Here is a 43,705-nt window from a genome sequence, read left to right on the forward strand (position 1 = left end):
CCCCGCTGCGGCGCCCGGGCGCCGCAGCGGGGTGGGCCGTCAGCCGGCGGGGACGCCCGCGGTGGGCGCGGGGTACGTACCGGGAGGGTCGGTGCCCAGCAGGTGGTCCAGCAGGGTCATGCCGGCCTGCATGTCGACCTTCTCGTCCAATAGCCATTGGGTGGACAACCCGTCCATTGCCGCCAGCAGCAGCGAGGCGGCGGTGTCGAGCGGAATGTCCTCGCGGACGGCGCCGATGGCCCGCCCGTGTTCGAGGACCACCCGGATCTGGCCGCGCAGCCGGGCGTAGCGGTCGACGAAGTAGGCGCGGGCGTCCTCGTTGTCCGACTCCAGCGCGCGGGCCAGCATGCTGTTGAAGAGCGCCATCAGCCCGGGGACGCGGGTGATGAAGTCGGCGCTGCTCAGTGCGGCGGTGAGGCTGTCGTCCACCGCCAGGTCGGTCTCGGCGCGCCGGTCGGCCTCGCGCAGCACTTCGACGAAGAGCTGTTCGCGGGAGCCGAAGTAGCGGCTCACCGCCGCGTGCGTGAGGCCGACGGACTCGGCGATCGCGCGCAGCGAGGTGTGTTCGTAGCCGCGCTCGTTGAACACCTCGACGGTCTTGTCGAGGATCTGCCGGCGTCGCTCGATGCCCTTGCGGTAGGGGCCTCGCTTGGTTCGGGGCGCGGCCTGCTCACCGGTGTCGTTCACGGGTGTCACCACCTTCTGCTCGGGGTCGGCGCGACCCCCGATCCTAGGGGCCGCGCGGCCGGCCGGCCCGCTATCCGGGCCGTGCGCGCGGTGCTCTCCGGCGTGATCGACGGAGGGGCGCGGTGGGGCTGCGGGGCGGCGCGGCATCGCCATCGTAGCGAAAAGTTCCGCGCGGAACTTTTGGTGTACGGTGGTGCTGCGCGCCGCCGAACGGACGGTGCCCACCCCCCGTCGTGCCGAGATCGAGGAGACCCATGTCCGGTGACCACCGCCACCGCGCGACCGTCAGCACCCGGGACAGCGACGCCGACACCGACGCCGACACCGGGCGCGGGTCCGCACACGCCGCCACCGCCCGGTGGCGGGACGCCGTCGTCTACCAGGTCTATCCGCGCAGCTTCGCCGACGGGAACGGCGACGGCACCGGTGACCTGCGCGGCGTCCTCCACCGGCTGGACCACCTCGTCGAACTCGGTGTCGACGCCGTCTGGTTCAGCCCCTTCTACCCCTCGGCGCTCTCCGACGGCGGCTACGACGTGGACGACCACCGCGCCGTCGACCCGACGCTCGGCACCCTCGACGAGTTCGACGAGGTCGTTCGCCGCCTCGCCGCCGCCGGGATCGACGTCGTCGTCGACATCGTCGCCAACCACAGCTCCGACCGGCACCCGCGCTTCGTCGAGGCCCTCGCCGCCGGGCGGGGCTCCCGGGCCCGCGAGCGCTACGTCTTTCGCGACGGGCGGGGCGAGCGAGGAGAGCTCCCGCCGACGGACTGGCCGGCCTTCTTCGGCGGCCCCGCGTGGACCCGGGTCGACGACGGCCAGTGGTACCTCCACCTCTTCACCCCCCACCAGCCCGACTGGAACTGGAACGACCCCGAGGTGCGCGCCGACTTCCTGCACACCCTGCGGTTCTGGGCCGACCGCGGCGTCGCCGGGTTCCGCGTCGACGCGGCGATGTGCCTGACCAAGGACCTCAGCGAACCGCTGCCGCCCTGGGACGAGGTGTACGCCGGCTTCCCCGCGCTGGTCGGCGGCGGGGGCGACGGCCCTCTCTCGGACGGGCGCAACCCGCTCTACGACCGCGACGACGTCCAGGACGTGTACGCCGAGTGGCGGAGGCTCTTCGACAGCTACGACCCGCCCCGGTTCGCCGTCGCGGAGGCCTGGGTCGACCCCCACCGCCGCGCCCGCTACACCGACCCCGGAAGCCTCGGGCAGATCTTCACCCTCGACCTGCTCATGACCCCTTGGGGAGCCGCGGAGTTCGGCGACGCGATCCGCCGCACCCTGGACCGGGCCGCGGCCGACGGCTCGGCCGCGACCTGGGTGCTGTCCAACCACGACGTGCCCCGCCACGCGACGCGGCTCGCCCCCGGGACCCCCGCCGGCACGCTCGACCAGGCGCCGCCTCCCGGACCGGGACTCGACCGGGCCCGCGCGGCGACGCTGCTGCTGCTCGCGCTGCCCGGCAGCGCCTACCTCTACCAGGGCGAGGAGCTCGGCCTCCCGGAGGTGGCACTGCCCGGCGAGGTCGGCCAGGACCCCGTCGCCGGCAACGACGACTCCGCGGTCCCCACCCGGGACGGCTGCCGTGTCCCGCTGCCCTGGGAAGAGCACGCTCCCTGGTTCGGCTTCAGCGACCACGGCTCGCACCTCCCCCAGCCCTCCTGGTTCGGGGAGTTGGCCGCGGCGGCACAGGCCGACGACCCCTCCTCGACGCTGTCGCTGTACCGGCGGGCCCTGCGCCTCCGGCGCCGACTGCGCACCCGCGGCCCGGTGACCTGGCTCGACTCCCCCGAGCAGGTGCTCGCCTTCGCCCACCCCTCCGGATGGGTCTGCGTCACCAACTTCGGCGACACCCCCGTGGGGCTGCCGGCCGGCGACGTCGTCCTGACCAGCCGTCCGGCGGCGGACGGCCTGCTCCCCGGCGACGCCACCGCCTGGCTCCGCCGCCCGGCCGCCGGCTGACACCACCCGCCCCGACCCCGACCGGCACCCGCCCCACGCCGGTCCCGCCCGAACGCGCCCTCGACCGGCGCCCCGCCCGGCACGCCCCGGAGCGGGCCGTGCCTCGGACGCGGCGGGCACCACCGCACGTCACCCCCGACCGACCCCACGAAAGAGGCCTCCCATGGCTTGGCACCTGTTCCGACTCGGCCGATGGTCGTTCGTCCACCGCAGGATCACGGTGGTCGTCTGGCTGCTGCTCCTCGTCCTCGCCGGTGTCGGCGCGGCCACCCTCTCCGGGAAGACCACCGACAGCTTCACCCTGCAGGGCATGGAGTCGACCGACGCCTTCGAGTTGGTCGAGGAGCGCTCCCCGGGAGCGGGCGCCGACGGCGCCACCGCCCGCATCGTCTTCCAGGCACCGGAGGGCGAGTCGCTGACCGACCCCGCCAACCGGGCGGCGGTCGGGGAGGCGCTCGCCCTGGTCGAGACCGCGAACGTGGACCACGTCGCCGACCCCTTCACCACCGGCACCGTCTCGGAGGACGGCACCGTCGCCTACGCCGCGGTGAACTACAGCACCCCGCCGGGTGAGGTCGACGCCGCCGACCACGACGCGCTGGACGCGGTGAAGGAGAGCGCGGACGCCGCCGGGATCACCGCGGTGGTCGGCGGTGACGCCGCCGGCGCCGACCTGCACGACGACCTCGCCGAGGTCATCGGTATCGGTGTCGCCTTCGTGGTCCTCGCCGTCACCCTCGGTTCGCTGGTCGCCGCCGGCATGCCGCTGGTCACCGCCGTCATCGGCGTGGGCATCGGCGCGGCGAGCATCGCGGCGCTCAGCGGCTTCGCCGAGCTGAACTCGGTCACCCCGGCGCTCGGCACCATGCTCGGACTCGCGGTCGGTATCGACTACGCCCTGTTCATCCTCTCCCGGTACCAGCACGAGGTCAGGGCGGGACGCCCGCTGGCGGAGGCCGCCGGGGCCTCGGTCGGCACCGCCGGCTCCGCCGTCGTCTTCGCCGGACTGACCGTGATCATCGCCCTGCTGGGCCTGGCGATCACCGGCATCGACTTCCTGGTGCAGATGGGCGTCGCGGCGGCCGCGATGGTGGCACTCGCGGTGCTGATCTCCCTGACGCTGCTGCCCGCCTTCCTCGGGTTCGCCGGCCGCCGCGTGGTCCGGGAGCGGAAGCGCACCGCCGAGGACGGCCAGGCCGACCGCCAGGACCCGGCGACGACCGGCGCCGGCGGCCGCCGCTGGGCGAAGGCCGTCAGCAAGCACCGGATCGTGGCGCTCGTCGGCGGCGTCGCCGTCGCCGCCGTGCTCTCCCTGCCGCTGGGCAGCATGCAGCTCGCCATCCTCGACAACGGGGTCGCCCCCGCCGGGAGCGACAGCCGCGTCGCCCACGACCTGATCGCCGACAACTTCGGCGAGGGCATGAACGGGCCGCTGCTGGTGGTGGTCGACACCGCGGGCGCCGACGACAAGCTGGGCGCCGTCGACGCGGTGCACGCGACGCTGGCCGCCTCGGACGGGGAGATCAGCGCCTTGGTCCCGCCGCTCGCCGACGACTCCGCGGAGGCCAGGGCAGCGCTGGCCGGGCAGCTCGACGCCGTCGACCTCGCCGACTTCACCATCATCCCCGAGGGCGGCCCCTCCGCCCCCGGCACCAAGGACCTCGTCGACTCGCTCCGCGCCGACCTCGCCGACCTGCCCGACCTGACCGGAGCGACGGCCATGGTGACCGGCCAGACCGCCGTGGGCGTCGACATCTCCCAGGAACTCGCGGACGTCTTCCCCCTCTACCTGCTGGTGGTCGTCGGCCTCGCCTTCGTCCTGCTGGTCCTGGTCTTCCGCTCGGTCCTCGTGCCCCTCAAGGCAGCCCTGGGCTTCCTGCTCTCCGTCGGCGTGGCGCTCGGCTGCACCGTCGCCGTCTTCCAGTGGGGCTGGCTGAACGGCCTGATCGGCCTGGACGCCACCTCGCCCGTGCTGTTCATCCTGCCGCTGCTGCTGACCGGTGTGCTGTTCGGCCTGGCCATGGACTACGAGGTCTTCCTCGTGACCCGGATGCGCGAGGCGTACGTCCACGGCACCGAGGCCCGGCAGGCCGTGGTCGACGGGTTCGCCCACAGCGGGCGCGTGGTGACCGCCGCCGCCCTCATCATGTTCGGTGTCTTCGCCGGGTTCGCGCTGGGGGACGACTCCATCATCAAGACCATCGGCTTCGCCCTCGCCGTGGGTGTCCTCGCCGATGCCTTCCTGGTCCGGATGCTCATCGTCCCCGCCGTCATGGCGATCGTCGGCAAGCACATCTGGTGGCTGCCGCGGTGGCTCGACCGCGCCCTGCCGAACCTCGACGTCGAGGGCGAGGCCCTGGCCGGCAAGCTCGGCCCGCCGCCCGGGAGCCCGACCGCGGCGGTGGCCGCCGCCGAAGCCGCTCCCGAGGCCGGGGCCGGGGCCGTCGGCTCCTCGCCGGCCGCCACCCGGCACCCGGTGAGCTGACCCCGGCACCGCCCGGCCCCCGCCGACGACTCGGAGCCCCCTCCCCCACCGGGAGGGGGCTCCGCCCGTTCCGGCGGCTCACTGCCCGGGGCTGTCGATGAGGTCCCGCGCGCCCTGACGGAGCAGGTCGGCGCAGACCCGGCTCCCCAGTTTCGCGGGGTCCTCACTCATCGCGCCACGGGCGCGGGCGTGCACAACCGTGGAGCCGTCCCGGCTGAAGACCATGCCCCTCAGATCCAGCCGCCCGTCGGCGGTGGTGACGCAGTAACCGGCGATGGGGCTGTTGCAGTGGCCCCGCAGGCCGTACAGCAGGGACCGCTCCGCGGTGGCCTCGGCACGTGTCGCGGGGTCGTCGACGGCGCGGAGCAGATCGCGCGTCGGCCGGTCGTCCCGGCGGCACTCCACCACAAGCACCCCGGCTCCCACCGCCGGCGGCATCTCGTCGACCCCGAAGTCACGGACGATCCGGTCCGCCAGCCCCAGTCGCTCCAGCCCCGCCCGGCCGAGGACCATGGCGTCCGCCGACTGCCCTTCCCGGGTTCCGTCGAGTTTCCGCAGCCGCGTGTCGATCGCGCCCCGCACCTGCACCACGGTCAGGTGCGGCCAGCGAGCCAGGATCTGCGCGCGGCGACGCACGGCGGCCGTCGCCACCACCGCCCCGGGAGGCAGATCCTCCGGAGTGGTGACGGGCGCCCCCTCCGGGACCAGGAGCGCGTCGCGCGCGTCCGCGCGAGGGAGCATCGCCGCGAAGACGAGGCCGTCCGGCAACGGCACATCACCGGGCACGTCCTTGAGGCAGTGGACCGCGATGTCGACCTCGCCGCGTTGCAGCTGCCGGTCGATCGCTTTCACGAACAGGCCCTTGCCCCCGAGCGACGCCAGGTCGCCGTGCCAGGTGTCCGCCTCGGTGGTGGTCGGCACCAGCTCGGTGCGCACCCCGGGGGCGGTGGCTGCGAGCAGCGCGGCGACCTGCTCGGCCTGGGCGACGGCCAACGCCGAAGCCCGGGTTCCGATCCGCAGCGCGCGATCGGTCGGACGGGTGACAGTCACCGGAGGTCGATCCCTTCGGGGTCCTCGCACCGTGGCGGGCCGGGTCGCAGAGCACGCACGTGGAGCGTGCCCTCGGTGCGGCCGCTGTCGGGTGGGGCCGGCAGGATCTCCGCCCGCGTCCGGACGAAACCCGCCGCGCGCAGGAGGCCGATCCACGTGCCGGGTTCGTGGTCCCATCGGCGGACGACGGCCGGGTCCTCGTCCGGTCCCCGCTGGATGAGCGATGCCTGCGCGCCGTAGCAGCCCTCGACAGCGGGCCGTTGGGAGAAGACCAGACGTCCGCCCGGCACGAGAGCGGACCGGATCGCCGGGAGCAGGATCGCCGGGTCGGAGAAGTAGACGGCGCCGAAGACGGAGTAGACGGCCGCGTAGGTGCCCGGTGACGCCCGCAGGTGCGTGAGGGCGTCCACGAGGTGCAACTCCACCCCTGGGTGGTCTGGCCAGCGCTCACGCGCCTTGGCCAACTGCCGGGTGGACACGTCCACACCGACGGTGCCGACGCCCAGGCTTGCAAGATGGGCGGCATTGCCCCCGCTGCCGCACCCGAGGTCGAGCGCCCTGTCGCCGGGCCGGAGCCCGAGAAGTTCGACGCCCGGCCCGTGGTCCGGGTACTGCGTCCAGTTGAACCAGGTCCGCGCGCCGGACCCGTTGGTCGGTCGGCGTTCCGGGGAGCACGCCGCGTACGCGTCCCACGCGGCGGAGGCGGTCTCGATCACAGGCCCATCGTGCACGGCACACCACCGCCCGGCGCCGGAATCCGTCGCGGGATCACCCGTGCGTGGCGCCCCTTCCCTCCTCCCGGTGGTCTCGGCGTGCCCGACCGGGGGCGACGGCGCGGCCGGGGCAGCGTTGAGGGCGCAACGCCCGGCGGGGCCCACCGCGCCCTCAACGGGTCTCCCGTCCCGACAGCCTGCCCGTCCGGAACGGGGACCGTGCCCCGCCGTCCTTCCGCTCGGGACGCATCGTCGACCGAGCGGAAGGAGGATCAACGCCCAGGGCGGCGCCCGTTGAGCACCGAGCGCGGCACCTCAGGGCCGGATCGGCCGTCTCGGCGGCAACCCGGTGCGCTTGGCCACCGCCGCTCGGCCAGTACCTTCCAGGATTCCCACCCAGGTTCCGCTGCCCGCCTCCCACACCCCGACTTCGATGCTCGGAGCGCCGCCGATCCAGTAGCCGTACTCGTCCAGCAGAGCGAGCACTCTCCGCTCGAACTCCGTCGACCGGGCCGGGTCCTTCTGCGGACCGTAGTAGGGGTCGCCCTTCACGCCGCTGCCCTCCTGCTGCGCACCACATCGGTGATATGCCGTGCGCGGAAGCCCAGTTCGACGAGCGAGGCCAACTCGTGCGCGGCGTCGGGGAGGACATGTCCGAGGGCGATGAGTCGTACGGTCCCGCGGGACGGTGAGTCCCACACCCGTCCGTCCACGGCGAGCCCGGGAGCTGCGATGTCCGCGCCGGCCAGCGCAGCAGCGAGGCGGTCGGTGGCCGTGCGCGCCTCGGCCAGCGCACCCGCCGAAATCGCTCCGTCGCCGGTGAGTTCGGCCAGTGGCACCCGGTTCTCCCGTCCGCCGCCGACCGGCCTGATCCACGCGTGACCGCGATCGACCTGCCGCACCTGGCACATGGCGCCGGTGGGCAGGTGCACCACGACCGCGCCCACGTCCATCGCCGTCATGCCGACCACCCGGCCAACGGGCTGCCGTTGAGCGCGGAGTTACTGCCTGTGCTCCTCCAACAGGTGGCTTGTCCCCGCGCGGATCGTCCGCCGCCCTCCCACAGCGGAGACGTCATCATCCTCAGCCACTTCAAACGGTTGTCCATCACAGCGCTCCTCACAGTCGTGAGCTCCGCCCCCGCGCCGCGACCGCCGCGAGGGCTTCACTTTCCGTGTGGATAGTGGATGCACACAGCTACCCTGGAGAAGGTTTTGATGTCCCGTCCATGGACGTGGGACGGGGGGGACGGAGGCACGCAATGCCCGCACGCGCCAGGGACTTGAACCCCGACCTGTCCGCCAGGCACCTCTTCGGTGCTGAGCTGCGGATGTTGCGCGAGCAGCGGGGGTACACGCTGGAGTCGCTCGCCTCTTCGCTGAAGCGCAGCAAGTCGGCCATCTCCCGCTACGAGACAGCTGAGTCGATGATCCCGCCGGACCTCCCCGGCGCCCTCGACGTACTCCTGGAGGCCAACGGCCTCTTCACCAAGCTCTACCGCTTGGCACGGAAAGAGATCCACCCCGACCAGTTCCGCCGACGCATGGAGCTGGAGGACAGAGCAGTTCATTTCGGGGAGTACACCGGGCAGATCGTATCGGGCTTGGTGCAGACACCCGCCTACGCGGAGGCGCAGTTTCGCGCCGCTGATCCGTGTGCGGAGGACAGCCGGATCGCAGACCTCGTCACAGCACGCATGACTCGGCAGCTACGGTGGGCGCCTCACGGACCAGGACGGCTTGCATTGCTCCTTGATGAGGCTGTCATACGCCGCCAGGTCGGATCCCGAGCGGTGATGCGGGAACAGCTGAGCATTCTCTGCGAGCTGGCCCTCACCCCGAGGACCACAATCCAGGTGCTTCCCTTCTCGCACGGTGTGCACGCCTTGATGGGCGGCACGCTCACCTTGCTGGTTCTTGAGGACGGCACCCGAGTGGCCTACGAGGAGTCGATCTCGACGGGCACACTCGTGGAGGACAACGAAGGGGTCCTGATGCGCCAGTGGCACTACGATTTGCTGAGGGCTTCCGCCCTGTCACCCGAGCAGTCGCGCGGGATGATGCGAGAGGCAATGAGGAGTTTCGAATGAGCATCACCAGCTCAGAGCAGTGGGTGAAGAGCAGCTATAGCGGCAACGGCGGCGGCAACTGCGTGGAGTGGCAGCCCTCGGCAATCAGCTCCGGGGTCGTCCCCCTCCGTGACAGCAAAGACACCGCGCTTCCCGCACTCACCGTTCCAACCACGGCGTGGGTAGCCTTCATCCAGCACCTCAAGGCCTGACCCCACCCCGCGAGCACTAGCGCGACAGAGCCCCCTCCCGCCGCAGCGGCAGGGGGCTCCCCATATCCGAGCGGTACAAAGGTCGTCCGTTGGCCAGCGAAGCCGTGCCCTTAGCGCGCCCGCACCGCTACGTTCTTCTCTGAACAGTGGACGTCCCGAGCATGCGCGCGGGACGTCCGAGGACCTCACGAGGAGGCACCAGTGAACGCCATCCCCTCCCCCTGGGTGAAGAGCAGCTACAGCGGCAACGGCGGAGCCAACTGCGTGGGGTGGCGCCCCTCGGCGATCAGCTCCGGGGCCGTCCCCCTCCGTGACAGCAAGGACACCGCCCTCCCCGCACTCACCGTGCCCCCGGCCGCGTGGGCAGCGTTCGTCCAGCACCTCAAGGCCTGACCCCACCCGCACGCACAGCGCGACCGAGCCCCCTTCCGCAACAGCGGCAGGGGGCTCCGGTGTTGGCCGACGGGACCGTGGTCCGCACTTGTCGGCTACCGCTACGTTCATCTCAAAGCAGCGGCTCTCAGTCCCGAGCATTTGCCCGGGACGTCCGAGAACGTCACGAGGAGGCACCAGTGAACGCCATCCCCTCCCCCTGGGTGAAGAGCAGCTACAGCGGCAACGGCGGCGACAACTGCGTGGAGTGGCAGCCCTCGGCGATCAGCTCCGGGGCCGTCCCTGTCCGTGACAGCAAGGACACCACCCTCCCCGCACTCACCGTGCCAACCACCGCGTGGGCAGCCTTCGTCCAGCACCTCAAAGCCTGACCCCACCGCACGCACAGCGCCACAGAGCCCCCTCCCGCAACGGCGGCAGGGGGCTCCCGTTCGACCGCCCGGCCGCAACGGATGTCGCGGTCGGGCGGCGTCGCTACTTCTTGACCGTCAGCGGCAGGAGCTTCTTGCCGGTGGGGCCGATCTGGATGCTGGTGTCCATCTGAGGACACACCCCGCAGTCGAAGCAGGGGGTCCAGCGGCAGTCCTCGACCTCGGTCTCGTCGAGGGCGTCCTGCCAGTCCTCCCACAGCCAGTCCTTGTCGAGGCCGGAGTCGAGGTGGTCCCAGGGCAGGACCTCCTCGTAGGACCGCTCGCGGGTGGTGTACCAGGCGACGTCCACGCCCTGCTGCGGCAGGGTCTTGGCGGCGGCCTCCATCCACAGGTCGTACGAGAAGTACTCGCGCCAGCCGTCGAAGCGGCCGCCGGCCTCGAAGACGGCGCGGATGACGGAGCCGATGCGGCGGTCGCCGCGGGAGAGCATGCCCTCGACGATGCCGGGCTTGCCGTCGTGGTACCGGAAGCCGATGTTGCGGCCGTACTTCTTGTCGCCGCGGATGCGGTCCCGCAGCTTCTCCAGCCGGGCGTCGGTCTCCTCGGCGGAGAGCTGCGGCGCCCACTGGAACGGGGTGTGCGGCTTGGGGACGAAGCCGCCGATGGAGACGGTGCAGCGGATGTCGTTGGAGTTGGCCACCTCGCGGCCCTTGGCGATGACGCGGGTCGCCATCTCACCGATCTGGAGGACGTCCTCGTCGGTCTCGGTCGGCAGCCCGCACATGAAGTACAGCTTCACCTGGCGCCACCCGTTGCCGTAGGCGGTGGCGACGGTGCGGATCAGGTCCTCCTCGGAGACCATCTTGTTGATGACCTTCCGGATGCGTTCGCTGCCGCCCTCGGGGGCGAACGTCAGACCGGACCGGCGCCCGTTGCGGGTGAGTTCGTTGGCCAGGTCGATGTTGAAGGCGTCGACCCGGGTCGAGGGCAGCGACAGCCCGACGTTGTCGTCGGTGTAGCGGTCCGCGAGCCCCTTGGCGACGTCGGCGATCTCACTGTGGTCGGCGGAGGAGAGCGAGAGCAGCCCGACCTCCTCGAAGCCGGTGGCCTTCAGCCCCTTGTCGACCATCTCGCCGATGCCGGTGATGGAGCGCTCGCGCACCGGCCGGGTGATCATGCCGGCCTGGCAGAAGCGGCAGCCGCGGGTGCAGCCGCGGAAGATCTCCACCGACATCCGCTCGTGGACGGTCTCGGCCAGCGGCACCAGCGGCTGCTTGGGGTACGGCCACTCGTCGAGGTCCATGACGGTGTGCTTGGACACCCGCCACGGCACGCCCGACCGGTTGGGCACGACGCGGGCGATGCGGCCGTCGGGCAGATACTCCACGTCGTAGAAGCGCGGGACGTACACGCCGCCGGTGCGGGCGAGGCGGAACAGCAGTTCCTCACGTCCGCCGGGGCGGCCGGCCGCCTTCCACTCGCGGGTGATGTCGGTGATCTCCAGGACGGCCTGCTCGCCGTCGCCGATCACCGCGCAGTCGATGTAGTCCGCGATCGGCTCCGGGTTGAACGCGGCGTGCCCGCCGGCGACCACCACCGGGTGGTCCTCCGTGCGGTCGGCGGCCTCCAGCGGCACCCCCGCCAGCTCCAGCGCGTTCAGCAGGTTGGTGTACCCCAGCTCGGTGGAGAAGGAGACGCCGAAGACGTCGAACGCGCCGACCGGCCGGTGGGCGTCCACGGTGAACTGCGGGACGCCGTTCTCCCGCATCAGCTTCTCCAGGTCCGGCCAGACGCTGTAGGTCCGCTCGGCCAGCACCCCGTCGCGCTCGTTGAGCACCTCGTAGAGGATCATGACGCCCTGGTTGGGCAGGCCGACCTCGTACGCGTCCGGGTACATCAGCGCCCACCGCACGTCACAGGCGTCCCAGTCCTTGACGGTCGAGTTCAGCTCGCCGCCGACGTACTGGATCGGCTTCTGGACGTGCGGGAGGAGGGCCTCCAGGCGCGGGAAGACCGATTCGACTGGCATGGGTGACAACTCCGGGGGTGTCGGTCGCGCTGTACGGTCGGGCCGCGCCGCCGGGCGGCGGCGTGGGCCGCGGACAAGGGGATCGGCCGTTCAGCGTACTGCGTCGCGCCGGTGCCCCGCACCGCGCGGCGGTACGGGGCACCGGGACGGGCCGGGTCAGGCGGAGGCGGACAGTGCCCGTTTCATGCGGATCGACTGGAGCAGGCCGATGGCGATCCAGGTCGCGAACATCGACGTGCCGCCGTACGAGAGGAACGGCAGCGGGATGCCGGCGACCGGCATGATGCCCATCGCCATGCCGATGTTCTCGAACGACTGGAAGGCGAACCAGGCGACGATGCCGGTGGCGATGACCGTGCCGTACAGCTCCGTCGCACCGCGCGCGATGCGCAGCGCCCGCCAGAGGACGACCCCCAGCAGCACGATGATCGCCCCCGCGCCGAGGAAGCCCAGCTCCTCACCGGCGACGGTGAAGATGAAGTCGGTGTGCTGCTCGGGGACGAACTGTCCGGTGGTCTGGGTGCCCTGGAAGAGCCCCTTGCCGTCGAGCCCGCCGGAGCCGATCGCGATCCGCGCCTGGTTGGTGTTGTAGCCGACCCCCGAGGGGTCCCGGCTGGGGTCGGCGAAGGCGGCGAACCGGTCGATCTGGTACTGGTCGAGGAGACCGAGGAACCAGACCGCCAGCGCCGCGGCCACCCCGGCGGCGACCAGGCCCAGCGTCCAGCCGATGCGGGCGCCGGAGCCGAAGAGGATGCCGAGGATGATCGCCGCGATCACCATGGCCATGCCGGTGTCGTCCACCAGCACGATGCACAGCGGCACCGCCGCGATGGCGAGCGCCTGGAGCATGGTCTTGCCGCCGGGGTACGGGTTGTCCCCGGCGTCGACCCGGGCGGCCAGTATGACCGCCATGCCCATGATGACGGCGACCTTGGCGAACTCGCCGGGCTGGATCGTGTAGTCACCGATCGCGAGCCAGGCCCGCTGTCCGTTGATCTCGGTGCCCAGCGGAGTGAACACCAGCAGCATCAGGACGAGGGTGAGCACGTAGAACACCGGGACGAAGCCGCGCAGCCGGTGGTGGCCGAGCCACATGACGCCCACCGCGAGCGCGACACCGATGGCGAGGTTGACGACCTGCCGCAGGAGGAAGTACTGCGGATCCCCTCCTGTTATGCCGGTGCGCGTCCGGGTGGCGGACCACACCAGCAGGCAGCCCAGCACGGAGAGGGCGCCGGCGGCGCCCATCAGGACCCAGTCGACCCGCCGCAGCAGCGAGTCCCGGGCGGTCAGCCGCATCCAGGCCGGCTGCTGGCCGGTGCGCCGGGCGCCCACGTAGGTGTGGATGCTCACCGCCTCACCCCTCGTCCGCGATGATGGTGCCGTTCTCGTCGATCTCCGGGAGGCTGCGCATCGGCTCGGGCAGCAGCGCCTTGCCGCGGTCGACGGAGCCGTCCTCCGCGACACCGTAGATCGCCTCGTAGATGCGGCGGACCGCCACGCCGGAGGCGCCGGAGCCGGTACCGGCCTGGTCGATGGTCATGACGACGGTGTAGTCCTCGGAGAACGTCGTCAGCCACGACCGGGACTGCTTGTTGTCGGTGGTCGCGGTACCGGTCTTGGCGTACAGCGGGATCTCGTCCAGCGGCCAGCCGCCGAACCGCCAGGAGGCGGTACCGGTGGAGACGACGTCGGCGGTCGCGGCCTTCAGCTGCCGTATGGTCTGCTCGCTGGCCGGCAGCTTCCCGGTCTCGACGGGCTCGATCTCCTCGACCAGGGAACCGTCGGCGCCGATGACGGCCTTGCCGACGGTCGGCTGGTACATGGTGCCGCCGTTGGCGATCGCGGCGTATATCACCGCCATCTGCAACGGGGTGACCAGGACGTCGCCCTGGCCGATGGAGAAGTTGACGGCGTCGCCGGCGCGGAGCTTCCAGCCCTCCTCGCAGTTCTCCCGGGCGAGGCGGTGCGCGAAGTCCTGCTTGTCGGACTTGGCCATCTCGCACCAGGAGTCCTTGTTGGCCTCCCAGTACGACCGCTTCCACTCGCGGTCCGGGACGCGGCCGGGGACCTCGGAGGGGAGGTCGATGCCGGTGGTGGCGCCGAGACCGAAGCCGAGCGCCGTGTCGTACAGGTAGTCGTTGGCGTCCTCCTTCGGGTTCGGCCCGCCGTCCTTCTGCCACTCCTGGTGGGCCAGGCGGTAGAAGACGGTGTTGCAGGAGACCTCCAGGGCACGGCCGAGGGTGATGGGCCCGTAGCCGGTGGACTCGAAGTTCCGGAAGGTCTGGCTGCCGATGCTGTAGGAGGACGAGCAGTCGTACCGGCCGTCGAAGGGGTAGCCGGCGTTGACGGCGCCCGCCGAGGTGACGACCTTGAAGGTCGAGCCGGCCGGGGACTGCCCCTGGATGGCGCGGTTGAGCAGCGGGAAGTTGGAGTCCTCGCCGGTCAGTTCCTGGTAGTCGCCGCCGGAGATGCCGCCGACCCAGACGTTGGGGTCGTAGTCGGGGGCGGAGGCCATGGCGACGATACGGCCGGTGTCGTTCTCCATGACGATGGCGGCGCCCGAGTCCGCCTCGTAGGTGCGGCCGGTGATCTCGTCGGTCTGGGTGCGGGCGTCCTTCATGGCCTGGGCGAGTTCCTTCTCGACCACGGCCTGGACGCGGGCGTCGATGCTGGTGACGACGTTGGCGCCGGCGACGGCCTCGTCGTTGTCGGCCTCGCCGATGACGCGGCCGAACTTGTCGACCTCGTAGCGGGTGATGCCGGCGCTGCCGCGCAGGAAGGAGTCGTAGGTGCGCTCCAGCCCGGAGCGGCCGATCTGGTCCGACCGCAGCAGCGGGGAGGCGGTGTCATTGGCCTCCTGCACCTCGTCGTCGGTGACGGGCGAGAGGTAGCCGAGGACCTGCGAGGTGGCTGCGCCGTCGGGCGCGGTGTAGCGCCGCACGGCGGTCGGTTCCGCGCTGATGCCGGGGAACGCCTCGGCCCGCTCGCGGATCTGGAGCGCCTGCTCGGTGGTGGCCTCGTCGGTCACGGGGATCGGCTGGTAGGGGGAGCCGTTCCAGCAGGGCTGCGGGGTCTGCGCGTCGCAGAGGCGGACCTTGTTGGCGACCTCCTCCTCCGACATGCCGAGCAGTTCGGCGAGGTCGGCGAGGACCTCCTTGCCGCCGTCCCGCTGCCGCATCAGCTCGGTGCGGTCCGCGGAGACGACGAGGCGGGTCTCGTTGTCGGCCAGCGGGACGCCGCGCGCGTCGAGGATGGAGCCGCGGACCGCGGGCTGCACGACCTGCTGGACGTGGTTGCCGGCGGCTGCTTCCTGGTACTCGTGGCCGTTGCGGATCTGGAGGTACCAGAGCCGGCCGCCGAGGGTGAGGAGCAGCGAGAGGACCAGTATCTGGATGACGACGAGCCGGATGGTGATGCGGGAGGTGCGGCCCGTCTCCGGGATGTTGCTCACAGCCGCTTGACCCCCTTGATCCGTCCGGCCTTCGGGCGGCCGCCCATGGTGACGCGGGAGGCTCGGCCCTTGCGCCCCAGCAGCGGGGACCACGGCTTGGTGCTGCCGCCGGGGCGTTTGAAGAGCGACGCGCGGGAGGGCTGGGCCCAGCTGTTGATCGTGTCGTTGCCGCCGGCGGAGCCGGAGACGGACTCGGCGGCGAGCGGGTCGTCCTCCAGCTTGCGCGCCAGCGCCATGACCAGCGGCACGGCGAACGGTGCCAGCAGCAGGTCGTAGAGGGTGGCGGTGACGACAAGGGTGATCAGGCCGCCGAGGGCGACGGCGGTGTCGCCGACGAGGGTGCCGACCCCCGCGTAGAGCAGGGTGGAGGCGACGGCGCCCGCTCCGACGACGATCATCGGGACGGTCGCGGAGCGGTGGGGGCCGGTCTCGGGGCGGGTCAGTCCCGCCGCGTAACCGATGACGCAGAGGACGAGGGCGTAGCGGCCCACCGCGTGGTCGGCCGGGGGCGCGATGTCCGCGAGCAGGCCGGCGCCGAACCCGGCGAGGGCCCCGCCGACGTGGCCGTAGACCAGGGCGAGGCCGAGGACGGTGAGCAGCAGCAGGTCGGGGACGGCGCCGGGGAGCTGGAGGCGCGCCAGGACGGTGACCTGGAGCACGAGCGCCACGATCACCAGCACGGTGGTGAGGAGGGTGCGGGTCAGGCGCATGGTCAGTCAGCTCCCACGATGGCGTCGGGGTCGGTGCCCGTGCCGGGGCCGGTGCCCTGGCCGGTGTCGTTCCCGCCGGACTCCGTGCCGGTGCCGGGGTCGCCGTCGGCCGTACCGCCGTCGGTCCCCTCGGTGCCGTCGGTGCCGTCGGTGCCGGTCCCGTCCTCGCCCTCGTCGTTGTCGTCGGCCTCGTCGTTGTCGTCGGCGCCCTCGGCGGGCTTCTCCTCGCGGGCGTCCTCGGGGCGCTCGGGGAGCACGGAGTCGCGGGGGTTGTCGCGCGGGGGTTCGACGACGACGCCGACCAGGTCGAGCTGGGTGAAGGCGACGTAGGGGCGGATGCGGACGGTGCGGGTGAGGTCGCCGGAGGCGGCCTCGACGCTGGTGACCTCGCCGACCGGGACGCCGGGGACGAAGGGCTTGCCGTCGGCGGAGCCGAAGGTGACGAGCCGGTCGCCCGCCTTCACCTTGGCGCGGTGGTTGAGGAGCTGGACGTCGATGCTGTCGTCGCCGCGGCCGTTGGCGAACCCGAGTTCGTCGCTGCCCTCCATGCGGGTGCCGACGGTGAAGTTGGGGTCGCTGGCCAGCAGGACGGTCGCGGTGCCGGGACCGACCGTGGTGACGCGCCCGACGAGGCCGTCGCCGTTGAGGACGGTCATGTCGCGGCGGATGCCGTCGTCACGGCCGGCGTCGATGGTGATCGTCCAGGAGAAACCCTGGGCGGGGCCCATGGCGATGACCTGGGCGCCGACGATGCGGTACTGGCCCGCGCCGGCGGTGCCGAGCATCTCGTCGAGCTGCCTTATGCGGGAGTCCCGGTGCTCGGAGCTGCCGAGCTCCTGGCGGAGTTCGGCGTTCTCCCTCTCCAGCTCGCTGATGCGGTCGTGACGACGTCCGGAGTCGCGGACGGCGCCGATGGCGTTCCCGACCGGGTCGACGGCCCGGGCGAGCCCGGTCTCGACCGGCCCGAACACCGTGGCGGCGACCTCGCGCGGCCCGTCCAGCGGCGATTCCTCCCCGCTGCGGAGGTCCATCGTGATCAGTGCGAAGGCGATGGCGACCAGAAGCAGGAGCAGGAGCCTGCTCTCCTTGGTGTCCCTCACGTGCGGAGGCCGTGCCTTTCTGCGTCGTGCGGTGGTCCACCCGCCGGTGGGCCCGCCGGGCGGCGTGCGCTGCCCGGCCGCAGCCGGCGGGGCGGTGCCGCGCGGTGGGGCCCGGGGGGCGTCACCGTCGGGGCTGGGCGTCCAGTACCTGCTGCAGCGCCTCGAACTCCTCGACGCACTTGCCGGAACCGAGGGCGACGGAGTCGAGCGGGTCCTCGGCGATGTGGATGGGCATGCCGGTCTCCTGGCGGAGGCGTTCGTCGAGGCCGCGGAGCATGGCGCCGCCGCCGGTGAGGACGATGCCGCGGTCCATGATGTCGCCGGAGAGCTCGGGCGGGCACTTGTCGAGGGTGGTCTTGACGGCGTCCACGATGGAGTTGACGGGCTCCTCCATCGCCTTGCGGACCTCGCCGGAGGAGATCACGACGGTCTTCGGCAGCCCGCTGACGAGGTCGCGGCCGCGGATCTCGGTGTGCTCGTCCTGCTCGGTGTCGTAGGCGGAGCCGATGGTGATCTTGATGTTCTCGGCGGAGCGCTCGCCCAGCAGGAGGCTGTACTCCTTCTTGATGTGCTGGATGATCGCGTTGTCCAGCTCGTCGCCGGCGACGCGGATGGACTGGGCCGTGACGATGCCGCCGAGCGAGATCACCGCGACCTCGGTGGTGCCGCCGCCGATGTCGACGACCATGTTGCCGGTCGCCTCGTGCACCGGGAGGCCGGAGCCGATGGCGGCGGCCATGGGCTCCTCGATGATGTGGACCTGGCGCGCGCCCGCCTGCGTCGACGCCTCGATGACGGCGCGTCGTTCGACCCCGGTGATGCCCGAGGGAACGCAGACCACGACGCGGGGGCGGGCGAGGTAGCGGCGCTTGTGGATTTTCAGGATGAAGTAGCGGAGCATCCGCTCGGTGATCTCGAAATCGGCGATCACCCCGTCCTTGAGGGGACGCACGGCGACGATGTTGCCGGGGGTCCGGCCGATCATCTTCTTCGCCTCGGATCCGACGGCGAGAATGCCACCGGTGTTGGTGTTGATGGCGACGACGGAAGGCTCGTTCAGCACGATGCCACGGCCTCTGACGTACACCAGCGTATTGGCCGTTCCGAGATCGACTGCCATGTCTCGACCCATGAAAGACATATTGCTCATGAGGATACGTCTGGCCTTCCAGCTGGAGCGTTGGGTGCGTGGAGGTCGGCAGGATGCGATGTCGCCGCCGCCCGCGAACTACGCGGTGGGCACGCGTCACATCGTATCCCCGGCCGGTCGGGCACAGGGCGCCGGTGCGCCTTGAGTCGCCATTGTCAACGGAACCCGGCCCGTCCACCGTCATGGTGACGTCGTGTTCGGGTGAAGACTTGCCCGTTCGACTCTACATACCCCGATGGCGGAGCGCATTGGAGCGACAAGCGCGGTGCGGGTAATTCTCGCCGGGTGCGACGGGGCCCGCGGACCACCGGTCCGGCCGGGCGTGTCGCGCGGCGGCGGGTGGCCGGATGCCGCGGGCCGGGTGGGGCCCGCGGCTATCCGTGATTCGGTTCGCCGGTTCGCCGGTGCCACGCGGAATGCACCGTGACGGCGGCGCCGGTCGGGATGTCCGGTCCTGACACGCGGTCGGACGGAACAGTCCGGAATTAGCTCAGACCGGGGAAGAAAATCTTCATCTCGCGTTCGGCGGACGCCTCGGAGTCCGACGCGTGGATGAGGTTCTCGCGGACGATGGTGCCGAAGTCGCCGCGGATCGAGCCGGGGGTCGCGGCGATCGGGTCGGTCGGGCCGGAGAGCGTCCGCACGCCCTCGATGACGCGCTCGCCCTCGACGATCATCGCGATCGACGGGCCGGAGACCATGAACTCCATCAGCGGCTCGTAGAACGGCCGGCCCTCGTGCTCGGCGTAGTGGCGCGCCAGCGTCTCGCGGTCCAGCGTCCGCATCTCCAGCGCGGTGATGCTCCAACCCGCCTTCGCCTCGATCCGGCCGATGATCTCGCCGACCAGCCCGCGGCGGACGGCGTCCGGCTTGAGGAGAACGAGGGTGCGCTGGGTCATGGATGGGCTCCAACCGGGGTGCGGTGCGGGACAGGTGAAGGCCCGGGATGCCCGGCGCGGGCGGCCGCGCGGCATCGACCGGTGAGCCCGCACGATACCCGCACCGCGGCCCGCGCCCCCAGTCGGCCCCGGGTAGGGCCGCCACCCGGACCGGCGCCCGGATCGTCGCCGCGCGCCCCGGGGGCGCCTCGGACCGGTCGGCGACCGCCGTCCCGCCGGCCCGGTGCGGCGCCCCGCGGCGCGCCGCCGTCAGGCCTGCGCGGCGTGCGCCGCCTTCAGCTCGTCGACCCGCCGCCCGAAGTGGACCGAGGCCCACCACAGGCCGGCGAAGCACGCGCCGAGGAAGAACATCATGGGGACGAGGAAACCGCTGAGCACCAGGCCGACCTGGAGCGCCCAGCCCATCGCCACTCCCCCGGGGCGCGTCACGAAGCCGCAGAGCAGCACGCACAGCGCCATGACGACGCCGCACACCGCCCACAGCGTCCCGGCCGGGACGTCCGTCATCCGGTAGGCGACCAGTCCGACGAGGCCGACGAGCAGGGTCTCGGAGATGAGCGTCGCGGAACACAGGGTGCGCATCAGCGGTCCCTTCGCAGCAGCACGCGGGCCTCGCCCACGGTGATCACGGAGCCGGTCACCAGCACACCCGCTCCGCCGTACTCGGCGGACTCCTCGGCGAGGGTGATCGCGGCCTCGATGGCGTCGTCGAGCCGGGGCTCCACCTGGACGCGGTCCTCACCGAAGACCTCGACCGCGACGGCCGCCAGTTCGTCGGGGTCCATGGCGCGGTGCGTCGAGTTGCCGGTGACCACGACCTCGGCCAGCACCGGCTCCAGGGCTTCCAGCACTCCGCGCACGTCCTTGCCGGCGCTGGTGGAGACCACCCCGATGAGGCGGCTGAAGTCGAATGCCTCACCGATGGCGGCGGCCGTGACGGCGGCGCCCGCCGGGTTGTGCGCCGCGTCCAGGATGACGCTGGGGCTGGTGCGGACCAGCTCCAACCGTCCGGGCGAGGTGACCTGCGCGAACGCCTCGCGCACCAGGTCCTGGTCGAGCGTCCGGTGGTGGGTGGCGCCGATGCCGAAGAACGCCTCCACCGCCGCCAGCGCCACCACGGCGTTGTGCGCCATGTGCTCGCCATGCAGCGGCAGGAAGACGTTGGGGTACTCGCCGCCGAGGCCGCGCAGCGTCAGCAGCTGGCCGCCGACCGCGACCTCCCGGGAGACGACGCCGAACTCCAGCCCCTCGCGGGCCACGGTGGCGTCCCGCTCCCCGGCGCGACGCAGCATGACCGCTGCGGCGTCGAGCGGCTGCTGCGCGAGGACGACGGTGGCGTCCTGCTTGATGATCCCGGACTTCTCGCCGGCGATGGCCTCCTCGGTGGTGCCGAGGCGGTCGGTGTGGTCCAGCGAGATGGGGGTGACCACGGCCACCTGGCCGTCGACGACGTTGGTGCAGTCCCACTCGCCGCCCATGCCGACCTCGACGACGGCGACGTCGACCGGGGCGTCGGCGAACGCGGCGAACGCCATCGCGGTGAGCACCTCGAAGAAGGAGAGGCGGTGTTCCTGCCGGGCGTCGACCAGCTCGACGAAGGGCAGCAGGTCGCGGTAGGTCTCGATGAACCGCTCGGGGTCGATCGGGCGCCGGTCCAGGCTGATCCGCTCGGTGATCGACTGCACGTGCGGGCTGCTGAACCGGCCGGTCCGCAGTTCGAAGGCGCCGAGCAGCGTCTCGATCATGCGAGCGGTGGTGGTCTTGCCGTTGGTGCCGGTGATGTGGATCGCCGGGTAGGAGCGCTGCGGATCACCGAGGACGTCCATCAGCTCCCGGATGCGGACCAGGGACGGGTCCAGCTTGGTCTCGGGCCACCGCCCCGCCAGCTCCGCCTCGACCTCGGCCAGCGCGCGGTCGGTCTCCGGGTCCTCGGGACGTCCGGGGACGTCGTCCTCGGCGGAGGGCGGGCCGGACAGGGCACGCAGCGTCCGGCTCCCGGCCTCGATGACGGCCAGGTCGGGATCTCGGACGGTCTCCTCCTCGACGATCTCCGCGAACGGGTCGCCGCCCGGGGTGTCGGGGGCGTGGTCGTCGGGGCTGTCGGGGCCGAAGTCGTCGGGGGTGTCGCTCACGGGGCTCAAGTCTACGGAAGGGCGGCGGCCCGCGGTGCGCCACCCGCACGTGCCGGGCCGGCGGGGTGGACGCGGAACGCCCGGTCCCGCTCCCCGAGGGGAGCCGAACCGGGCGTCGCGGGCGCGCCTGCGGCCGGTCAGCCGCGGGGCAGCCGCTCCAGCTGGCCGGTCAGCCGGGTGATGTCCGCCTCGGCGGTGGCCTGGCGGGCGCGGATCTTCTCCACGACCGGGGCCGGTGCCTTGGCGAGGAACCCCTCGTTGCCGAGCTTCGCGGTGGTCTGCTTCAGCTCCTTCTCGGCAGCGGCGAGGTCCTTCTGGAGCCGCTTGCGCTCGGCCTCGACGTCGATGACGCCGGACAGGTCGAGCGCGACCGTGGCACCGGCGACCGGCAGCGTGGCGGTCGCCTCGAAGGCGTCACCGGCGGGCTGGAGCCGCAGCAGGGCGCGCATGGCCTCCTCGTGGCCGGCGAGGCCGGTCCCGTCCAGCTCCAGCCGGGCCGGGACCCGCTGCCCGGGCTGGAGGCCCTGGTCGGCGCGGAACCGGCGGATCTCGGTGACCACCCGGCGGACGGTGGCGAGCTCCGCCTCGGCCGCCGCGTCGCGGAAGCCGGTGTCCTCGGGCCAGGCCGCGACCACGACCGACTCCCGGCCGGTGAGGGTGGTCCACAGCTCCTCGGTGACGAACGGCACGATCGGGTGCAGCAGCCGCAGCGTGCGGTCCAGCACCTCGCCCAGGACGCGGCGGGAGACGTCGGCGGGCTCGCCGCCGGCGGCGAAGACCGTCTTGCTCAGCTCCACGTACCAGTCGAAGACCTCGTCCCACGCGAAGTGGAAGAGGAGGTCGCTGACCTTGGCGAACTGGTAGTCCTCGTAGCCGGCGTCGGCCTCGGCGACCACCGCGTCGAGTCGGGAGAGGATCCACCGGTCGGTGGCCGACATCCGCTCGGCCGCGGGCAGCGGGCCGTCGACGGTGGCGCCGTTGATCAGCGCGAACCGGGTGGCGTTCCACAGCTTGTTGGCGAAGTTCCGCGAGGCCTGGACCCAGTCCTCGCCGATCGGCACATCCGCGCCGGGGTTGGCGCCGCGGGCGAGGGTGAAACGGACGGCGTCCGCGCCGTAGCGGTCCATCCAGTCCAGCGGGTCGACGACGTTCCCGAACGACTTCGACATCTTCTTGCCGTGCTCGTCGCGGACGAGACCGGTGAGGGCGATCGTCCGGAACGGCGGGGTGCCGTCGAGGGCGTAGAGGCCGAACATCATCATCCGGGCGACCCAGAAGAAGATGATGTCGTGGCCGGTCAGCAGGGTGTCGGTCGGGTAGAACTTCTTGAGGTCCGAGGTCTGCTCGGGCCAACCGAGAGTGGAGAACGGCCACAGGCCGGAGGAGAACCAGGTGTCCAGGACGTCGCTGTCCTGGGTCCAGCCCTCGCCGGTCGGCGGCTCCTCGTCGGGGCCGACGCAGACCGTCTCGCCGTTCGGGCCGTACCAGACGGGGATGCGGTGGCCCCACCACAACTGCCGCGAGATGCACCAGTCGTGCATGTTGTCGACCCAGTCGAAGTAGCGCTTGGCCATCTCCGGCGGGTGGATCGCGACGCGGCCGTCGCGGACGGCGTCGCCGGCCTCCTGCGCCAGCGGGCCGACCTTGACCCACCACTGCATGGACAGCCGCGGCTCGACGGTGGTCTGGCAGCGGGAGCAGTGGCCGACCGCGTGCAGGTAGGGCCGCTTCTCGGCGACGATCCGCCCCTGCTCGCGCAGCGCGCTGACGATGGTCGAGCGGGCCTCGAACCGGTCCAACCCCTCGAACGGGCCGGGCACGGTGATGACGCCGCGCTCGTCCATGACCGTCAGGGACGGCAGGTCGTGGCGCCGGCCGATGGCGAAGTCGTTCGGGTCGTGCGCCGGGGTCACCTTGACGGCGCCGGTGCCGAACTCGGGGTCGACGTGCTCGTCGGCGACGACGGGGATGGTCCGGTCCGTCAGCGGGAGCTTGATCTGCCGTCCGATGAGGTGCCGGTAGCGCTCGTCCTCGGGGTGGACCGCGACCGCCGTGTCGCCGAGCATCGTCTCGGCGCGGGTGGTCGCGACGACCAGCCGGTCCTCGCCCTCGCCGTAGGCGATGGAGACCAGTTCACCCGCGTCCTCCTGGTAGTCCACCTCGATGTCCGAGATGGCCGTCAGGCAGCGCGGGCACCAGTTGATGATCCGCTCGGCGCGGTAGATCAGCCCGTCGTCGTGGAGGCGCTTGAAGATGGTGCCGACGGCACGCGAGAGGCCCTCGTCCATGGTGAACCGCTCGCGCGACCAGTCGACGCCGTCGCCGAGCCGCCGCATCTGGCCGAGGATGCGGCCGCCGTACTCCTCCTTCCACTGCCAGACGCGGTCCGTGAACTCCTCACGGCCGAGGTCCTGCCGGGAGCGGCCCTCCTCGGCGAGCTGCTGCTCGACCTTGTTCTGGGTGGCGATGCCGGCGTGGTCCATGCCGGGCAGCCACAGCGCCTCGAACCCCTGCATCCGCTTGCGGCGGGTCAGGGCGTCCATGAGGGTGTGCTGGAAGGCGTGGCCCAGGTGGAGGCTACCGGTGACGTTGGGCGGCGGGATGACGATCGTGTAGGGCGGCTTGTCGCTGGTGGCGTCCGCCTCGAAGTAACCGCGCTCTACCCAGCGGTCGTACAGCTTCCCCTCTACCTCGGCCGGCGCGTACTGCGTCGGGAGATCGGCGGGGGCGCGCTGGGGCCCGGGTCCGGGCTGCTGAGTGTTGTCGGTCACGGGCGTCAGTGTATCGGCGGCAATGTCCCGGGTTCGAATCGGTTTCGGGCCCGGATGTACAGGGCAGCGCCGGGTCCGCCAGGATGGGCGGAGCTATCGACGCACACGCTCTTCGAGGGGAAGAAGATGAGCCACAACCAGCCGGGGCCGTACGGGCAACCCCAGCAGCCCGGGCAGCCCGGCCCGTACGGCGCTCCGCCGCCGCAGGGCGGGGCGCCCGGCGGCCCAAACCCGTACGCGCAGCCCGGCGGCCAGGGCTACGGCTACCCCCAGCAGCCCCCGCAGCAGTCGGGCCCCTACGGCTACCCCCAGCAGCAGCCCCCGCAGCCGCCGCACGGCACCGGCGGCTACGCGCAGCCGCAGCCCCCGCAGCACGGCCAGTACCCCGGACAGCAGGTGCCGCAGCAGTACCCGCCGCAGCAGCAGCCCTACGGCGGGCAGCCCCCCTACGGCCAGCAGCCGCCGCAGCCGCCCCAGGGCGGGGGACGCAGCAAGCGGAAGGTGCTGTTCGCCGTCGGCGCGGGGATCGGCGCCGTGGTGATCGGCGGCGCGCTGTACACCGTTCTCAGCGGCGGTGACACCCCTCTCGCGGCCGACGACGGCACCCGGTACGAACTCGCGCTCCCCCAGACGAGCGGCAGCTTCCAGCTCATGGCCGAGGGCACCGACGAGGGTGTCGAGCCCGACGACGACGCACTCGCCGAGGCCGGCGTGGAGTTCAGCGGCTCCGTCAACGGCAGCTTCACCGACGCCGACATCGACGCCCCCGAGGAACTGCTGATGACCGGTGGGCGCGGTCTGCTGTTCGCCGGCATGTGGGGCGAGGTGCACCGGCCGCAGCAGACCGTCGACGGCCTCTTCCATGAGCTGACGGCGGGCCTGGCGGAGAGCAACAGCCCGGAGTCGACCATCGAGCTCATCGGGACGGCCGAGTCGTTCGGGGACGACGAGGTGGTGCTCAAGTGCCAGCAGGCCACCGAGACCAACAACGACGAGGAGCTCGGGACGCTGGAGTACACCACCACCGTCTGCGTGTGGGCCGACTACTCCACGGTGGGCGCCGCCTACCTGCTGAACAGCCCCACCTTCCCCACCGACGTCGACCCGGAGACCCTCACCCCGGACGACATCGACTACGCGGACGCGGTGCCGACGGCCGAGGCCGCCGAGATCACCCTCCAGCTCCGTGAGGACACCCGGGTCGAACGCTGACCGGGCGGTGCGCTCACCGACACGGCCGAGGGGCCGTCAGGCGGTGCGCTCGCGCGGGGTGCGGTCCTGGTTGCCGCGCTGCTTGGCGAGGCGGGAGCGGGGCACCAGCGTCGGGTTGACGTTGGAGCGCACGACCTCCTCGGTGATGACGACCTGGCCCACGTCCTCCCGGGACGGCACCTCGTACATCACCGACTGGAGGACTTCCTCCATGATCGCGCGCAGTCCGCGGGCGCCCGTGCCCCGCAGGATCGCCTGGTCGGCGATGGCCTCCAGCGCGAGCCGGTCGAACTCCAGCTCCACGCCGTCGATCTCGAAGAGCCGCTGGTACTGCTTGACGATCGCGTTGCGCGGCTCGGTGAGGATGCGGAGCAGTGCCTCGCGGTCCAGGTTGTGCACCGAGGTGATCACGGGGAGCCGGCCGATGAACTCCGGGATCATGCCGTACTTGACGAGGTCCTCGGGGAGCGCGTCGGAGAGCAGCTCCGAGGAGTCCGTGTCGCGCTTGGAGCGGATGTCCGCGCCGAAGCCGATGCCGCGCGAGCCGGAACGGGCCCGGATGATCTCGTCGAGCCCCGCGAAGGCGCCACCGACGATGAACAGCACGTTGGAGGTGTCGATCTGGAGGAACTCCTGGTGCGGGTGCTTCCGCCCGCCCTGCGGCGGCACCGCGGCGGTGGTGCCCTCCAGGATCTTCAGCAGCGCCTGCTGCACGCCCTCGCCGGAGACGTCACGCGTGATCGACGGGTTCTCGCTCTTGCGGGCGACCTTGTCGATCTCGTCGATGTAGATGATCCCCTGCTCGGCCTTCTTGATGTCGTAGTCGGCCGCCTGGATCAGCTTGAGCAGGATGTTCTCGACGTCCTCACCCACGTACCCGGCCTCGGTGAGGGCGGTGGCGTCGGTGATCGCGAACGGCACGTTCAGCATGCGGGCCAGGGTCTGCGCCAGCAGCGTCTTGCCGGAGCCGGTCGGGCCGAGCAGCAGGATGTTGGACTTCGCCAGCTCGATGTCCTCGTCCCGGGAGCCGGAGTCCTGCTCGCTGGCGCGGACCCGCTTGTAGTGGTTGTACACGGCCACGGACAGCGCCTTCTTGGCGTCGTCCTGGCCGACCACGTAGCTCTCGAGGAACTCGTAGATCTCCCGCGGCTTGGGGAGCTCGCTCAGTTCCGCGTCGGGCGACTCGGCGAGCTCCTCCTCGATGATCTCGTTGCAGAGATCGATGCACTCGTCGCAGATGTAGACCCCCGGGCCCGCGATGAGCTTCTTCACCTGCTTCTGACTCTTGCCGCAGAACGAGCACTTGAGCAGATCGCCGCCGTCACCGATGCGTGCCACGAGGTGCGTCCCCTTCGCCTGCGCAGCGCCCCGGGGGACGCTGCCTGGTGCTAGTTCGCCATGTCTTGCCCTGACGACGGTACCCCGTCGCCCTGCCGGTAGGCCCCCCTTGTCGGGAATCCTCCACCGAGGAACCCCTGTCCAAGGCGGGCCTACCGGGGAAATCCGCCGTGGTTCCTCAGTCGGTCGAGGAACGCGTGGTGACGATCTGGTCGATCAGACCGTAGTCCTTGGCGCCCTCGGCGGTCAGGATCTTGTCCCGCTCGATGTCGTCGCGGATCTGGTCGATCGGCTTGGTGGAGTGCGTGGAGAGCATCTCCTCCAGCTGGATCCGCATGCGCTGGATCTCGTTGGCGGCGATCTCCAGGTCGGAGACCTGACCGCGGCCGGTCTCGCTGTAGGGCTGGTGGATCATGATGCGCGCGTTCGGGAGCGCCATGCGCTTGCCGGCGGTGCCCGCCGCCAGCAGCACCGCGGCGGCCGAGGCGGCCTGGCCCATGCAGACGGTCTGGATGTCCGGCTTCACGAACTGCATGGTGTCGTAGATCGCGGTCAGCGCCGTGAACGACCCACCGGGGCTGTTGATGTAGATCTGGATGTCGCGGTCCGGGTCCATCGACTCCAGGCACAGCAGCTGCGCCATGACGTCGTTGGCCGAGGCGTCGTCGATCTGCACCCCGAGGAAGATCACCCGCTCCTCGAAGAGCTTGGCGTAGGGGTCGTACTCGCGGACACCCTGCGAGGTGCGCTCGACGAAGCGGGGCACGACGTAGCGTGCCTCGGCGGGGGTCCGGTCGTACAGGCCGGAGCCGGGGAAGGCGGGTGACTGTGCCATCGTCTGTGTCTCCAGGTGAGGTGCGGGCTGCGGGGGAAGCCGGGGGACGGCCCCGGCCGGTGCCGTGAAGGGGCGGGGTGCGCCGTCAGGCGCCGGTGCCACCGCTGCCGGGGATGTCCGCGGCGTCGGAGATCACCGCGTCCACCAGGCCGTACTCACGCGCCTCGTCGGCCGTGAACCAGCGGTCGCGGTCGGCGTCGCGCGTCCACTGCTCGACGCTCTGGCCGGTGTGGTGCGCGGAGAGCTCCGCCATCTTCTTCTTGGTACGCAGCAGCCACTCGGCGTGGATCTTGATGTCCGAGGCGGAGCCGGCGAGGCCGGCGGACGGCTGGTGGATCAGGATCTCGGCGTTCGGCAGCGCGAAGCGCTTGCCGGGGGTGCCGGCGCTCAGCAGGAACTGGCCCATGGAGGCGGCCATGCCCATGGCGATCGTCACCACGTCGTTCTTGATGAACTGCATCGTGTCGTAGATCGCCATCCCGGCGGTGATGGAACCGCCCGGGCTGTTGATGTACAGGTTGATGTCCTTCTCCGGGTCCGCGGCGAGAAGGAGCAGCTGCGCGGTGATCCGGTTGGCGATGTCGTCGTCCACGGGCTGGCCGAGGAAGATGATCCGCTCGTTGAGCAGCCGGTTGTAGACCTGGTCGCCGAGACCGCCGTTCATAGCGTCGGCGGCGGCGGAAGGCATCGGAAGCGTCACGTATTCCACCTGCTCATTCGTTGCACGGCCGCGTCGTCACTCGACCGTCATTCGGCATCTGCATTGTTCTTACGGACCTTAACGCGCTGCCCCCGCCGACCCGTCCCGGCCAGGTAACTGTTCGCTGTGAGCGCAGGGTGGCGGTGCGCGCAGGGCGGCCGCGCGGCCCGGGGACGGAACGGGGCCGGACGCTCGTAGCGTCCGGCCCCGTTCCGGCTGTCGCGGGGGCGCCGTGGCGGCGCCGGCCGCCGCGACGTCAGCTGGTGCTCTTGGCCTCGCCGGCCTCGTCCTTGTCGCCCTCGGCGGCGGGCGCCTCGGTGGACTCGGTCTCGGTGACGGCCTCGACGGTCTCGGCCGTCTCGTCCTCGTCGTCCAGCTCGACGGGCTCACCGTTGGTGTCGACGACCTTGACGGACTCGACCACGGTGGCCAGCGCCTTGCCGCGGCTGACCTCGCCGACCAGCATCGGCACCTGGCCGCCCTCGACGACCGCCTTGGCGAACTGGTCGGGGCTCATGCCGGAGGACTGCGCACGGCGCATGAGGTGCTCGGTGAGCTCCTCCTGGCTGACGCTGAGCTGCTCGCGCTTGGCGATCTCGTCCAGCACGAACTGGGTGCGGATGCCCTTCTCCGCCTGCTCCTTGAGCTCGGCGTCGAACTCCTCGGCCGTCTTCTCCTGCATCTTCAGGTAGGCGTCGAAGTCCATGCCGAGCTGGCCCAGCTGGTGGTTGACCAGGTTGTGGCGACGGGTCTCGACCTCGTCCTGGAGCAGCTTCTCGGGGATCGGCACCTCGACGAGCTCCAGGAGCTCCTCCAGCACCTTCTCCTGCGCGCTGGTGGCCTGCTCGTACTGCTTCTGGCGGCCGAGGCGCTCGCGGCTGTCCTCGCGCAGCTCGTCCAGGGTGTCGAACTGGCTGGCCAGCTGGGCGAACTCGTCGTCCAGCTCGGGCAGCTCGCGGGCGGAGACGGTCTCGACGCGGACGGTCACCTGGGCCTCGCGCCCGGCGGCGGAACCGCCCTTGAGCTCGCTGGCGAAGGTGGCCTCGGCGCCGGCCTCCAGGCCGGTGACGGCCTCGTCGATGCCGTCCAGCAGCCGACCGGAGCCGATGGTGTAGTCGACGCCCTTGGCGACGCCGTCGTCGAGCAGCTCGCCGTCGACGCGGGCCTCCAGGTCGAGCTTGACGACGTCGCCCTCGGCGGCGGCGCGCTCGACGACCGAGGTGGTGGCGAAGCGGTCGCGGAGCTGGTCGAGGGCCTCGGCGACGTCCTCGTCGCTGACCTCGACGGCGTCCACGGTGACCTCGATACCGGAGTAGTCCGGGATCTCCAGCTCGGGCCGGATGTCGACCTCGGCGGTGAAGGCCAGCAGCTCGCCGTCCTTCAGCTCGGTGATGTCGACCTCGGGCTGACCGAGCGGGCTCAGCTCACCCTCGTTGACGGCATCCTGGTAGATCTTCGGGAGGGCGTCGTTGACGGCCTCCTCCAGCACCGCACCGCGGCCGACCCGCTGGTCGATGACCCGCGCCGGGACCTTGCCCTTGCGGAAACCCGGAATGCTGAGCTGCTGGTTGATCTTCTTGTACGCCGCGTCGAGGCTGGGCTTGAGCTCCTCGAAGGGCACCTCGACAGTGAGCCGAACCCGGGTCGGGTTCAGGGTCTCCACGGCGCTCTTCACGGTCGGTCTCCTTGGGGCAGACAGCTATCGGAAAATCTTGGGGCGCCCCGTATACGGCATGGAATGCGGACACGACACAGGCACGCGCGAACTCATCGTACGTGGTCGGGGTGGCCGGATTCGAACCGACGACCTTCCGCTCCCAAAGCGGACGCGCTACCAAGCTGCGCCACACCCCGTAATGGCTCACGATGCGAGACGTAGCGTACAGGTACGCCGGGAGCCCCACGTACCGGGCACGGCGCACGCCGGACCGCCGCGCGCCCGGCTCGGTGCCGGCAGGGCGCCCGTGATCGGGGGCGGGCACGCGCTGATACGATGCTCACCGCGTCCCCGGTTCGACACCTCGTGTGCGACGCCGGGCGCCGTACGCGGGTGTAGCTCAATGGTAGAGCCCTGGTCTTCCAAACCAGCTACGCGGGTTCGATTCCCGTCACCCGCTCCACATCACCGGCCCGGTCCCTCGTCGAGGGGCCGGGCCGCGGTGGTTCAGGGCCCGCTGGAGTCGACGGGATCGTCGACCGGGCCGACGGAGCTGATGGAGTCGTCCACCGCGCCGATCGAGTTGCCGATCGACTCCAGGAAGTCCCGTATGGGATCGGCGGCACCCGTGGAGGCGAGGGAGAAGCCGAAGAGGATGGCCACGATGGCCGGTCCCCACTTGACGGACCCGCCGCGAATCATCACGACGAGGACCACGCCCAGCAGCAGTGCGAGCGAGAACGAGATAACCACTACAGATCACACCCTCGGAAGGAACGCCGTTCACCGCTTGGGGGCTTCCCCGCGTCGGAGCGTCCCAAGCACGCACCATCGTGCCACCTCAACCCGCGCCCCGTGGGCGGCCGGTGACAGACGGTCGGCTGATCTGCGTCACATCCGGACGGGCCGCACACACGATGCGTTGCCGTTATCGATCAGTTATCACCGGGCGTGATCGAGGAGGTAAATTCACCAACCCCGAACACCCCTCCGGGTCAGCACCCCCACCCGCGCGGGCCGAGATGACACAACTCACCGCGACACGCGACGACACCCTGGGGTTTGGCCGGATATATGCCACGCAAACCGGTCAATAATGGTCATTGATCAATCATCTCAGTGCGTCTCTTCGCACAATGCGAGCATCTTCTAACCACAGTCTTCAAATGCTTCACGGGCTTCGGAGTCGTCGAATGTGCCGCGCGCCCGCGGGCGGCTATTGTGCCGACGATGTTGCACGTTCGTGATCACACGGTCCTGACGGCGGACCGCCCGACACCGGTCCCCGAGACCGGGGCGCCGGGCGCAGAGCGAGGGCGCGCCGGCCGCGCCCGGGAGCCGGCGGCTCCGCCGACGGCGAAACCGCGGGCCGCGCGCGACCCGTACTTCGACAACGTCAAGTACCTCGCGATCGTGCTGGTCGCCATGGGGCACGCCTGGACGCCACTGATGGACAGCTCACGCGCCGCCTCGGCGCTGTACATGTTCGTCTACACGTTCCACATGCCGGCGTTCATCGTGGTGGCGGGCTACTTCTCGCGGAGCTTCACCGGCCGCCCCGACCAGCTGCGCCGGCTGGTCACCGGCATCGGGGTGCCGTACCTGGTCTTCGAGGTGGCGTACATCGCCTTCCACCGCCAGGTGCACGGGGGCGACCACCCCTGGAGCCTGCTCGACCCGTACTACGTCACGTGGTTCCTGCTCGCGCTGTTCGTGTGGCGGCTGACGGCGCCGTTCTGGCGGATCATCAGGTACCCCGTGCCGGTGGCCCTCGGGATCGCCGCCCTCGCCTCGGTCTCCCCGGAACTCGGGGACGACTTCAACATCCAGCGCGTCCTCCAGTTCCTCCCGTTCTTCGTGCTCGGGCTGACCCTCCGGCGGGAACACTTCGAGCGTCTGCGGCGCCCGGACGTCCGGCTGATGGCGGTTCCCGCCCTCGTCGGCGGTCTCCTCGTCGCCTACTGGGCCGTCCCGCGTATGAGTGCGCGCTGGTTCTACCGGACCAACTCCGCCCAGGAGATGGGCCACCTGTGGTGGACGGGCCCGGCCATGACGCTGGCCCTCTTCGGCGCGGGGCTGGTGCTGACCGCCGCCTTCCTGGCCTGGGTCCCCGCACACGCCACCTGGTACACCGCGCTGGGCGCAGGCACCCTCTACGGGTACCTGCTCCACGGCTTCCTCGCCAAGGGCTCGCGGTGGTGGGGCTGGTACGAAGCCGAGTGGATCTCCACGCCGCTCGGCCAGGTGACCGTCACCGCGCTCGCCGCCGCCGTCGTCACGGTGCTCTGCACCGCGCCGGTCCGCCGGCTGTTCCGGCCCGCGGTGGAACCCGCGATGAACTGGGCGTTCCGGTCGACCGGCAGCGACGGGGGCCGCGGTCGGCCGGTCGGGGCGCACCGAGGGACCGACCACCGGGCGACGGGGGCCGGCACGGACGGCCGGCCACCGGGCGCGGCCACCGCCCCCGCGCAGCGCCGCGACGGGGACGCCCCTGGGTGAGCGCGCCGCGCGCCGGACGGGGCCGTTCCCGGGCTCCCGTGGGCATGGGGCGGAGGTGCCGAACGGGGCCGGATAGCGCCGCTGCGCGCCCCGGCGGGGTGGCGGTCCCCGCCCGGGTGTGGGATACGGGGCCGCGCCACCGGGTCGGTCCGGGTGGCGCGGAGCGCGGGGTCAGCCCCAGGGGGCGGCGGGGCCCGTCCCCGGGTCCCCGAACCCGAGCGTCGGCGGGGTCACGTGCGGTGCGAGGTGCGGCGACATCGGCCCGAAGGCGATCGGTGCCCGAATGTCACCCCGGCTGAGCCCGTTGGCCTCCATCGCGACGTCGCCACTCCCGTAGCTCGCGGTCACCTCCGTGGCGCCGACGTCGGACCTGTCGGCGGCGCCCCGCATCCCGGTGAGGCAGTCCACCGTCTGCGCGGTGAACCGGGTCAGCGCGTCCCCGACCGGGCTGCCGGCCACCGAGCCCACGCCGAGCCCGCCGCACGAGCCCGCGGCCTCGTTGAGGTCGGACACGCACACCTTCGCCCCGGCGTCCAGCCGGGACGAGGCGCGGGCGTACTCGGCCAACCGGTTGCGCACACCCTCCGGTGTGATGTCCCACTCCATCGGCTTCCTTCCCCGTTCTTCCCCGTTGTCCCGACGTCGCCGTCCCGCGGCGACGTGGTCTCACCGGTGCATCACGCACGCACCGACCGCTGCGGTTCCCCCAGCCGCCCCAGCCGTCCAGCACCCGCCGGTGCCCCGATGGCGCGGCGGGGGCGCGGCTCTAAGGTCGCGCCGGGGAATGCTCTGGTCCTGTCACAGAGCCCGGGACACGGTTGTCCGGGCGTTCCGCGGCCTGTTACACAGATCTCCGAAGCGAAGACGAGCCCGCCGAGGCCGAGGACCGGCCGATCGGCGGGCACGCCCGGTGGCACGCGCCGCCACCGCGGCGCGGGGCCGGTGCGACAGGGGGCCACGGCTGTGGCAGCACGGTCGTGGGTGGGGCCGCTCAGGAGGACGGTACGGAGCATCCCGCAGCCCGCATCATCGCGGTCGGGAGCCACCCAGGATGCCCGTCAGCAGCGCCGTGGGCGCGGAGTCGGGGCGGAGAACGTGTGGTCGATGCGGGTGGTCGACGCGGGCGCCCCTCGCCTCCGACCCGGTGGCGCTCGGCTCCGTCGACGCACGGCCCGACGTGCCGACGGATGCGGACTTCGGGGCGAACCGGACGGAGAACAACGCCAATGACCAGGGATGGTGACGCATGAACCAGCACACACGCCCCCTCCGCCGTCGCGCGGCAGTATGCGCGACCGCCGTCGTCCTGGCGATCTCCGGATGCGGCACGAACTCCGCTGCCCGCGGCGACGCCCCCGCCGACACGGCCGCGGAACGGTCCCTCTCCGATGCGGCGCGGGAGGTGGCCGAGGTGTCGCGGGCGCTCGCCCGGGCGGGTGGGCTGGACCAGGGCTCGCTGCGGATGGACAACTCTCCCCGCCGGGCCCCGTGCCCTGTCGGCGGTGACGACCCCGACCTGTTCACCGTGGAGCACGTGTGGTCGATCACCGGCGTTCCGGAGCAGGACCTGGAGTCGGCGCTCGACCGCGTACATGACCACGTCCGTGAGGAGGGGTGGTCTGTCCTGCTGTACGGGCCCAACAGCAGCCCGGCAGAGGCCCTCGAGCTACGAGCCGAGCGCCCGGACCGTGGGCACTTCGTCGATGCGCTCTTCCTGGATGCACGGAATGCGTTCAACAGCCGCACCGAATCCGGCATTGCAGTCACCGTGTTCACCACCTGCTATCGCGATGCGGCCCCGCACAGCTGACGCCGGTCAGCGGCAGGACATCGGTCCCTTGCGGGGCGGTCGCCGGCACCGCGGTGAGACCCACAGCGGCTGGACGACGCGCTGCGGCCTCGCGCCCTCCCACGACCCGACCTGCTGTCCCACGTCCCCTCGGACCCGGATGCTCATCCCGTCGTCGGCAGACCGCAGGAGGTCACCCGTGAGTAGCCCCGCTGGTTCTTTCGGGGCGCGGGCCGTCGTCGTCCTCGCCTCGTTCCTCGTCCTCGGCTGCGGAATCCCCGAGGCCGAGGAGCACACCGGCTCGTCCGGTGGTCAGCCACCACGACTCGACCCTGCCGGAGTGGTCAGGGAGGTCACAGACGTCTCCGACCACATGATGCGACTGCTGGAGCTGCCGGAGGCGAACGTCGAACGTCCACTTCCGCCGGAACGCAGCTTCTGTCCCGACGGCGACGGCAGCGAGCTCGCCACGGTGACCGACCTCTGGCGCGCCACCCAGGTCCCGGAAGAGGACATGGAGGCTGCGATGGACCGACTCCATCGAGCACTGTCCGACGAAGGCTGGACCGTCGTGATGTTCGAACCCAACAGCAGCGACGCGCAGAGCCTCGAACTGCGCGTGGAGAAGGAAGCAGAAGAGCTCTTCGCCTACGCCCGATTCGCCGACGCACGCACGGGGAGGTTGGCCGAGGGCCAGAAGTCCGAGATCAGCGTGTCGGTCTTCACCCGCTGTTTCGAGGACACCTCGAAGAACTGAGGAGGACACGGCGACGAGTCCGGCCCGGGAATGCTCTGGTCCTGTCACAGAGCCCGGGACACGGTTGTCCGGGCGTTCCGCGGCCTGTTACACAGATCTCCGGAGTGAAGACGAGCCCGCCGAGGCCGAGGACCGGCCGATCGGCGGGCACGCCCGGTGGCACGCGCCGCCACCGCGGCGCGGGGCCGGTGCGACAGGGGGGCGGTATGGCGCTGATCAGGACCACGGAGATCCCGGTGTTCTCGGGCAACCTGGAGACCTTGCAGGAGGCGACTCGCCGGTTGGGCAAGGACGCCGACGACATCTACGACTCCGGGGACAGCCTGCACCTGACCTTCCAGAGAATCGGCAACCACTACAGCGCGCCCGAGACCGCAGACCTGCTGGCCACCACCGTGCCGGTGCGGGAGAACGGCGAGTCGGTCCGCCAGAGCGTGGCACGCGTGGCTCTCGCGGTCGACGACTACGCACGCGACGCCCAGACCATCAGCGCCCGGCTCGACGCGCTGCGCACCCGGGCGGCGGAGATCCCCTCCGTCCCCGAGGACGACCCCGACTTCGCACGCCACGAACAGGAGAGCGAGGAGATCCGGGGCGATGTCGCGGCGCTGGTCGCCGACTTCGCGCGCATGGAGGAGGAGACCGTCCGGACGATCAACTCCGCCCTCCCCTACGGCCAGGACCACGGCATGCCGGGCCCGTGGGCCCCCGGCTACCAGCCGCCGTGGCTTTTCCTGGCACCCTCGCCGCCGCTGCCGTGCTTCACCTCTCCCGAGGCGGCGAACCGGTGGTGGCAGGGGCTCAGCGCGCAGGAGCAAGAGCGCTGGATCCAGGGCAACCCCGCGGGCATCGGTGCTCTCGACGGCATCCCCGTGGTCGACCGGGACCGCGCCAACCGCATCGTCTTCGACCGCTGGTGGGAGCGCGAACGCCCCGACCTGGCACTCCGGGAGCACCTGGCGCAGCAGCCCGACCGGTACGTGCGCGTTCAGCGAAGCGAGCGCGTCTACGAGGACGGGTACGTCGACGTGGAGACCCGGGAGTGGAAGCGGTGGGACGAGGAGCGGAAGCTCCTCATGGGGCCCGTCGACATCCACGACCGCATCAACCGGCTCGGGCACTACGGCCACTCAGACCTGCCGCAGCCTTTTCTCCTGCACTTCGATCCATCCGGGCGCGGACAGGTAGCAGTTGCCAACGGCAACCCGGACACGGCGGACCATACTGCGGTCTTTGTACCGGGGACCGGTTCCGACATCACGGAGTTCGGTAACAACATGGATCGCACCCTGGACCTGTGGGAGACCTCCGACACTCTGGCTACCCCGGGGGAGGAGGTCTCGACGATCATGTGGATCGGCTACGAGGCGCCCGAAACTCTGCCCGAAGCCCGGAAAGGTGAGTACGCCGAGCGTGGCGGCAGCCAACTCAATGATTTCCTCGACGGGATCGCGAGCTCACGAACGGCTGGCCCCGGCAACACCACAGTCATCGGTCACAGCTACGGCAGCACGGTTGTCGGTGAGGCCACTCAGGAGGAGGGGAGGGGCGAGACGATCTCGGCAGACAACATCATCGCGGTCGGGAGTCCTGGCATGACGGTCAGTCATGCCAGGGAACTCGGTGTCGGCGCGGAGAACGTATGGTCGATGCAGGCTCCGCTCACCTCCGACCCGGTGACACTCGGCCGCGTCTTCCACGGAAAGACGGACAGCTTCTTCGACGCATGGCCCAACGTTCCGTCGGACGCGGATTTTGGGGCGAACCGGATGAAGACCGATGCAAGCGACCACAGCGACTACTGGAATTCCGAGCTGAACCTGCGTAACCAGGCATTCGTGGTCGTCGGAGTCCCAGGGATGGTGACGCATGAATGAACACACACGCTCCCTCCGCCAGCGCGTGGCAGTATGCACTGCCGCCATCGCCCTAGCAATCTCTGGATGCGGTATGAACTCTGACAACTCCCCTGCCCGCGTCGACGGCTCCGCTGACGCGGCCACAGAGCGGTCCCACTCCGATGTTGTGCGGGAGGTAACCGAGGTGTCGCGAGCACTAGCCCGAGCGACCGGGCTGGACGAGGGCTCGCTACAGATGGACAACTCGCCCCGTCGGACCCGGTGCCCTGCCGGGGGCAACGATCCCGACCTGTACACAGTGAGGCACGTGTGGTCGATCGGCGGCGTTTCGGAGCAAGACTTGGAAGCGGCACTGGACCGAGTGCACGACCACGCCCGCGAGGAGGGGTGGTCCGTGCTGATGTATGGCCCCAACAGCAGCCCGGCAGAGGCCCTCGAACTGCGGGCCGAGCGTCCGGGCCGCGGCCTCTTCCTCGACGCACTGTTCCTGGATGCACGGAACGAGTCCAACAGCCGCACGGAATCCGGCGTTGCGGTCACAGTGTTCACCATCTGCTACCGCGATGCGGTAGAGCGCAGCTGACGCTGGTCAGCGGGACGGCATCGCCCCGAGTCTCTATGAGGCCGTCTGCGACGAGGCGGAGCAGGTCGATATCCCCGCAGTCGCAGTCGCCGAGCACGACGGAGTATCGGTCAGCTCCGCCTTCGAGGTCGAGGCCGACAGTGGTGAGGTCTTCCCGGACGGCGCGGGGGTTGGCCCCGCCTCCGCCGAACGCCTGGGGCGGGGCGGGGCGGGGCGGGGCGGGCAGCAGGATGCAGGCGCCCTTCCACCGGGACCAGGTGGCCGAGGGCGGGCGCTGGTTCCACGGCGAGACGAACAGCGGCTGGAAGACGCGCTGGGGCTTCGCGCCCTACTACGACATCGACGTCGTCCCGAACGTACCGTCCGACGAGGACTTCGGAGCACGGCGGTTGACGAACGACTCCGAGGACCACAGTGGCTACTGGAAGACCGAGATGACCCTCAAGAACCAGGCCGCGGTGATCGTCGGACAACCGGAGCGCGCCTCTTATGAGTAAGCCGTTTTCGCATCGTTGGGCGGTCGTTTCCGCCGCTGTGACAGCAGGGATCCTGATGAACGGATGTGCCGGGATGAGTGACGCCAAGGACGAGACTCCCGCGGTCGAGTACCCGGTCAGGTCCGTGGAGGACGTGCGCGAGGAGGCCCGCGCTGCGGCGGTGCATCTCGACGAGCTCATGGCGGCCTCGACCGAGCCTCCGACCGTTCCCTCTCGCAGGCAGGCTTGCTCGGCCGAGTACGACCGGGTGGACCTGTTCTCCGCCCGGGCCTCGTGGTCTCTCCGAGGTGTCCCGGACGGCGACATGGAGGCGGGCATGACCCGGATGCGGGACGGCCTGGAGGCGGAAGGCTGGGCAATCGTGATGTTCGAGCCGAACAGCAGCCCCGTGGGGGCACTCGAACTGCGGGCGGAGAACGCCGCCAAGGGACTGTTCGCGCGGGCGGAGTTCGCCGACGCACGCACCGGCCGGTTGCCCGGAGGGCAGGAGTCGGACGTACAGGTGACGGTGTTCACCGAGTGCTACACCGACCCCGACGCCCGGTAGGAGAGACCGCGCCGTCACGGTGTCGCGGCACCCCGGCTGAGCTCGTCGGGAGGCACCGTGGCGAACGCCTGGCGGGCACGCCCGGTGGCACGCGCCGCCACCGCAACGCGGGGCCGGTGCGACAGGGGGCACTCGCTGGTTCGGCGGCGGGACGAACAACGGCTGCATGACCCTGCTGGGCTCGCGTCGTGCTGCGACGTCGGTCTCGTGCCCCACGTGCCCTCGGACGAGGGCTAAGGGCTCGCAGGTCGGCCGACGACTCGGTCGGCCGCAGTGGCCACTGGGACGCTGAACCGAACCGTGAGAACCAGCCGCGGTCGTCATCGGGCGGCCGGAAAGGGCACCGTATGAGTAGCCACCGTCACTTCCGTCCGACACTCGCCGTCGCGGCCTTGCTCACGGCCCTCCTCGCCGGCGGATGTGGTCCGACGGACGACCCGGCGCCCAAGACGTCGACCGACGCCCCGGCACCGGAGACGTCGACCGAATTTCCCGTACGCCCCGTCGAAGAGGTCCGGGAGGAAGTGCGGGCGCTCGCCGGCCGGCTGGAAGGGCTGGTCGCGCCCTCGCTGGACCGGCAGGAGATCAGCGCCTACAAGACGGCCTGTTCCATGGACTACGGGCGGTCGGACCTCTTCTCGGCGAGCGCCTCGGCCCGTCTGGAGGGGGCGCCCGAGGACGAGTTGGAGTCCGGAATGACAAGGGTTAGGGACGACCTGGAGGAATCGGGCTGGGAGATCCTCATGTTCGAGCCCAACAGCAGCCCTGTACAGGCGTGGGAGCTGCGGGCGGAGAAGGTGGACGAGGGGTTGTTCCTGCGCGCCCTCTTCACGGACGCCCGCACCGGACGGCTGCCGGCGGGCGAGGAGTCGGACGTGTACCTCAACGTCTTCACGCAGTGCTGGACCGACCCCGAGGCCGGGGACTGAGGCCCGAAACTCTCACCGAACCCGAACCCGAACCCGAACCCGAACCCGAACCGCGACGCCGCGTCGTCACGCGTCGTCCGCCTCGCCCGGCGAGGGGCGGCCCTCAGGGGCCGCCCCTCGCTCGTGCGGTCAGCGCACCGCGGTCTGGACGAGCTGGTAGGGGGCGCCGCGGCGGACGAGGACGCCGCGACCGGGCGGCAGGGCGCTGGGATACAGCTTGGGAAAGACCTGGCCCTCCTGCCGGTCGCCCGTCATCAGCAGGGTGGTGCTGCCGTTCTCCTTCAGTGACTGGAGGAACGGTTCGAAGAACCCCCGGGAGATGCCGGCCATGCGGCGGGCGACGACGAAGTGCAGACCGATGTCGGGCGCGGAGGGGATGAACGGCAGGAACGGCTGCAACGGCCGCTGATTGGCGGTGGCGAGCACGTCGTAGTCGTCGATGAGCACGACGATGCGGGGGCCCGTGAAGGTTCCGGGCTCCATGGCCTCCGGCGCGAGGTCGGAGTCGGGCATCCGCTCCTGGAGCTTGCCGGCGATACCGGCGGCCAGGCGTCCGGCGAGGTCGGCGTTGTGGGCGTACCCGCCGCGGTACCGCTCGGGCACCGCGGTGCGCAGCCCGCGGCGCGGGTCCAGCACGGCGAAGACCAGTTCCTCGTCCGAGTACCGCTCCATGAGGCCGTCGGCGACGAGCCGGAGCAGGTTGGTCTTGCCGCACTCGCTGTCGCCGAGCACGACGAGGTGCTGGTCGCCGCCGCCCTCCAGGTCGAGCCCGACGGTGGTGAGGTCCTCCCGGACGGCGATGGGGATGGTCCGGCCGCCGTCGAACGCCGGTAGCGAGGACGCGGGGAGCCGGGGCGGCAGCACGCGGACCGCGCGGACGGGCTCGCCGGTCCAGGCGTCGCGCACGCGGCGGACCGCCTCCTCCAGCCCGCCGGCGTTCTCCTGGTCGGTGGTGCCGTCGATGCGGGGCAGCGCCACGTGGCCGAAGAGCTGCGCGTCGGTGAGCGCGCGGCCGGGGGTGCCGGTGGGGACGGCCTCCATGAGCTTGCGGTCGATGCCGCTGTCGTGCGGGTCGTTGAGCCGGAGTTCGAGTCGGCTGCCGAAGGAGGACTGGGCGTTGATGCGGACGTCGTTCCACCGGAGCATTCCGGCGACGACGTGGATGCCGTAGCCGCCGCCGCGGCGCAGCAGGTCGCCGATGGGGCCGTCGAGGTGGTCGAACTCCTCGCGGATGGCGCCGTAGCCGTCGATGACCAGCACGATCTCGGTGGAGCCGAGTGCGGGGAGGCGGCCGGCGGCGCGGGCGCGGCGGAGGGAGTCGACGGAGTCGATGGCGTGGTCGCGGAAGAGCAGCTCGCGTTCGGCGAGCATCGTGCGGAGTTCGTCGACGGTGCGGGTGACGCGCTCGCGGTCGGTGCGGGTGGCGATGCCGCCGACGTGGGGCAGGTCCTCCAGCGGGCGGAGGCCGCCGCCGACGAGGTCGAGCCCGTAGACGGCGACGTCGCGGGGGCTGTGGGTGAGCGCGAGGGAGAGGACGAGGGTGCGCAGCAGGGTGGTCTTGCCGGACTGGGGTCCGCCGATGACGGCCTGGTGGCCGCCGGCGACGGTGAGGTCGAGGACCCACTGTCCCTGCCACTGCTCGCCCGGGTCGTCCAGCAGCCCGACGGGCACCCGGAGGGGGCCGAGCGGTGCGCCGCCCAGCCGGAGGCCGTCCGGGGTGGTGGTGGTCCCGCCGCCGACGCGGTCGAGGGTGGTGGCGTCGGGCAGCGGCGGGAGCCAGATCTGGCGGACGGGGTCGGCGGCGGTGCTGAGCGCGTCGACGACGGTGGACAGCAGGGTGGGTGCGTCCTTGGTGTCGCGTTCGGGCGGGGCCTGCCGGGCGTCGGGGTCGCGCTCGGCGGCGGGTGCGGCGGGCAGGTTGCGGGCGGGGAAGACGGTGACGGTCGGGGCGGCCGCCTCGGCGGGGGCGCGGCGGACAGGGCCCTGGTGGGCGCCGGAGACGTAGGCGGCCTTGAAGCGCTCGTAGACGCTGGTGTCGACCTTGAGGTAGCCGAAGCCGGGGACGGGCGGGAGTTCGAAGGCGTCCTTGCTGTCGAGGACGGTGCGGCTCTCCTCGGCGGAGAAGGTGCGCAGGCCCAGGCGGTAGGAGAGGTAGGTCTCCAGGCCGCGGAGCTTGCCCGCCTCGATGCGCTGGCTGGACAGCAGCAGGTGGACGCCGATGGAGCGGCCGATGCGGCCGATGGAGAGGAAGAGGTCGATGAAGTCGGGCTTGGCGGTGAGCAGTTCACCGAACTCATCGATGACGACGAAGAGATGGGGCAGCGGGTCGAGGTCGGGCCGGGAGCTGCGGCGGGCGGCGTTGTAATCGCCGACGTTGGCGAAGTGGCCGGCGTCCTTGAGGACCTGCTGGCGGCGCTTGACCTCTCCCGCGAGGCTGGCGTGGACCCGTTCGACGAGGCCGGGGACGCTCTCCAGGTTGGTGATGACGCCGGCGACGTGGGGCAGCGACTCGAAGGGGGCGAAGGTCGCGCCGCCCTTGTAGTCGACGAGGACCACCGCGAGGTCCTCGGGTGCGTGGGTGGCGACGAGGGCCAGCAGCAGGGTGCGAAGCAGTTCGCTCTTGCCGGAGCCGGTGGCGCCGACGCACAACCCGTGGGGTCCCATGCCGAGTTCGGCGGACTCCTTGATGTCGAGCATGACGGGCTCGTGGAGGTCGCCGACCCCGATGGGGACGCGGAGGAAGTCGCGCTCCCCCCGCGGCGCCCAGAGCCGGGTCGCGTCGAGGGCTGCGGGGTCCTCGATGCCGAGGAGTTCGGGGAAGTTCACGGGGGCGCTCAGCGGGGTGTCCCCGGAGTCGGACTCGGGGGACAGCCGCAGCGGCGCGAGCACGCGCGCGAGGCTCTCCGACTGCTGCGGCGGGCAGGCGTCGAGGGTGCCGTGGAGCCGGGCGGGGGTCGGTTGCCGCAGGTCCTCGATGGTGATCCGGTCGCCGTCCACGAGGATGCGGACGCTGACGTCGCCGGGTTCGTCCACGCGGCGGGTGACCGGGTGGAGGACGGTGACGCCGAGTTCGACGAGGGAGACGGTCTCGTCGGTGCGCGGGAGTTCGGTGGCCGGGCCGTCGGGGGTGTCGAGGACGACCAGCAGCCGGCTGATGTTGTCGAGCGCGGCCTTGTTGCCGAGGCCGCGGCGGATCTCGGTGACCCGGGCGGCGCGGGTGCGGAGTTCGGCGGCAATGACGGTGGCGAGCTCGCCGGGGTCGGTGGCGATGCGGCGGGCCGGTCCCGCGGCGTCGGTCGCCTCGGGGTCCAGCGCGTGCGGGAGCCACTTGGCCCATTCGTAGTGGCCGAGGCTGTCGGCGGGGGTGCAGAGCGCGAGGCCGAGGTCGTCGGGGGCGTGGGAGACGGCGGCCTGGGTGAGGAGGGCCCGCAGCACGCGGAGGGTGTCCTTGCGGGTGCCGACGACGGAGACGTTCCCGACCCGGTCGAGCGGGACGGTCAGCGGCATGTCGGGTGTGGTGCCGAACCGTTCGCGGAGTTCGCCGGCCTCGTTGCGCATGAAGGGGTCGACCGGGGTGATGGCGTTGCTCTGGCTGTGGTCGATCTCCAGCACGCGCTGCGGCACCGGGCCGGCGCCGAGGCGCAGGTGCAGGAAGTCCGGGTCGCGGCGGCGGCGTTCCCAGAGGCGGGCCTGGTCGGCCACCAGGTCGACCAGCGCCGCGGGCGGCGGGTGGGCGGCGCGTGCGGTGGCGCGGCGGCGCACGTCCTCCTCCGCCAACTCCTCGCGCAGGTCCTCCAGGTACTCCAGGTAGCGCTCCCGCTGCACGCGGCGGCGCCGACGGGCCTTGCCGCGCTGGGAGAAGAACATGGCGGTGGCGCCGACGACGGCGGCGACCAGGACGAACACCCCGATGATCGCGAAACGGCTGCTGCGCATCACGGTCATCATCACCATGGAGCCCATGACGCCGACCATCGGCAGCATGGCTGCCAGCGGCGACATGGTGTCGCCTTCCGGCAGGTTGGGCGGGGCCTCGATGCCGCGCCGGCCGGGTTCGGCGAGCGGCGGGACGGTGCGGGCCGGTCGGTGGACCATCTGCGGGCTGTTGAGAGGGGTCAGCGGCGAGCGGCGGGGCGGTCCCAGCCGTCCGGTCGGTGGCGCGTCGGCGGGGCGCTGCGGCGGCTCGGTGGGAGCGGGGGCGACACCGAGGACGCGTCGCAGCGCGGCGGGGAGGCGGATGGCGAGCGTGGCGCGGGACGGCTGCGCGTCGGCTTCGGTGTCGGGTGCCGCGGGGCGCGCGGGCTCGGCG

37 protein-coding genes and 2 tRNA genes are annotated in these 43,705 nt (G+C 71.4%); 16 read left to right on the top strand and 23 right to left on the bottom strand.

Translation table 11 applies throughout. From position 1 onward, the window contains the following. Positions 1-39 precede the first annotated feature (39 nt). Positions 40-687, bottom strand: a complete 648-nt coding sequence (locus HCN52_RS04145; RefSeq protein ID WP_312876529.1) for a TetR/AcrR family transcriptional regulator — start codon at positions 685-687, stop codon at positions 40-42. Positions 688-941: 254 nt separating this feature from the next. On the opposite strand from HCN52_RS04145, the gene HCN52_RS04150 reads away from it, so the two are divergent. Together HCN52_RS04150 and HCN52_RS04155 are read left to right on the top strand one after the other, a co-directional pair. Then, positions 942-2,657: an alpha-amylase family glycosyl hydrolase gene (locus HCN52_RS04150; RefSeq protein ID WP_168086983.1), complete on the top strand. Its 1,716-nt coding sequence runs from the start codon at positions 942-944 to the stop codon at positions 2,655-2,657. A gap of 163 nt (positions 2,658-2,820) precedes the next feature. Beyond that, entirely contained in the window at positions 2,821-5,142 is a 2,322-nt protein-coding gene (locus tag HCN52_RS04155; RefSeq protein ID WP_168086984.1) for an MMPL family transporter, read from the top strand. 78 nt (positions 5,143-5,220) lie between these two features. Here the strand turns inward: HCN52_RS04155 and hemC are convergent, their stop codons facing one another. The 4 genes from hemC to HCN52_RS24665 form a co-directional block, all read right to left on the bottom strand. Next, the gene (gene hemC, locus HCN52_RS04160; RefSeq protein ID WP_312876530.1) at positions 5,221-6,192 is read right to left on the bottom strand and encodes a hydroxymethylbilane synthase; all 972 of its coding nucleotides are present in this window, start codon (positions 6,190-6,192) and stop codon (positions 5,221-5,223) included. Then, a complete protein-coding gene (locus HCN52_RS04165) occupies positions 6,189-6,908 on the bottom strand; it encodes a class I SAM-dependent methyltransferase (protein ID WP_168086985.1) in 720 nt (239 codons plus the stop codon). Before HCN52_RS04165 ends, hemC begins: the two co-directional genes overlap by 4 nt. A 312-nt stretch (positions 6,909-7,220) precedes the next feature. Beyond that, positions 7,221-7,457, bottom strand: a complete 237-nt coding sequence (locus HCN52_RS04170; protein ID WP_168086986.1) for a hypothetical protein — start codon at positions 7,455-7,457, stop codon at positions 7,221-7,223. Continuing rightward, positions 7,454-7,867, bottom strand: a complete 414-nt coding sequence (locus tag HCN52_RS24665; RefSeq protein ID WP_209314154.1) for a hypothetical protein — start codon at positions 7,865-7,867, stop codon at positions 7,454-7,456. The genes HCN52_RS04170 and HCN52_RS24665 overlap by 4 nt, the downstream gene beginning before the upstream one ends. Positions 7,868-8,166: 299 nt before the next feature. Here HCN52_RS24665 and HCN52_RS04180 point away from each other — a divergent pair, with 299 nt between their 5' ends. From HCN52_RS04180 to HCN52_RS25185, 4 genes are all read left to right on the top strand, one after another. After that, positions 8,167-8,994, top strand: coding sequence for a helix-turn-helix domain-containing protein (locus HCN52_RS04180; RefSeq protein ID WP_168086987.1), 828 nt, complete (start codon positions 8,167-8,169; stop codon positions 8,992-8,994). Continuing rightward, on the top strand, positions 8,991-9,185 hold the full coding sequence (locus tag HCN52_RS04185) for a DUF397 domain-containing protein (RefSeq protein ID WP_168086988.1): 195 nt from the start codon (positions 8,991-8,993) through the stop codon (positions 9,183-9,185). Before HCN52_RS04180 ends, HCN52_RS04185 begins: the two co-directional genes overlap by 4 nt. 201 nt (positions 9,186-9,386) lie before the next feature. After that, the gene (locus HCN52_RS04190) at positions 9,387-9,578 is read left to right on the top strand and encodes a DUF397 domain-containing protein (protein ID WP_168086989.1); all 192 of its coding nucleotides are present in this window, start codon (positions 9,387-9,389) and stop codon (positions 9,576-9,578) included. Between the two features lie 179 nt (positions 9,579-9,757). Then, positions 9,758-9,949 carry a DUF397 domain-containing protein gene (locus HCN52_RS25185; RefSeq protein WP_168086990.1) on the top strand — a complete coding sequence of 64 codons (192 nt, stop codon included), beginning with the start codon at positions 9,758-9,760 and terminating at the stop codon, positions 9,947-9,949. 103 nt (positions 9,950-10,052) lie between these two features. On the opposite strand, the gene HCN52_RS04200 is transcribed toward HCN52_RS25185, so the two are convergent. The 10 genes from HCN52_RS04200 to HCN52_RS04245 form a co-directional block, all read right to left on the bottom strand. Beyond that, positions 10,053-11,978 carry a TIGR03960 family B12-binding radical SAM protein gene (locus tag HCN52_RS04200; protein ID WP_168086991.1) on the bottom strand — a complete coding sequence of 642 codons (1,926 nt, stop codon included), beginning with the start codon at positions 11,976-11,978 and terminating at the stop codon, positions 10,053-10,055. A 156-nt stretch (positions 11,979-12,134) separates the two neighbouring features. Beyond that, positions 12,135-13,277 carry a rod shape-determining protein RodA gene (gene rodA / locus HCN52_RS04205; protein WP_168087015.1) on the bottom strand — a complete coding sequence of 381 codons (1,143 nt, stop codon included), beginning with the start codon at positions 13,275-13,277 and terminating at the stop codon, positions 12,135-12,137. A gap of 58 nt (positions 13,278-13,335) precedes the next feature. Further along, positions 13,336-15,432 (bottom strand): penicillin-binding protein 2, encoded by a 2,097-nt coding sequence (mrdA, locus tag HCN52_RS04210; RefSeq protein WP_168086992.1) that lies wholly within the window; start codon positions 15,430-15,432, stop codon positions 13,336-13,338. After that, a complete protein-coding gene (gene mreD / locus HCN52_RS04215; protein WP_168086993.1) occupies positions 15,429-16,142 on the bottom strand; it encodes a rod shape-determining protein MreD in 714 nt (237 codons plus the stop codon). Before mreD ends, mrdA begins: the two co-directional genes overlap by 4 nt. Before the next feature lie 2 nt (positions 16,143-16,144). After that, positions 16,145-17,242, bottom strand: a complete 1,098-nt coding sequence (mreC, locus tag HCN52_RS04220; protein ID WP_168086994.1) for a rod shape-determining protein MreC — start codon at positions 17,240-17,242, stop codon at positions 16,145-16,147. Between the two features lie 121 nt (positions 17,243-17,363). Further along, positions 17,364-18,383, bottom strand: a complete 1,020-nt coding sequence (locus tag HCN52_RS04225; RefSeq protein ID WP_167932897.1) for a rod shape-determining protein — start codon at positions 18,381-18,383, stop codon at positions 17,364-17,366. A 494-nt stretch (positions 18,384-18,877) separates the two neighbouring features. Further along, the gene (gene ndk, locus HCN52_RS04230) at positions 18,878-19,291 is read right to left on the bottom strand and encodes a nucleoside-diphosphate kinase (RefSeq protein WP_168086995.1); all 414 of its coding nucleotides are present in this window, start codon (positions 19,289-19,291) and stop codon (positions 18,878-18,880) included. Between the two features lie 249 nt (positions 19,292-19,540). Beyond that, positions 19,541-19,873 carry a DUF4233 domain-containing protein gene (locus tag HCN52_RS04235; protein WP_168086996.1) on the bottom strand — a complete coding sequence of 111 codons (333 nt, stop codon included), beginning with the start codon at positions 19,871-19,873 and terminating at the stop codon, positions 19,541-19,543. Continuing rightward, on the bottom strand, positions 19,873-21,423 hold the full coding sequence (gene folC, locus HCN52_RS04240; protein ID WP_168086997.1) for a bifunctional tetrahydrofolate synthase/dihydrofolate synthase: 1,551 nt from the start codon (positions 21,421-21,423) through the stop codon (positions 19,873-19,875). The genes HCN52_RS04235 and folC overlap by 1 nt, the downstream gene beginning before the upstream one ends. 137 nt (positions 21,424-21,560) lie before the next feature. Beyond that, complete coding sequence (locus HCN52_RS04245) at positions 21,561-24,194, bottom strand: valine--tRNA ligase (RefSeq protein WP_168086998.1); 2,634 nt, start codon at positions 24,192-24,194, stop codon at positions 21,561-21,563. 126 nt (positions 24,195-24,320) lie between these two features. On the opposite strand from HCN52_RS04245, the gene HCN52_RS04250 reads away from it, so the two are divergent. Then, entirely contained in the window at positions 24,321-25,406 is a 1,086-nt protein-coding gene (locus HCN52_RS04250) for a hypothetical protein (RefSeq protein WP_168086982.1), read from the top strand. Positions 25,407-25,442: 36 nt separating this feature from the next. On the opposite strand, the gene clpX is transcribed toward HCN52_RS04250, so the two are convergent. The 5 genes from clpX to HCN52_RS04275 form a co-directional block, all read right to left on the bottom strand. After that, positions 25,443-26,744 carry an ATP-dependent Clp protease ATP-binding subunit ClpX gene (gene clpX / locus HCN52_RS04255; RefSeq protein WP_168086999.1) on the bottom strand — a complete coding sequence of 434 codons (1,302 nt, stop codon included), beginning with the start codon at positions 26,742-26,744 and terminating at the stop codon, positions 25,443-25,445. Between the two features lie 178 nt (positions 26,745-26,922). Beyond that, on the bottom strand, positions 26,923-27,579 hold the full coding sequence (locus HCN52_RS04260) for an ATP-dependent Clp protease proteolytic subunit (RefSeq protein ID WP_168087000.1): 657 nt from the start codon (positions 27,577-27,579) through the stop codon (positions 26,923-26,925). 85 nt (positions 27,580-27,664) lie between these two features. Further along, positions 27,665-28,279, bottom strand: coding sequence for an ATP-dependent Clp protease proteolytic subunit (locus HCN52_RS04265; protein ID WP_168087001.1), 615 nt, complete (start codon positions 28,277-28,279; stop codon positions 27,665-27,667). Between the two features lie 256 nt (positions 28,280-28,535). After that, complete coding sequence (tig, locus tag HCN52_RS04270) at positions 28,536-29,954, bottom strand: trigger factor (protein ID WP_168087002.1); 1,419 nt, start codon at positions 29,952-29,954, stop codon at positions 28,536-28,538. Between the two features lie 102 nt (positions 29,955-30,056). Further along, positions 30,057-30,133: transfer RNA gene (locus tag HCN52_RS04275), tRNA-Pro, on the bottom strand. 192 nt (positions 30,134-30,325) lie between these two features. Between HCN52_RS04275 and HCN52_RS04280 the strand changes: the two genes are divergently transcribed. After that, positions 30,326-30,399 (top strand) — tRNA-Gly (locus HCN52_RS04280). Positions 30,400-30,443: 44 nt separating this feature from the next. Here HCN52_RS04280 and HCN52_RS04285 read toward each other — a convergent pair. Beyond that, on the bottom strand, positions 30,444-30,689 hold the full coding sequence (locus HCN52_RS04285; RefSeq protein ID WP_168087003.1) for a hypothetical protein: 246 nt from the start codon (positions 30,687-30,689) through the stop codon (positions 30,444-30,446). 477 nt (positions 30,690-31,166) lie between these two features. Here HCN52_RS04285 and HCN52_RS04290 point away from each other — a divergent pair, with 477 nt between their 5' ends. Beyond that, the gene (locus HCN52_RS04290; RefSeq protein ID WP_168087004.1) at positions 31,167-32,435 is read left to right on the top strand and encodes an acyltransferase family protein; all 1,269 of its coding nucleotides are present in this window, start codon (positions 31,167-31,169) and stop codon (positions 32,433-32,435) included. 171 nt (positions 32,436-32,606) lie between these two features. On the opposite strand, the gene HCN52_RS04295 is transcribed toward HCN52_RS04290, so the two are convergent. Then, positions 32,607-33,041, bottom strand: coding sequence for a DUF6507 family protein (locus tag HCN52_RS04295; protein ID WP_168087005.1), 435 nt, complete (start codon positions 33,039-33,041; stop codon positions 32,607-32,609). Positions 33,042-33,681: 640 nt separating this feature from the next. On the opposite strand from HCN52_RS04295, the gene HCN52_RS04300 reads away from it, so the two are divergent. From HCN52_RS04300 to HCN52_RS04330, 7 genes are all read left to right on the top strand, one after another. Then, complete coding sequence (locus HCN52_RS04300) at positions 33,682-34,245, top strand: hypothetical protein (protein WP_168087006.1); 564 nt, start codon at positions 33,682-33,684, stop codon at positions 34,243-34,245. Between the two features lie 178 nt (positions 34,246-34,423). Next, on the top strand, positions 34,424-34,981 hold the full coding sequence (locus HCN52_RS04305; RefSeq protein WP_168087007.1) for a hypothetical protein: 558 nt from the start codon (positions 34,424-34,426) through the stop codon (positions 34,979-34,981). 206 nt (positions 34,982-35,187) lie between these two features. Next, positions 35,188-36,858, top strand: a complete 1,671-nt coding sequence (locus tag HCN52_RS04310; protein ID WP_168087008.1) for an alpha/beta hydrolase — start codon at positions 35,188-35,190, stop codon at positions 36,856-36,858. A gap of 289 nt (positions 36,859-37,147) precedes the next feature. Next, positions 37,148-37,423, top strand: coding sequence for a hypothetical protein (locus HCN52_RS04315; protein ID WP_168087009.1), 276 nt, complete (start codon positions 37,148-37,150; stop codon positions 37,421-37,423). Between the two features lie 230 nt (positions 37,424-37,653). Next, positions 37,654-37,920 carry a hypothetical protein gene (locus HCN52_RS04320; RefSeq protein ID WP_168087010.1) on the top strand — a complete coding sequence of 89 codons (267 nt, stop codon included), beginning with the start codon at positions 37,654-37,656 and terminating at the stop codon, positions 37,918-37,920. Positions 37,921-37,993: 73 nt separating this feature from the next. Then, positions 37,994-38,467: a hypothetical protein gene (locus HCN52_RS04325; RefSeq protein ID WP_168087011.1), complete on the top strand. Its 474-nt coding sequence runs from the start codon at positions 37,994-37,996 to the stop codon at positions 38,465-38,467. A 347-nt stretch (positions 38,468-38,814) separates the two neighbouring features. Further along, positions 38,815-39,396, top strand: coding sequence for a hypothetical protein (locus HCN52_RS04330; RefSeq protein WP_168087012.1), 582 nt, complete (start codon positions 38,815-38,817; stop codon positions 39,394-39,396). Positions 39,397-39,525: 129 nt separating this feature from the next. On the opposite strand, the gene eccCa is transcribed toward HCN52_RS04330, so the two are convergent. Then, entirely contained in the window at positions 39,526-43,491 is a 3,966-nt protein-coding gene (eccCa, locus tag HCN52_RS04335) for a type VII secretion protein EccCa (RefSeq protein WP_168087016.1), read from the bottom strand. Positions 43,492-43,705: the final 214 nt, after the last annotated feature.

Origin of the sequence: Streptomyces bohaiensis (genome assembly GCF_012033785.1) — a bacterium.
GTDB classification, from domain to species: Bacteria; Actinomycetota; Actinomycetes; order Streptomycetales; family Streptomycetaceae; genus Streptomyces; species Streptomyces bohaiensis.

Coding starts and splice junctions, on each gene's coding strand:
- HCN52_RS04150 (WP_168086983.1), top strand. CDS start 942: ATGTCCGGTGACCACCGCCACCGCGCGACCGTCAGCACCCGGGACAGC.
- HCN52_RS04155 (WP_168086984.1), top strand. CDS start 2,821: ATGGCTTGGCACCTGTTCCGACTCGGCCGATGGTCGTTCGTCCACCGC.
- HCN52_RS24665 (WP_209314154.1), bottom strand. CDS start 7,867: ATGACGGCGATGGACGTGGGCGCGGTCGTGGTGCACCTGCCCACCGGC.
- HCN52_RS04180 (WP_168086987.1), top strand. CDS start 8,167: ATGCCCGCACGCGCCAGGGACTTGAACCCCGACCTGTCCGCCAGGCAC.
- HCN52_RS04185 (WP_168086988.1), top strand. CDS start 8,991: ATGAGCATCACCAGCTCAGAGCAGTGGGTGAAGAGCAGCTATAGCGGC.
- HCN52_RS04200 (WP_168086991.1), bottom strand. CDS start 11,978: ATGCCAGTCGAATCGGTCTTCCCGCGCCTGGAGGCCCTCCTCCCGCAC.
- rodA (WP_168087015.1), bottom strand. CDS start 13,277: ATGCGGCTGACCGCCCGGGACTCGCTGCTGCGGCGGGTCGACTGGGTC.
- mreD (WP_168086993.1), bottom strand. CDS start 16,142: ATGCGCCTGACCCGCACCCTCCTCACCACCGTGCTGGTGATCGTGGCG.
- HCN52_RS04225 (WP_167932897.1), bottom strand. CDS start 18,383: ATGTCTTTCATGGGTCGAGACATGGCAGTCGATCTCGGAACGGCCAAT.
- ndk (WP_168086995.1), bottom strand. CDS start 19,291: ATGACCCAGCGCACCCTCGTTCTCCTCAAGCCGGACGCCGTCCGCCGC.
- HCN52_RS04235 (WP_168086996.1), bottom strand. CDS start 19,873: ATGCGCACCCTGTGTTCCGCGACGCTCATCTCCGAGACCCTGCTCGTC.
- HCN52_RS04250 (WP_168086982.1), top strand. CDS start 24,321: ATGAGCCACAACCAGCCGGGGCCGTACGGGCAACCCCAGCAGCCCGGG.
- HCN52_RS04260 (WP_168087000.1), bottom strand. CDS start 27,579: ATGGCACAGTCACCCGCCTTCCCCGGCTCCGGCCTGTACGACCGGACC.
- HCN52_RS04290 (WP_168087004.1), top strand. CDS start 31,167: ATGTTGCACGTTCGTGATCACACGGTCCTGACGGCGGACCGCCCGACA.
- HCN52_RS04295 (WP_168087005.1), bottom strand. CDS start 33,041: ATGGAGTGGGACATCACACCGGAGGGTGTGCGCAACCGGTTGGCCGAG.
- HCN52_RS04300 (WP_168087006.1), top strand. CDS start 33,682: ATGAACCAGCACACACGCCCCCTCCGCCGTCGCGCGGCAGTATGCGCG.
- HCN52_RS04310 (WP_168087008.1), top strand. CDS start 35,188: ATGGCGCTGATCAGGACCACGGAGATCCCGGTGTTCTCGGGCAACCTG.
- HCN52_RS04320 (WP_168087010.1), top strand. CDS start 37,654: ATGCAGGCGCCCTTCCACCGGGACCAGGTGGCCGAGGGCGGGCGCTGG.
- HCN52_RS04325 (WP_168087011.1), top strand. CDS start 37,994: ATGAGTGACGCCAAGGACGAGACTCCCGCGGTCGAGTACCCGGTCAGG.
- HCN52_RS04330 (WP_168087012.1), top strand. CDS start 38,815: ATGAGTAGCCACCGTCACTTCCGTCCGACACTCGCCGTCGCGGCCTTG.
- eccCa (WP_168087016.1), bottom strand. CDS start 43,491: ATGGTCCACCGACCGGCCCGCACCGTCCCGCCGCTCGCCGAACCCGGC.